Consider the following 57,671-nt stretch of genomic DNA (forward strand, 5'->3'; position numbering starts at 1 on the left):
AAACTCTTCAGTTCAATCTCTGTTGTTTACATATACCTTCCCGTTTCCGGGACGGAAATATGTCGCTTTGCTTTCAAAGGAAGTGAGGTATAAAAACCTTACTTCTTTCGTAGGCACTTGATAATTTTGGCATTCCCATTGCTGGGATCGCACACTCATTCCAAGCGCCCACACTTATCGGCTGTTAAGTTGTTAAAGAGCAGTTACTGCAAATTCGGTACTGAACTACTAAACTTCCTACTGCATCGCTTTCGCGTTTCGCTGATTTGCATCAGCAGAGAAACGAGATTATGAAGCAGTTTTTCAGGTTTGTCAACTCAGTTTCGTTTGCCACTTAGCGGCTATCCACTGAATCCCTACTTGAAAAACGCCGCCTGGGTAAACCCACCAGACCTCGTTTCCGGCCGCTTATCAGAACCACCCGCTAGGGTTAACCCTGAGTTACTAAGCAACCGAGCTAGAAACTATAACATGAAGTTTTGAAGCTTGTCAACACTTGCTGAACCTTTCTTCAAAACCCTGCCGAACCTGCTTCCCGCACCGCCTGGCCGTCCTCAAGGATCAAACCGCAGCGCCTGAAAACAAACTCCGTTTCCGGCCCCCGTCGAACTCCGCTTCGCTTTCCGAAGAATTTGTTGCGTCGCTCAACAGAAAACGAAATATAGCACGCTTTTCATCACCGTGTAAAACTTTTCGAAGAAAATCTTTTGTTCAGCCAAAAAAAGCTGTTCCGCCCCAGGGAAACGGGCCCTGGCGCCGCTGGCGCTGGCCACGATAGGAAGCCGTCCCCTGCTCTCTGGCACCAGAACGCCTGGCACGGGCCCTGGCTGCAGCGCTCAGCTGGTGGCAACGCATGGATAGCAACGGCCGTGCTTGTCCAGGTCCCTACTATATCCAGGCAAGCAAGCCCGAGGGGTCGCAGAGGCCACGGTAGCTTCATGCCATCTGCCAATCAAGGCGTACCCCAACCACCTGGGGCCATGGCGCTCTCGATATACCTGATGACCTATATATAGATGACCTGATCACCAGCAGGCCTATGCAAAGTGAGCCAACCCAAAGTGGAGCCACTGACGGCCTCCGGCTGCCGGGCTCACACCGGTCACCCCCTGCCTGGAACTATCCTGCTCGGATAGCCTGCCAGTGCCTACCCCGTCCATACCGACCTCTATATATAGACATACAGACAGCAGGCAGAACCCCGTGCTGGCAATACCATGCCTTGCATTGCCTCCTTCACTGTCCCTGGCCGGCAGGGTCCCCCTTGCCAGCCAGGGGGGAAACTCAGCGCAATTCCCGGCGCAGGATCTTGCCGACATTGGTACGCGGCAGGTCTTCGCGAAATTCCACGTGCTTGGGGATTTTGTAGCCGGTCAGTTGTTGGCGGCAGAAGGCGATCAAATCCTCTGCAGTCAGTGCCGGGTCGCGCCGGATGACGAAGAGTTTGACCGCTTCGCCCGAGCGCGGGTCCGGCACGCCAATGGCAGCCACTTCCTTTACGCCCGGATGCGTGGCCACGACATCCTCGATTTCGTTCGGATAGACGTTGAAGCCGGACACCAGGATGATGTCCTTCTTACGGTCTACCAGGAAGACGAAGCCCTTGTCATCCACATAGCCGATGTCGCCAGTGCGCAGGAACCCGTCCGGATAGAACGCCAAGGCAGTTTCTTCGGGCTTCTGCCAATAGCCCGACGTGACCTGGGGGCCGCGCACGCAGATTTCCCCCGCTTCGCCCACCGGCATTTCCTGCCCGTCGTCATTGCGGATGCTCAGTTCGGTCGACGGCAGCGGCAGGCCGATGGAACCTTTCACGTGGTGGCCATCCATCGGGTTGATGGTTACCGCCGGCGAGGTTTCAGTCAGGCCATAGGCCTGAACCAGCGGCGTACCGGTAATCTGGCGCCAGCGCTCGGCCACGACGCGCTGCACGGCCATGCCGCCCCCCAGCGTCAGCCGCAGCTGGGAAAAATCCAGCTTTTCGAACTCGGGATGGTTGAGCAAGGCATTGAACAGCGTGTTGACCCCGGTAAACGCCGTCATGCCGGAACTGCGCATGGTCTTGATGAGGCCGGGAATGTCACGCGCATCGGTCACCAGGACGTTGCGCGCGCCTATCTTCATGAAGATCAGGCAGTTCGCCGTCAGCGCGAAGATGTGGTACAGCGGCAAGGCCGTCACGATGCATTCCTTGCCTTCGCGCACCGCCGAACGAATCCAGGCATGCGCCTGGCAGACATTCGCCACCAGGTTGCCGTGCGACAGCATCGCACTCTTGGCCACGCCGGTGGTGCCGCCGGTGTATTGCAGGAAGGCCAGGTCGGCCGCGCCCAGCGTTGGCGGGTTGAAACGCTGGCCGGCACCACGGGCCAGCGCGTCGCGCAGCCACACGTGCCCCGGCAAGGACCACACGGGCACGCCTTTCTTGACCCGCCGGACCACAAAATTCACCAGCAGGCGCTTCATCCCCCCAAGCAGGTCGCCGACAGCAGTCACCACGACATGCTTGAGATGCTGGCGGTTCTTGATCTTGTCGAGCACATGGGCGAAGTTTTCGGCGATGACGATCGCCTTGGCCTGGGAATCGACCAATTGATATTCCAATTCCCTGGGCTTGTAGAGCGGGTTGCAGTTCACCATCACGCAACCGGCGCGCAGAATGCCGAACAGGCAAACCGGGTACTGCAACAGATTGGGCATCATCAACGCGACCGCGTCCCCCTTGCCCAGACCCTGGCTTTGCAACCACCCGGCAAAGGCGCGGCTCTGGCGGTCCAGTTCCGCATAGGTCATTTCCTTGCCCAGCGACACATACGCCACTTTGTTGGCGTAGCGCCGGCAGCTGTCCTCGAACAGATGAATCAGCGAATCGTATTCCGAGGTGTCCACCATGGGAGGAACGCCTTCCGGGTACTGCTCTAGCCAGATTTTCTCCACGATTGTCTCCTTTGTCCGCCAGCGGCTCCGCATGGAGCCCCTTATTGTGTGCTCTCGGCGTCGGCGCTGGCAGCCGCCTGCCTGGCTCCCAACTCTTTTTCCCGCTTTCTTTCCGCATAGTGCGCCCGCGTCGCAATGTACAACGTGCGCTCAACCGTGGCATATACCGTGCCCTGGGCATCGACCAGGTCCACGTTGTAGACGCGGATGGTCTCGTGTTCCTGGTCCAGCACCTGGCGGATGGATGCCACTTCGTCGTCCGTGACGCGGAAATCCGCATACAGCACCTGGTAGGCCGGCCGCCGGAAACGGATGGCGGCCTGCTTGTCCCAGATGATGACATCACGCCCCAGCCGCAGCGTCAGCAGCAGCGGGTGCGGCCCATCCGTCACGCCAAACAGCGAGCCGCCATAGATGGACCCCAACATATTGCGCGTGCGCCGCCGCCAGGGCAAGCGCACACGCATGCATGAAAGGTCAGGCTCGACATGCACGACCCGCCCCCCCATGCCCCGGAACCCGGGGTGCATATTGAAGCCCAGACGCACCGCCGGGGCGCGCCAGGCAAGAGGCAGGCGGCTCAGCCAGTCCAACGGCGTGCTCACAGCGCCTCGAATACGCCGGCTGCACCCATGCCAGTGCCTATGCACATGGTCACCATGCCGTACTTCCCGCCGGTACGGCGCAGGCCATGCGTCACCGTAGCGGTGCGGATCGCGCCGGTTGCGCCCAGCGGGTGCCCCAGTGCGATGGCGCCGCCCAGCGGATTGACGCGCTGCGGGTCCAGTTCCAGCTCGCGCATGACAGCCAGGGACTGGGCCGCAAACGCTTCATTCAGTTCGATCCAGTCAAGCTGCTCCTTGCTGATGCCAGCCTGGGCCAGCGCCCGCGGAATCGCTTCGATCGGGCCGATGCCCATGATCTCGGGCGGCACGCCGGCCACCGAATAACCGGCAAAGCGCGCCAGCGGCCGCAAGTTCAGCTGCTTCACCAGGCGTTCGGACATCAGCACGACGGCAGCCGCGCCATCGGACATCTGCGAACTGTTGCCTGCCGTCACCGAACCACGCACCGAAAATACCGTACGCAGACGCGCCAGCGCTTCGGCGCTGCTGTCCGGGCGCGGACCTTCGTCGCGATTCACCGTGCGCCGCGTCACTCGCGGTTCGCCGGTCTTGCGGTCACCAGGCCCATGGCTGACGATCTCGAAGGGAGAGATTTCCGCATCGAAATAGCCGGCTTCCTGGGCGGCCACGGCGCGACGGTGAGACTCCAGCGCGAAGGCGTCCTGGTCTTCGCGCGACACCTTCCAGCGCTGCGCGACTTTCTCGGCCGTCAGGCCCATGCCAAACGCCATGCCCAGGCGTTCATCACCATCGAAGATTGCCGGGTTGATGGAAATCTTGTTGCCCATCATCTGCGACATGATGCTCATGGACTCCGCGCCGGCAGCCACCATGACATCCGCTTCGCCCAGCCGAATACGGCTGGCGGCATCGGCCACGGCCTGCAGGCCGGAAGCGCAGAAGCGGTTGATGGTCAAACCCGGCACGACATTGGGCAAGCCGGCCAGCAGCAGCCCCATGCGGGACAGATTCATGCCCTGCTCGGCCTCGGGCATGGCGCAACCGGTAATGACATCGCCGATTTGCGCCGGATCCAGCCCCGGTACCTGGGTCAGCGCCGCGCGCAGCGCAGCCGCCAGCAGGTCGTCGGGACGGGTACGACCATACATCCCGCCCCGCTTGCCGACCGGCAGGCGGGTAGCGGCCACAATGTAGGCATCCTGTTTCTGCATACTCATGAATGCTCCTTGTTCAATTGCGCAACGGCTTGCCGGTTTCCAGGGTGTGGCGAATGCGTGCCAGCGTCTCCGGCGTGCGCAGCAGCGCCATGAATTCGCGTCGTTCCACGGCCAGCAGCCAATCCTCATCGACCTTCACACCGGTATCGACGTCACCGCCGCACAGGGCCACGGCGGCGGAATGCGCCACCTTGTAGTCGTGCGGGCTGATCATGCCGCCTTCCAGCATGTTGACCAGTTGCATGTCGAAATTGGCAATGCCGCTGCGGCCGGCCACAATCACCTGGCCCGGACGCGCCGGCACCCGGTGCCCGATTTCGGCCAGCGCGCGCGCACGGCGCAGGGCCGTCCACAGCAATTCGTCAGGATGGAAGATCACGGTATCTGTCGGTACGCCAAAGCCGGCCTCAATGGCCTGCAAGGCGCTCTTGGACACCTGGCCCATGGCGATGTTGCGGAACGCGGGCTGCAGATACGGGAAGACCTCGGCCGGCGTTTCGGTCTGCGCGGCCAGCCAGGCGGCGCGCACCGCGAACGCTTTGCTGCCGCCCCCAGCCGGAATCAAGCCGACCCCGGCCTCTACCAGCCCCACATAGCTTTCAAGCGCAAACACGCGGGCCGTGGCATGCATGGTGAATTCGCAGCCGCCGCCCAGCGCCATGCCCTGCACGGCGGCAACCGTCGGCACCTGGGCGTAATGCAAGGACAGCGATGCCTGCTGGAACTTGGCAACGGTCTGTTCCAGGCGCTCGAACTCGCCTGCCGCAGCAGCTTCCGCAACCTGCTTGAGGTTGGCTCCGACCGCGAACGGCGGCTCGTGCCAGAGCACCAGCGCGTCGCTGGTCTGCTCGGCCAACGCCACGGCCTGCAGCACGCCCTCCAGCACTTCGTCGCCGATGGTATGCATCTTCGACTTGAAGGATAGGATGGCAACCCCGGCGTCGACTTCCGGCAAGCGCCACAAGCGCACACCATCATTTTCCCAAAGGGTTTCCTGCACCTGGGCCGCAGCCGGATTTTGTCCGCCCAGCACGCGCTCGGGGAACAACTGGCGACGATAGACCGGCAAGGAGGACGGCGCCTCGATGCGGTGCTCGCGCGCCGAATAGGAACCTTCGGACGTATGCACGCCCCGGCGGCCCGGCTCCTTGGCCCACTGGGGCAGAGACGCCGTGCTCATGGTTTCCCCGCCGGCGATATCGGCTTCGATCGCCTGGGCGATTTCGTTCCAGCCTGCGGCCTGCCAGGTTTCCAGCGGCCCCAGGGCCCAGCCGAAGCCCCAGCGTATGGCCAGGTCGAGATCGCGCGCATTGGCAGCGATGCCGCCCAGATGGAACGCACTGTAGTGGAAGGTGTCGCGCAGCACCGCCCACAGGAAACGGGCCTGTGGATGCGCGCTGGCCCGCAGCGCGCGCAGGCGCTCGGCCGGATCGCGCTGCTTGAGGATGGCAGCGACTTCGTCGGCCACCTTGCCGGCCGACGGGCGGTAATCGCCCTGGGCCAGGTCCAACACCTGGATTTCACGCCCAACCTTGCGGTAGACGCCACGGCCGCTCTTTTGGCCCAGCGCCCCCTGTTCGATCAGGCCCTGCAGCCAGTCCGGCGCCTGGAAATAGGCATGCCAGGGGTCGTCGCTCGCGCCGTCACGCAAGGTGTTGATGACGTGTGCCAGCGTATCCAGGCCAACCACGTCGGCCGTACGATAGGTAGCGCTCTTGGGGCGGCCGATCAGCGGGCCGGTCAGGGCATCGACCTCATCGAACCCTAGCCCCAGCCGCGTCGTGTGGTGCATGGCTGCCAGCAGCGAAAACACCCCCACGCGGTTGGCGATGAAGTTGGGCGTGTCCAAAGCGCGGATCACTCCCTTGCCCATGCGGGTCGTCAGCCACGACTCCAGGTTATCGAGGACTTCGGGACTGGTTTCAGGAATCGCTACCAGCTCGACCAGCTTCATGTAGCGCGGCGGGTTGAAGAAATGCACCCCGCAAAAGCGCGGGCGCAATGCTTCCGGCAGCACCTGCGCCAGGGACGCAATGGACAGGCCCGAAGTATTCGATGCCAGGATGGTCTGCGGCCCGATATGCGGCGCCACGCGCCGGTACAGGTCGTTCTTCCAGTCCAGCCGTTCGGCGATGGCCTCGATGACGAGGTCGCACGACGACAGCTGGTCCAGGTGCTGGTCGTAATTGACCGGCGTGATATACGCCAGGCTGGCGGGGCTGGCCAGGGGCGCCGGTTCGAGCTTTTTCAGCCCGGCCAGCGCCTTGAGGGAAATCCCGCTGGGATCGCCCTCCTTGGCCGTCAGGTCGTACAGCAAGACCGGTATGCCGGCGTTGGCCAGATGCGCCGCGATCTGCGCACCCATCACGCCGGCCCCCAGCACCGCGGCGCGTTTGATATTGAACTTGCTCAAGCAACTCTCCTTAGTCATGCCGTGAATCGGATGGCCGCATCGTCAGAACCGGGTCGAAACCTGCACGCCGACGATATGGCCGCTGCTCTTGTAATCCCCCACCACGCGGCCCTGGGTCAGAACATTGCCGTTGTCGATGGGCGTGTCCTTCAGGTGCAGGTAGGTATAGCCCAGGTCAACCGTGGTGTTCGCACCGTGGCGGTACTGCACCCCAGTGGACAGCCACAGGCGGTTGTTGTCAGGCAACGAGGTCGGCCGGTATTCGGCACTGCGTACCGGCGACTGGTCGACTGCCACCCCCACCTTCCAGGTCCACTTCTCGTTCACGCGGTAGTTCGCTCCCAGCGCGAAGCGCCAGGTATCGCGGAACCGCAAGTCCAGCGAAGTCGTACGATTGATCGTGCCGCCGCTTTCAATATCGAGACGCGGAATACTGCTCCAGCCTGTCCACGATACATCACCCAGCAACGTCCAACTTGGGGTCAGATCATGAGAAATGCTCAACACGGCAGTATCGGGCAGATCGACGCTGGCATGCGCCGCGCCGCTGCCCACTTCGTTGCCGCGCAATTCGATATCCGTGCCGCCGCTGGCCGAATGCTTGATCTTGGAGCGGTAGGACAGGCCGATACGCGTTGACGCTGTCGGCTGGAAAATCACGCCTGCATTCCAGCCCCAGGCATCGCCATGCATCTTGACCTTGGCATCGCCTTCCATATAGCCCACGCCCGGTACCGGCACGACCTGCGCCAGGCGATAGGTGGCGTCTATCCGCTGCCAGTTGGCCCCCACCCCGATCGAGAAGTAATCATTGACCTTATAGGCAACCGACGGATTGATGTTGATGGTGCGGATTTCGAATTCACGCGAATGGAAGCGCCCGGCCCAATCATCCTCGTATTCGGTCTTCAAGCCGAAGGGCGCGCCCAGGCCGACGCCGGCGAACCAGCGGTCATTGATCTGCCACGACATATAGGCATTGGGCACGACGCCCCAGCTGCCCGCATCGCCGCCGTTGGAGGTACTGGGCGCGCCGCCCAGCGCCAGCGGGCCGCGGCTGAGCCCATTGTCGCGAAACTTGAACGACGGCCGGATGGCCGTGGCGCCGCCAGACACGTTCACGCCGGGCAGATACGTCATGCCCGCCGGGTTGAAGTAAATCGTACTGGCGTTCTCAGCGATCGCCGCCGAACCGGCATAGGCATTGCCCAGCCCGCTGGCGCTCTGTTCGAGCAACTGGAATCCCGCGCCATGGCTGGCCGTGGCAACGCCACCCAGTACCGCCAGGGAAAAAACGCGCCCTGTCAGATTGCGTGTTTTCATCTTCTGTCTCCTCGTCAATGACCAACCTTCGTTGGATTGGCCATAAAGAACCGGCCAGGCCGGGGCTTGTGCTGCGCCTGCTTTATTTTTATGGTGACAACATCCCTTGATGCCGCAAGGGCCCTCCGGTGAACGGGGCATAGCCCGTTCCGAAAATCATGCCGGCGTCGGCCAGATCGGCATCCGCCACAACGCCGGTATCCACCTGGCGACGTGCTGCATCAGCCAGCGTGCGGGCCAGCCGCGCCGCCAGATCGGCAGGCACCTGGCCTGCAGCCGGCTTGGTGGCCTTGCCGTCACGCCAGGGATAGAACCCTTCCCCGCTTTTGCGGCCCAGCTTGCCGCTGTCGATCTTCTGCTGCAGGCAGCGCGGCGGTTCGGCGTCGGGTGCCAGTTGCCTGCCTGCAGCCAGCGCCACGTCCAGGCCGACGGTATCTATCAGTTCTATCGGCCCCATGGGCATGCCGAATGCCGTCATGGCCGCATCTATCCCGGCCGGGCTGACGCCCTGATCAACATAACGCATGGCTTCCAGCATGTACGGCGCCAGCGCCGCATTGACCAGGAAACCTGGCGCGCTGCGCACCGGCAGAGGCAGCTTGCCGATCTGCGCCACGAAACCGCAGGCACGGGCTGCCGCCTGCTGGTGTTCTGCATCGCCATCGCGGGTGCTCACGACTTCCACCAGCGGCATGCGCGCCACCGGATTGAAGAAATGGATACCGATCAGGCGCTGCGGCCGTTGCAGGCACGAACGCAAGGCTTCCAGCGACAGGCTGGATGTGTTGGTGGCCAGCAGCGCATCCGGCCGCATGCGGGCTTCCAGCTGCCGGTACAGGGATTGCTTGGCTTCCAGGTTTTCGCTGATGGCCTCGATCACCAGGTCCGCCCTGGCCGCGCCATGGCCCGCCAGGTCGGGCACGAGGCGATCCAGCGCCGCCTGTTCGCGGCGCCTGTCCTTGAGCTTGCGGCGGTACAGCTTGGCGGCGCGCGCCAGCACCGGCGCAATCTGCTTCATGGACTGGTCCTGCAAGGTCACGCGCAGGCCCTGCAAGGCGCACCAGACAGCAATATCGCCGCCCATCACACCCGCACCGACAACGTGCACATGGCGTACGGGCGCCTGTCCATCAGTCTTGCCGTAGCTCTTGAGACGCTCCTGCAAGTGGAATACCCGCAGCAAATTGCGCGCCGTCTGCGACGCCAGGATGGAATCCACCAGCGCCGGCGCCTGCAATGCATTGCCATCGTGATGCGCCCACAGCGCCAGGATGGCGCGTGGTGCCGGATAGTGCCCTTGCGGGTCCTTGCTTTCCAGCTGGCGCTTTACCTGCCAGCGCACCAGACGGTTCAACGGCCAGGCGCCCAGCCAACTGCGCCAGCCGCGCACCCGCGCCACAGGCTTGCCGGACAGCACCCACTGCCGCGCCGCCGCCTCGCCGACCCGCTTAGGCACCCGCGCATCCACCAGGCCCAGCGCCGCTGCGCGCCTGGGGTTGACCCGACGGCCGGTCAGCATCATATCGAGCGCGGCCTGCGCGCCGATCAGGCGTGGCAGCCGCTTGATGCCGCCCCAGCCGGGAAATATGCCCAGCATCACCTCCGGCAGGCCCAGCCCGGTGCCCGGATCATCTATGACGATACGGTAGCGGCAGGCCAGCGCCAGTTCCAGTCCGCCCCCCAGGCAATGCCCCTGGATCAGCGCCAACGTGGGATAACGCACGGCGGCCAGGCGTTCGAACAGGTTCCAGCCGCGTGCCACGATGGCCTGGGCGGCGCCTTCATCGCCCATTCGCGAAAACTCGTCGATATCGGCCCCCACCACGAACCCGGTATTCTTGCCGGAACGGATGATCAAGCCCGCTGGCGGCTCCTTCTCCAGGATATCCAGCACTTCGCCCAGTTCCGCCATGACATCGGCCGACAGGGCATTGACCGCGCTGCCACGCCGGTCCAGCGTGAGCCAGGCCAGGCGTTGGGCATCGCGTTCCAGCGACCAATGCTGCCAATTCTTTTCCGTCATGCTGCCTCCTGCTGCGTCGCCCGGTGGCTGTCACCGGTGCCCAAGGCTTCCACCAACATGGCACCGCCCTGTCCGCCACCGATGCAGATCGAAGCCATGCCCCGATGCAGGCCACGCGCACGCAGGGCCTGCAGCAAATGCAGCACGATGCGTGCGCCCGATGCGCCGACTGGATGGCCGAGCGCAATCGCCCCGCCATCGACATTCAACCTTGTTTCGTCCAATTCGCCCCACGCGGCCGTTCCCAGGTGCTCGCGGCAGTAATCCTCGTCACGCCAGGCCGCCAGGCAGCCCAGGACCTGGGCCGCAAATGCTTCGTTAATTTCCCAGAGCTCCGGGCCATCCAGCCCCAGGCCCTGGCGCTGCAGGATAGGGGTCACGGCATGGACAGGCCCCAGGCCCATGCAGGCTGGGTCCAGGCCGGCCCACTGGCGGTCCACGATCCGGCCCAGGGGTTGCAGGTCCCATTTTTCCACCGCACGCTCGGATGCCAGCAACAGCACAGTGGCGCCATCGGTCACCTGCGAGCTATTGCCTGCCGTAATGCTGCCCCCCAGCCTATCGAATACAGGACGCAACCGCGCCAGCCGTTCCAGCGTGGAATCCGCGCGCACGCCGTCATCCTCCGCATAACTCTGGCCCTGGGCATCGACCAGCGGCGCCATCTCGGCCTGAAAGGCGCCGGCCTCGCGGGCGGCCAGCACCCGCTGATGACTGCGAGCCGAATAGGCATCCATCTCCGTGCGACTGATGCCAAAGCGCATGGCAATGTTCTCGGCCGTCTGCCCCATGGAAAGCCCCACGACAGGATCGGTCAGGCCCTTGAGCAAACCGATCACCGGCTTGAAGAAACCTGGCCGGAACTGCCCCAGCAGGCGCAGCTTCTGCCCCGTGGAGCGCGCCGCCATCCAGCGTGCCAGCCAGCGCGTCATTTCATCGGAAAACAGCAGCGGGGCGCGCGACAGCGCATCCACCCCGCCGGCCAGCACGAGTTCGGCGCGGCCAGCCTCGATATTGGTCATGGCGGAATCCAGCGCCTGCATGCCGGACGCGCAGTTACGCATCACAGTCCAGCCCGGCACCTTGTTGCCGCATCCCAGCCGCAAGGCGATCACGCGGCCGATATTGACTTCGTCAGGCGATGGCGCGGCGCAACCTATCACCACTTCATCCAGGTCAGTAGGAGCGAAGGGCTGGCGCAGCAGCAATTCGCGCCCGGCCTGCACGGCCAGGTCTGCCGCGCTGAACGGCCCCGGCCCGGTACGGACTTTCAGGAACGGCGAACGTGCGCCGTCCACGACATAGACAGGAGCACTCATGCACGGCCTCCCTGCGGCGCATCTTCAGCCGCCATGATATCGAAGGGGAAATCGTCCACCCGGACCACGATATCGCGCAGCGCGTCACGCTTGCGCAACAGGGCATATTCCTCGTCGCTGAGCGCGCCGGCCGCATGCGCCGCTTCGGTCATGTCGCGGACGTTGGCCAGCGGGTTGTCAGCCAGCAAGCCGCTTTTATCGAGCTGACGCAGCTTGAGCTGCACGGCGTCTGCCGCCAGCGTTGCCTGCAAGGCCTGTTCAATGGCGCCCACCGGTTCGTCGGACGATGCCGGCAGATAGCAGCCTACGGTCAGCCGTTCACGCGCCGCGCCCGGTTCCGTCAGCAGGCGCGCCACCTTCTGTCCCAGACGATCGCTGGGCGCGGAGAACGGCCGGCCCCAGAAGAACACCAGGCAGCGCAGGCAACCCGCCACGAAACGGTTGGGGAAGTTTTTCAGCAGACCGTCCATGGCCGCCTGGGCGCGGAACAGCGCATCCTGCATGGCCCAGTGCACCAGCGGCAGGTCTTCGGCCTGGCGGCCTTCGTCCTCATAGCGCTTGAGCACCGCACTGGCCAGGTACATCTGCGACAACACATCTCCCAGGCGGGCCGACAGGCTTTCGCGCCGCTTCAGGCTGCCGCCCAGGACCAGCATGGACATATCGGACAACATCGCAAAGGCGCTGGAAACACGGCCGAGCTGCTGATAATAGCGGCCGGTAGCGGCATCGGCCTTGCGCGGCTTGGCCGCCCAACGGGCCGCCGTCAGGCTGTGCCAGCCACTGCGCACCACGTTGCCAATGACGAAGCGGACATGGCCCCAAAAAGCACGGTCGAAATCATGCAACGCACGCTTGCCGTCGCTTTCGCGCACCGCCTGCATCTCTGCCAGCACATACGGGTGGCAGCGCGTGGCGCCCTGGCCGAAAATGATCAGGCTGCGAGTCAGAATATTGGCGCCCTCCACCGTAATGCCGATGGGCACCTGCTGATAGGCACGGCCCAGGAAGTTGGACGGCCCCAGGCAAATGCCCTTGCCGCCGATCACATCCATGCCGTCATTGACGACCTGCCGGGCGCGCTCGGTAACGTGATACTTGACGATACCGGAGGCAACCGAAGGCTTTTCGCCCAGGTCCACCGCCCCTGCCGTCATGACGCGGGCAGCTTCCGCCACGTAGGCATGGCCGCCGATGCGAGCCAGCGCTTCCTCCACGCCTTCGAAGCGGCCCACCGGCACGCCGAACTGGCTGCGCACGCGGGCATAGCCGCCCACGGCGCGCGCCGTCATGCGCGCCATCCCCGCATTCGAGGACGGCAGGGAAATCGAACGACCAGCTGCCAGGCACTCCATCAGCATGCGCCAGCCCTGGCCAGCCATCTTCGGGCCGCCGATAATGAAATCCAGCGGCATGAACACCTCGCGCCCCCGCGTAGGCCCGTTCATGAACATGGCATTGAGCGGGAAGTGGCGCCGGCCCGTTTCCACGCCGGGATGATTGGAAGGCACCAGTGCGCAGGTGATGCCGATATCCTTCTTGCTGCCCAGCAGGCCGTCCGGGTCATACAGACGGAACGCCAGGCCCAGGATGGTGCAGACCGGCGCCAGCGTGATGTAGCGCTTGTCCCAGGTCACGCGCATGCCCAACACTTCGCGGCCCTGCCATTCTCCCTTGCAGACCACGCCGTAATCCGGGATAGCAGCCGCGTCCGAACCGGCCCAGGGGCTGGTCAAGGCAAAGGCGGGGATTTCCTCGCCCGTCGCCAGGCGCGGCAGGTAGTGGTTCTTCTGTTCTTCGGTGCCATAGTGCAGCAGCAGCTCCGCCGGCCCCAGCGAATTGGGCACCATGACGGTCACCGACAGCGCCGATGAACGCGTGGACAGCTTGGTAATCACCTCGGAGTGCGCATAGGCCGAAAAACCCAGGCCGCCGTATTCCTTGGGAATGATCATGCCCAGGAAGCCGGCCTGCTTGATATAGGCCCAGGCTTCAGGCGAAAGATCGCCCGCATGGTGCGACACTTTCCAGTCGTCGACCAGCGCGCAGGCGCGCTCGACCTGGTGATCCATGAAATCCTGTTCCTCGGCCGTCAGGCGGGGCCGGGGAAAATCCAGCAGGCGGTTCCAGTCCGGGCGGCCGCGGAACAGCTCGCCTTCCCACCAGACCGTACCGGCCTCAAGCGCATCGCGCTCGGTTTCGGACATTTGCGGCAGGATTTGCCGGAAGCGATTGAGCAGCGGCCGGCTCAGCAGGCTGCGGCGCACACTGGGCACCCCCAGCAAAATGGCGCCCGCCACCACCAGCGCCAGCACGATCCATCCAATGACTTGCATGATTATGTCTCCAGCTTCTGATTGATTATTAGGGCGACTGCAATGGCGCCCTCAGCCCCCCGAGCAGGAAGCTCATCAGGCGCGGCAACAAATTGGCTTCTTCCTGCGCCGCGTCCTGGGCATTCTCCTGCCAGCCCATGACTTCGCGCAGTTCCTTCGTACCCGTCAAGGCAAAAGAGGCGGCGCCCAGCATGAACTGGAAACGCCATACGATTTCATCGTGCGGCACGCCCGGCAGGGCCTTGAGCAAGGCCTGCTTGTAGCGTTCCAGCACGTCGCTGTACTCCTGCGCGAACAAGGTGCGGATGAAGACGGTCGGCTCGGTCATGGAACGCTCGAGCAGTGGCCAGATGCCGGCCTTGTCCTGGCGGGCCAGACGAATCAGCGTGCCGAAAAAGGCATCGACAATTTGCGAAGCCTTGACCGGCTGGCCCGTCAGGCCCGCCTGCCGCTCCAGCTGTTCCAGCTGGTTCAGGCGCTCCTGGTTGAGCGCGCCCAGGCGGCGCTTGAGCACGGCCTGCACCAACCCTTCCTTGGAACCGAAGTGATAGTTGACGGCAGCCAGGTTCACACCGGCCAACGCGGTGATCTGGCGCATGGACGTCGCTTCATGCCCCTGCCTGGCGAACAGCGTTTCCGCCGCATCCAGCACCGCTTCAGGAGTGGGGGCCGCCACGCGGCCCATCTCGTTGATGACTGCTGACACCGTTCTTTCACCTGTTTCAAACGTTTGTTTGAATTATGGCGATACGAAACGCGCGCAGCCATGCTGGTTTACCCTGCGCCGCACTGCAACATTTTTACGGAAACGTATTAATCCCGCCCGGAAAACGCCAGCTTGAACGCCAACGCCACGAAAACCACGCCCGCGCCTCGGTTCATCCAGACCTGCACCTCGGGCGAGCGCCGCAGCAAATCTCCCAGCCGCCCCGCCAGCAGGGCAATCGCGCCGAACACCAGCAGGGCCGCCAGCATGAACAGCGCCCCCAGGGAAATAAGCTGCCCGGTCACGCTGCCCTGGCCTGGCGTTACGAATTGCGGCAGGAAGGCCAGGAAGAACAAGGACACCTTGGGATTACCGATATTCATCAGAATGCCGCGCCGGTAGAGGGCCCAGCCCGTCAGGCCCACGCCTTGCCCCACGCCGCCAACATCCTTCGCATGCGCGAAGGCTTGCCAGGCCAAATACAGCAGATAAGCCGCGCCGCAAAGCTTCAAGATAATGAATGCCAGTGTCGATGCCTGGAACACCACCGCCAACCCGAGCGCAACGGCGGCGGTATGCACCACCAGGCCGGAACACAATCCCAGCACCAGGCGCATGCCAGCGCGCCACCCTGCCGTGGCCGATTGCGCCAGCACACACAAATTGTCCGGCCCCGGCACCAGTGCCAACACCACTGCCGTTCCAAAGAACGACAGCGCCACATCCATAGACAGCATCATTACATCCATTGCGGCGCGCCCGCTGCGCGCCAGGTAGGCCGGCCCCATGGCACCGGCTGGTTCATTCCCGCCTTCTCAGGCCCTGCCCGCCATTGCTGCACGGGAAAGCCCGCCGCGACACGCGGCAGGTTCAGGCCCGTGAATAGTCTCGCCCGCCGAACAACAGTGAACCAATGCGCACTTCGGTCGAACCTTCTTCGATGGCCATTTCAAAATCGCCGCTCATGCCCATGGAGAGCCGCGCCAGCGACACCCCCGCCGGCGCGGACGGCGCCAGTTCGTCACGCAGCTGGCGCAGGCGCCGGAAACAAGCACGCACCTGTTCCGGGTCGGGATCGTTGACGGCCAGCGTCATCAACCCCTGGATATGCAGGCGTGGCGCCTGTTCCGTCACTTCGCGCAGAAACGCCGCCACGGCTTCGGGCGCCATGCCGAACTTGCTGGGTTCGGATGACGTCTTGACCTGAACCAGTGCATCCATTTCGCGGTTTTCGATTTCCAGACGCTTTTGCAACGCCAGTGCCAGCTCGATGCGATCCAGCGACTGGATCTCGTCAGCCAGCCTGGCGGCTTCCTTGGCCTTGTTGGTCTGCAAGTGGCCGATCATCACCCAGCTGATACCGCAATCCGCCAGCGGCTCGCTCTTGGCCTTGATTTCCTGGGTTTTGTTTTCGCCAAGGCGCCGAAGGCCATGCGCGGCGGCTTCTCGCAGCACATCGACACTGAAAGTCTTGCTGACGGGCAACAGGGTGACGCTACCCGGCGCACGCCCGGACCGTTGTTCGGCCGCGGCAATGCGGGCCCGGATATGCGCCAGGTTATCAGGGGAAAAAAGCATAGATCAGACCAGAAACCATTCAACAACAACACCCGCCCGGACAGGCATCCGGGCGCTCAACGCAACGACAATCCTTCCAGCAACCGCAGGCCCTCGCGCTGTTGCAGGCGGGCATACCAGGCATCAACGTGGGGCAGCGACGGCAGCGAACCTGGCACCGTATGCAAGGCCTGCAGCAAAGTAGCCAGCGGAATGTCGCCCATGCCGAAGCGCTCACCGGACAGATAGGGCTGCCCGCCCAGCGCAGCGTCGACAATGTGCAGCAAGGCCGCAGCCTGCTCGCGCCCGCGCTGGATCTCAGTCTCGCTGCGCTGTTCAGGCGTGGCTCGCACGCTGTTCCAGAAAATGTCACGGAACGGCGCCACGAACGTGGTGGACGTCCAGTCCATCCATTTGTCAGCCGCCGCACGCGCCTGCGCACCATCCGGCAGCAGACTGCCCTGGCCATGGACATCGGCCAGGTAGCGCACGATGGCATTCGATTCCCACAGCACGAAACTGCCCTGTTGCAGGCAGGGCACCAGGCCATTGGGATTGAGGCGCAGGTACTCGGCATCACCAACCACGCCGAACGCCCCGCCGGCATCCACGCGACGGTAGTCCAGGCCCAATTCAGCCAGCGCCCAGATGACCTTGCGCACATTGCTGGAGCTGCTGCGCCCCCAAAGCGTGAGTTCACTCATAATGTCCATCCCCGGAAACGATTCAGGCGCCGGACCCGCCCGGCGCCTGTTCCTGAAGCCTTGTTCCGGCCACTTGGCCGGCGGCGGCAACGTCCGTCAGGCCAGCGCGGCGTCGATGGCCTGGCGCAGCGCGGGATCGTCCGGCGCGATGTCGGGCGCGAATCGGCCGATGACCTCACCGGAGCGCGACACCAGGAATTTTTCGAAATTCCAGGTAACGTCGCTGGGCTCGGCCGACAGCAGATTGCGGTCTGCCAGGCGCTGGCGCAGCGTGCCATCGGGCTTCTGCTGCGCCGCCGGACGGGCGGCGATCAGCGCTGCATACAGAGGGTGGCGGCCGGCGCCGTTGATCACGACCTTGGCAAACAGCGGGAAACGCACGCCGAAAGTCCCTTCACAGAACGTCTTGATTTCATCGGCAGACCCCGGCTCCTGGCCGGCGAAATCATTGCAGGGAAAGCCCAGCACTTCCAGGCCCTGCTCCTTGTACTGCTCGTAGAGAGACTCCAGCCCCGCGTACTGCGGGGTAAGGCCGCACTGGGACGCCACATTGACGATCAGCAGCGCCTTGCCACGGTAATCGCCCAACGTTGCCGCGCTGCCATCCAGGCGCTGCAAGGGAATATCGTAAATCGACTTCTCGCTCATTCGGAAACTCCTGTCTTGTCGCCCCCGGCATTATCCGTGGCCACTGCCATCAGGCCGCCATGCGGCCAACCTGTCGAGAATACGGGAAGCAGTCTGTCAAATCAATGCCGTGATAATCATGGCGTTGACCAGATCAATGAAAAACCCACACACCAGCGGAACGACGATGAACGCCCGGTGTGCCGCCCCGTATTGCTGCGCCACCGCCGTCATGTTGGCAATGGCCGTGGCAGTAGACCCCAGGGTGATGCCGCCGAACCCGGCCGCCATCACCGTAGCCTCGTAGTCCTTGCCCATCAGGCGGAAGACCACGAACAGCGCGTACACCACCGTCAGGAAAATCTGCACCACCATCACGACGGCAATGAAGCCGAAGACGCCCTGGAGCTCCCAGAGCTGCAGGCCCATCAACGCCATCGTCAGGAACAGGCCCAGGGTGACGTCGCCCAGCAGCGCCAGCGCCTTGGTGGTGCCAGGCAGGCTGCGCGTCGGGTCGCGGCGTATCGTGAGCGCCGGAATATTGCGGATCAGGATGCCTGCCATCAAACAGCTGACGAAGGTCGGCAGCGTCAGGCCCAGCTCCTTCAGCGCAGCATCCAGGCTCCAGCCGATCAGCAGCGCGCAGTTCAGCAGGAACAAGGCCCACAGCACACTAAAATAATCCAGTGGCTCCGCCCGGCCCTGGTTGACCGCGCCTACGTCCAGCCTGCGGCTGCCCGAAGGTTTCACGCCATGACGGCGGATCAGCCAGGTAGCGATCGGGCCGCCGACCACGCACGCCGCGATCATGCCCACGGTATTGCCCGCAATGCCCAGCTCCATGGCATTGGGAATGCCCAGCTTTTCAATGAAGATCGGGCTCCAGGCCAGCGTCGTGCCTATGCCGCCGGTCAGGGAAATCGAACCGACCATCAGCCCGGCGCGCGGGTCCAGCCCGAACAGCGCCGCCAAGCCCATACCCGCAACGTTCTGCAGCACGATGAAGACCGACGCGAGGATCAGCAGCAGTACCAGCGGCCAGCCGCCGCGCTTCAAGGTACGCATGTCCGACTTCAGACCGATGCCGGCAAAGAAGTACAGCAGGAGCAGTTCGCGCACGCCCAGCGCAAACTGGATGCGGATATCCAGGACGTAATAGGCCAGCGCCACCACGACCGCACAGCAGAAACCGCCAACGACAGGCTCCGGAATGCTGTAGTGCCGCAGCAAGGCGATACGCATGGTCGCGAGCTTGCCAATGAACAACAACAAGATGGCAATCGTGAAGGCGACGAATGCGCTGACCTGCAAGACTCCGGTATCCATGACACCCCGGCCCGAAATGGAAAAATGCAGTGTATCCCCGGCGCTGCGCAAAAACGCGGGGGATTTCCTTTTCTGCAACAGAAAGCGCTCATGAAACGTCAGCGGACGCCAGGCAGCCAGGAAAAGCTGGCAAGACGCACCTGTTTCTGGCGGCGGGCAGCCCGGTTGCAGGGCTGTAATACCTGCACTGACAGTAGCGCTTTAATCAATAATCAATCTCATTACATATACAATCCTTTCAACGCTTCACCCTGCCATGACCGGCAACCGCTACTGCGCCATGCATTACATCATCGCCTTCACTACACCGCATTCCTGTTGCTGACCCGCTCCGCTACGGTGCGGCCCATGGTTTCTCACAAGGAAATATCATGACGGAAGTTGCACAGCTAGCCAGTTTTGTCCACCGCGCCCGCTTTGAAGACATCAGCGCCGCTGCGGTACAGGAATTGAAGATCCGCATTCTGGACACCGTCGGCGTCGCCATTGGCGCCCAGGATGCGCCCCCTATCCAGACCATACGCAGCCTGCTGCACGACCTGGGCGGCAACCCCGCGGCAAGCTACCTTGGCGGCGGCCAGGGCTCGGCCGACCGCGTGGCGTTCTACAACGCCGCGCTCAGCCGCTACCTGGACTACATGGACGCCTATCTCGCCAAGGGCGAGACCAACCACCCCTCTGACAACCTGGGCGCCGTCCTGGCCTGCGCCGAAAGCGCCGACGCCAGCGGCAAGGATCTCCTGACGGCGCTGGCCGTCGCCTACCAGGTGCATACCCGCCTGTCGGATGTCGCACCGGTACGTGCCAAGGGCTTCGACCACACCACGCAAGGCGCCTATGCCGCCGCAGCGGCCAGCGCCAAGGCGCTGGGCCTGGATGCCGGGCAGATTGCCAACGCCATTGCCATTTCCGGCACCGCCAATAATGCCCTGCGTGTCACGCGCACCGGCAATCTTTCGCACTGGAAAGGGCTGGCCTACCCCAACACCGCCAAGGAAGGCGTCTTCGCCGCCCTGCTGGCCAGCCGTGGCATCACCGGCCCGGAAGCCGTGTTCGAAGGCAACAAGGGATTCAAGGACAGCATTGCCGGGCCGTTTGACATCGACTGGCTCGCCGAAGACCTCGAAAGCGTACGGCGCACCATCCTCAAGAAACACAACGCCGAAATCCACTCGCAATCCGCGCTGGATGCCGCGCTCGATATCCGCGCACGGCCCGGCTTCGATGCTCACGCAATCAGCAGCGTCAGGCTGCGCACCTTCGACGTCGCCTTCTCCATCATCGGCGGCGGCGAGGAAGGCGACAAACAGAACATCCGCACCAAGGAAGAAGCAGATCACTCGCTGCCCTACATGCTGGCGGCCGCCTTGCTCGATGGCCAGGTGCTGCCAGAACAGTACGAACCGGAGCGCATTGCCGCCGCCGACATCCAGGCGCTGCTGCGCAAGGTCCACATTTCGCCCGACCCCGCGTTGTCGGCCCGTTTCCCCCAGGAAATGCCCGCCGAACTGGAAATCACCTTCGCCGACGGCCGGATAGAACGCGCCACGCGCAACAGTTATGAAGGCTTTCATACCCAGCCCATGAGCTGGGAAACAGCGCGCCGCAAATTCGACCTGTTGGCCGCCCCTTTCGCCAGCGCCGACCTGCGCGAACGCCTGGCCGGGCTGATCGCCACGCTGGAAACGCATAGCGCCCGCGACCTGGCCGGCTTGCTCGCCCAGGTGCCGGCCACGCGCCATACCGTATGACGCCCAGGCCCGCCCTCGACTGAGCGGGCGGGCTACGGCTACGGCTACGGCTACGGCTACGGCTACGGCTACGGCTACGGCTACGCAAGATTTTCACTCGCTGTTCCTTCGTTTCGAAAAGGAGATTGCCATGAGCAAACCGACGTCGCAGGAAACCGCATTTTCCTTCATCCCCCGTGCCTACCGCCCGCCCAAGCCGCGCAAGTTCGGCCTGACGGAAGCACGCGCGCCCTACTATGCCACCTTCGGCACCCGCCATCTGGCGGACGTGCTGGATGTCGCCGGGCAATGGGTCGATGGCATCAAATGGGCCGGAGGCTCCTTCGCCCTGCTGCCCCGCGAACAGGTACGCGCCTTCAGCGATCTGGCGCACCAGCACGACGCTTATGTGTCGTCCGGCGGCTGGATCGAAACCGCGCTGCGTTATGGCCCGGAAGCGGTGGAAAAGTATCTCAAGGAAGCCAAGGAATCAGGCTTTGACGTGATCGAAATTTCCACCGGTTTCATCTCCATTCCGACTTCCGGCCTGCTGCGCCTGATCGAACAAGTGAAGAAGGCTGGGCTGAAAGCCAAGCCGGAACTGGGCATCCAGTTCGGCTCCGGCGGAGACTCCAGCGAAGCCGAACTGGCAGCCGAAGGCAAAAAAGATGTCGGCGACCTGATCGCCCGCGCCCGCAAGGCGCTGGATGCCGGGGCCGACATCATCATGATCGAGTCCGAGGGCATCACCGAGAACGTTGTTGACTGGAACACCGGCGCCGTCGCCCGGATCATCAACGAAGTCGGCCTCGAACACGTCATGTTCGAGGCCGCCGACCCACCGGTATTCGAGTGGTACATCAAGAACTATGGCAACGAGGTGAACCTGTTCGTCGACCATAGCCAGGTACTGCAACTTGAGGGCCTGCGCCAGAACATCTGGGGCAACAAGAGCACGTGGGGCCGCATCATCAACCCTGCGCCGCGCAGCTAAACCCGCCGCCCGCCTGCGCTTGCGGCCTGCACCGCAACGCGGGCGCCGGCCGGGCCGGCCCCACCCCTGCCATCGCAGTCATACCCAGAGACGCCTCCCCCAGAAGCGCCTACCCCCTTAACGCCTCCGGCAGAGACTGCTGGGCAGATACCTAAGCCAGGCGCACCATGCCCGCCGCAGCCGTCTGGTTGCTGGCCTCGTCGATCAGGATGAAAGCGCCATTGCCAGGATTGGCTGCGTAATCGTCCAGCGGCAGGGGGTCCCGCACCGCCAGGCTGACACGGCCGATTTCATTGGCCTGCAAAGGTTCGCCGCCTGTCACTTCCGCCAGCTCATGGATGTCGCGGCGCGACAGGATTTCCTTCACCTTGACCGACGTCAGGCGGCTGCCATGCTTGAGCAGATAGCGGCGCGCCGGATTGAGTGCCTGGGTATCCAGCCAGCAGATATCTGCCTCGAAAGCCCGCTCCACCCTGGCTGGCGCATGTGCATGCACCAGCAGATCGCCCCGCGACACGTCGACATCCCGATCCAGCACCACCGTCACGGCGTCCCCCGCCAGGGCTTCCTGGCGTGGCTCGCTGCCCAGGTAAATCGCCTGGACGCTGGCCGTCACGCCCGAAGGCTGCACCTGCACGGCATCGCCAACCCGCAGCTCGCCCGAAGACACCAGCCCCGCATAGCCCCGGAAATCCTCCACGCTGCTACCGCCATGGCGTATCACCCATTGCACCGGCAGACGCAGCGGCCGCTGGCGTGCAGGCGCATCCACCGGCAAGGACTCCAACAAATTCAGCAAGGTCGGGCCGTCGTACCAGGGCGTACGCGCCGAGGCCGTCACGACATTGTCGCCCTTGAGCGCCGACAGCGGCAGTGCATGGAAGGACGGGATGTCCAGGCGGCGCGCCAGCTCGGCATAGGCATCGCGAATACGCTCGAAGGTATCGCGGTCCCAGCCCAGCAAGTCCATCTTGTTGACGGCCACGATGATATGGCGAATGCCCAGCAGGCGCGCAATGGCGCTGTGGCGCTTGGTCTGGGTCAGCAGCTTGCCGTCTGCCGCGCGCGTGGCGTCGATCAGGATGATGGCGGCATCGGCAGTCGAAGCCGCAGTGACCATATTGCGGGTGTATTGCTCGTGGCCAGGCGCGTCCGCCACGATGAACTTGCGCCTGGGCGTGGCGAAATAGCGGTACGCCACATCAATCGTGATGCCCTGCTCGCGCTCGGCTTCCAGGCCGTCTGTCAGCAACGCCAGATCAGGGGCGTCACCTTCGGTACGCTTGTACTTGGCGCGCGCGATGGCATCGAGCTGGTCGGCAAAAACGCCCTTGCTGTCGAACAGCAAGCGGCCGATCAGGGTGGACTTGCCGTCATCAACCGAACCTGCCGTAACGAAGCGCAGCACGCCGCCATCGGCGGGGCTGCTGTCACCTGCCTGGATGACCGGGAGAGCAACAGTGTCGGCCGCCCGGTCCAGAATCACGCTGGAACTATCGCTCATCAGAAATACCCCTCTTTTTTTCGGCGCTCCATGGAGGCCTCGGAAGTCTGGTCGTCCATGCGCGTCGCGCCGCGCTCGGTAATGGTGGTCACGGAGGTTTCGGCGATGATGCCGGCCACGTCATCGGCTTCCGACGCCACCGGGCAGGTACACGAAATATCGCCTACCGTACGAAAGCGCACGGATACGGTCTCTACCGTTTCCCCTTCGGCTGGCGGCGTCAGGCGCGTCACCGGCACCAGCAGGCCGCGCCGGCGCACGACTTCGCGCTGGTGGGTAAAGTAGATGGAAGGCAGCGCCAGGTTCTCGCGCGCGATGTACTGCCAGACGTCCAGCTCCGTCCAGTTTGAAATCGGAAACACGCGCATGTTTTCACCCTTGTGGACACGCGTGTTGTAGAGATTCCAAAGTTCGGGACGCTGTGCCTTCGGGTCCCATTGGCCGAACTCATCACGGAAGGAGAAAATGCGTTCCTTGGCTCGCGCCTTTTCCTCGTCGCGGCGGGCGCCGCCGATGCAGGCATCGAAACCAAACTCTTCGATGGCTTCCAGCAAGGTGACGGCCTGCGCCGCATTGCGCGAATCCGTTTCCTTGCGCAGCACCACGCTGCCGCGCCGGATGGAATCCTCCACGCTGCGCACGATCAGGGTTTCACCCAGTTCTGCGGCACGGACATCGCGGAACGCGATCACCTCATCAAAGTTGTGCCCGGTGTCGATGTGCATCAACGGGAAGGGAAAAGCGCCAGGGCGAAAGGCTTTTTCAGCCAGGCGCAGCAGCACGCAGGAATCCTTGCCGCCGGAAAACAGCAGCACCGGACGCTCGCATTCGGCCGCCACCTCGCGCATGATGTGAATGGCTTCGGATTCCAGCCAATCCAGGTGGCTGCGGGAGACGGACGCCGCATCGGGCCTGTCTGCCGCCCCTCGCAATTGGCCGGCATGGATAGCCGGGTTGCCCTGTGGGGCAGGGCTTGCGCTAGTGCTGATAGTCATAGTACCTCTGGGGAATAACGCCGGCCCGAAGGCTGAAACAGCCGCGCCCAGGGGCGGCGGCGCCTGCGGCTCCGATAAAACTCGCCGGGCCCGGGAACCGGGTCATGGCGACGAAACAAAAGACACGCTGCCGGCCGGCCGATTGCCCGCATGCAGCCCGCACTCCTTGGAATCCGAAGACTCCCACCACCAGCGGCCGGCCCGCACATCCTCGCCAGGCCGTACCGCGCGCGTACAGGGTTCGCACCCTATCGAGGGATAGCCCTGGTCATGCAGCGGGTTGTAGGGAATCCTGCGCTCGCGAATACTTTCCCAGACATCGTCCAGTGTCCATGCCGCCAGCGGGTTGAATTTCACCAGCCCGAATACCGGGTCCTGTTCCTGCTCGTGCAGCTCGCCACGCGTCGTCGATTGTTCGCGGCGCTGGCCGGTGATCCAGGCGGAGCGGCCCGCCAGCGCACGGCGCAGCGGTTCCACCTTGCGGATCTGACAGCAGGCCTTGCGCAGTTCCACGCTTTCATAGAATGCGTAGGCGCCATGCTCGGCCACATGGGCCACGACCGCGGCCTCGTCGGGCCGGTAGACGTCCGGGCTGCGACCATAGCGCGCCTGCATCACGTCCAGCATACCCAGCGTTTCAGCGTGCAGGCGGCCGGTATCCAGCGTGAACACCCCCAGCGGCAGGCCGCCCTCATAAATGGCATGCGCCAGCACCATGTCCTCGGCGGCCAACGATGAGGCAAGGGCCGCATCCGGGAAATGCCGGGCGATTGCCGCCAGGCTATCCTGCAGGCGCTGCCAGCGCAGCGCTTCTGCCGCGCCTGCCGTCCTTGGAGTCAGGTGCGGGTCGCTCATGCCGAATCGCGCGCGAAGATCCGCGCATGGCGCGGACGGGCCAGCAGGACTTCGCCTTCCCTGAGATTCAGTTCACGGAACAGGCCTTCCGGCACCTGCGCCTCGATGAGCTGATCGCTGCCTTCGCGCGACAGTTCGAGAAAGGCGCTGGGGCCAGCCAGGTAGGCATGATTGAGCCGTACCGCCAGGCCTTCGCCGCCCTCTGCGTACGGCAGCACTTCCACTTCGTGCGGCCGCACATAGGCCGTGGCGGCACGCTCGTTGCCACCGCCGAACTCGGGCGCGGGCAAAGTCCAGCCGTCCAGGCGCCAGACGCCATTGGCGGCCACACCCTGGAACTGGTTCACGTCGCCCAGGAAGCCATAGACAAAGGGCGTGGCCGGCGCTTCCCAGACTTCCCTGGGCGACCCGACCTGTTCAATCTTGCCGGCATTCATCAGCACGACCCGGTCGGACACTTCAAGCGCTTCTTCCTGATCGTGGGTGACGAACACGCTGGCGACATTCAATTCGTCATGCAGGCGCCGCAGCCAGCGGCGCAGTTCCTTGCGCACCTTCGCATCAAGCGCGCCGAAGGGCTCGTCGAGCAGCAGGACACGAGGCTCCACCGCCAGCGCACGCGCCAGCGCGATCCGCTGGCGCTGCCCGCCTGACAATTGCGACGGGTAACGATCGGCCAGCCAATCCAGCTGCACCAGTTCCAGCAAGGCCTTGACGCGGGCGCGGATGTCATCTTCCGAAGGGCGCTGGGCGCGTGGCCGCACACGCAGGCCGAACGCGACGTTCTCGAACACCGTCATGTGCTTGAACAAGGCATAGTGCTGGAAAACGAACCCGACGCGGCGCTGGCGTACATTGACGTCCGTGGCATCCTCACCGGAAAACAGCACGCTGCCCTCGTCCGGCGTATCCAGCCCGGCGATGATGCGCAGCAGCGTGGTCTTGCCGCAGCCGGACGGGCCGAGCAAGGCGACCAGCTCGCCAGTTTCGATATGCAGCGAGACATCGTTCAGGGCGCGGAAATCACCGAAACGCTTGGACAGGTGGCGAACTTCGATACTCATGTATGACTCCTTCAGGCGGCCACTGCCGCCAACGGCCGCTCCAGCGGCTGCGTCGCCGTGGCATGGCCGGGCCGGCCGGCGCGCTCATCGCGCCAGTGCACCCATTGTTTCAGCAACAGGGTAACGAGCGCCAGCAGGGCCAGCAGCGATGCAACGGCGAACGCCGCGGAAAACATATATTCGTTATAGAGGATCTCGACATGCAAGGTCATCGTGTTGGTCAGGCCGCGTATCTGCCCCGACACCACGGACACCGCGCCGAACTCCCCCATGGCGCGGGCATTGCTGAGAATGGCGCCATACAGCAAACCCCACTTGATGTTGGGCAAGGTCACGCGCCAGAACATCTGCCAGCCGGAAGCCCCCAGCGTCAGGGCCGCCTGTTCGCCATCGTTGCCCTGGGCCTGCATCAGCGGGATCAATTCGCGGGCGATGAAGGGACAGGTCACGAACAGCGTGGCGATGATGACGCCTGGCACCGCATAAACGATCTTGATGTCATGTTCCTGCAGCCACGGGCCAAACCAGCCCTGGGTGCCAAACAGCAGCACGAACACCAGGCCGGCAACCACCGGCGACACGGAAAAAGGCAGGTCGATCAGCGTGACCAGGAATTGCTTGCCACGGAACTGGAACTTGGTGATGGCCCAGGCTGCGGCCACGCCGAATACCAGGTTCACCGGCAGCGAAATGGCGGCCACCAGCAATGTCAGCCGGATGGCATCCAGCGCATCGGAATCGGTAATGGCGGCAAGGTAGACCCCCCAGCCGCGCCGCAGCGCTTCGGCAAAAACGGAAACCAGCGGCACCAGCAGGAACAGCCCCATGAAGGCCAGGGCCAGCGCAATCAGTACATAACGCACCCAGGCCGGTTCTTCCAGCGGGTTGCTGCCCTGGCGGACGGGTATTTTAGTCTGGCTCATCAGCGCACCCCGCCACGGCGTTGCTGCCATGCCTGCAACAAATTGATCAACAGCAGCAACAGAAACGATGCGACCAGCAGCACAGTGGATATTGCCGCCGCCCCGGCGTAATCGAAGCGCTCCAGTTTGGAGACGATCAGCAGCGGCGCGATTTCCGACACCATGGGCCGGTTGCCGGCAATGAAGACCACCGAGCCGTACTCGCCCACTGCCCGGGCGAACGCCAGCGAAAAGCCGGTCAGCAAGGCCGGCAGCACCGCCGGAAACAGCACATGCAGAAAGGTCTGCAAGCGGCTGGCGCCCAGGCTGGCGGCGGCCTCTTCCAGTTCTTTCTCGACGTCTTCCAGCACCGGCTGCACGGTGCGCACGACAAACGGCAGGCCGATGAAAATCAGCGCCACCACCACGCCCGCGGCGCTGTAGGAGATTTTCCAGCCGAAGAATTCATACAGCGGCTTGCCCAGCCAGCCCTTGGTACTGTAGAGATAGCTCAGCGCAATCCCCGCCACAGCGGTGGGCAATGCAAAAGGCAAGTCCACCAGGGCATCGAGGATGCGCTTGCCGGGGAAGGAGTAGCGCACCAGCACCCAGGCCACGATCATGCCGAAGACCAGGTTGACGGCAGCAGCCAGCAGCGCCGCGCCGAAGGTCAGCCGGTAGGCCGCCAGCGCCTGGGGCGTGCCCACGGCCGCCCAGAAGCCGTCCCAGCCCAGGCCGGCGGCCTTGATCGGCAGGGCCGCCAGCGGGATCAGCACCAGCAGGCTCAGGTAAACCACCGTAAAGCCCATGGACAGGCCGAAGCCCGGCAACACGCCGGGGCTGCGGCGCCGGCGTGCCACGGCGGGAGGATTCAATGTGCTGACCGGTGTCGTTGCCGTCATGCTCGCCCCTGGCTTCCGGTCAGCTGCCGGGCTGGTAGATCTGGTCGAAGGTGCCGCCGTCACCGAAGTGCTCGGCCTGTGCCTTGCGCCAGCCACCGAACACATCGTCGATCGTGATCAGCTTGACCTCAGGGAACTGGCTGGCGTACTTCGCCGCCACCGTCTTGTCGATGGGACGGTAATAATTCTGGGCGATGATTTCCTGCGCCTGCGGCGTGTAGAGCCACTTCAGGTAGGCTTCTGCGACTTCGCGCGTGCCCTTGCGGTCCACAACCTTGTCGACCACCGCAACCGGCGGCTCGGCCAGGATGGACAAGGACGGCACGACGATATCGAACTCGCCCTCGCCCAGTTCTTTCTGCGCCAGGAAGGCCTCGTTCTCCCAGGCCAGCAGCACATCACCCACGCCCTTCACGAAGGTGGAGGTCGAACCGCGCGCACCGGTATCCAGCACAGGTACATTCTTGTAAAGCTGGCCCACGAAGTCCTGCGCCGCCTTCTGGTCGCCGCCGTTCTTGTCGAGCGCATAGGCCCAGGCCGCCAGATAGTTCCAGCGCGCGCCGCCCGAGGTCTTGGGGTTGGGCGTGATGACTTCCACACCGGGCTTGACCAGGTCATCCCAGTCCTTCAAGCCCTTGGGGTTGCCCTTGCGCACCAGGAACACAATGGTGGAGGTATAGGGCGAACTGTTGCTGGGCAGACGTGCCTGCCAGTTCTGATCCAGCAGCCCACGGTCCGCGATGGCGTCGATATCGTAGGCCAGCGCCAGCGTCACGACATCGGCATCCAGGCCGTCGATAACGGAACGCGCCTGGCGCCCGGACCCGCCATGCGAAGGCCGGATCGTGACGGTGTCACCGGTTTCCTTCTTGTAGTCCTCGCTGAAACGCTCATCAATGGCCCGGTAGAGCTCACGCGTCGGGTCGTAGGACACATTGAGCAAGGTCCACGACTTGCCCTCCGCATGCGCAGACGCAAGCGGAGCCAGGACAGACGCTGCGATGACACCAGCAGCCAGCAGAAACTTATTTCCAATAGACATTTTGAGGACTCCGTTCATGGCAGGAACGGGTCAGTGTGCAACGCTTGCAAATGAAAACGAACGAATCAATTTTCCATTGCTCATCCCCATTAGGCATAAGAATTTCTGGATATGAGCTAATTCCAGCGCCCATGATATACTCCCCCCCAGTACAAACCAGGCACCACAACCAGGCCAGCCGAAATGCCCTACACCCCCACTGAAAAACGCAAGGCAGCCGCGCGCGTGCGCCGCATCCAGGGCCAGGTCGACGCCCTGGGCCGCATGTTGGACAACAACGCGCCCTGCAGCGACGTGCTGCAACAGATCGCGGCACTGCGCGGCGCCGTCAACGGCCTGATGTCCAGCGTACTGGAAAGCCACCTGCGTGAAAGCCTCGCACCGGTGGCGCCGCAGGAAACCGTGGACGACGCCATCGGGCTGGTACGTTCCTACCTGAAATAAACCTCGGCCCACATGGCCACCACCCAAGGAAAACCGCTATGAAATCCCGAGCTGCAGTTGCCTTCGAAGCCGGCAAGCCGCTGGAAATCGTCGAGATCGACGTGGAACCGCCGCGCAAGGGCGAAGTCCTGGTCAAGATCACCCACACCGGCGTTTGCCATACCGATGCCTTCACCTTGAGCGGCGATGACCCCGAGGGCATCTTCCCCGCCGTGCTGGGCCACGAAGGCGCGGGCGTCGTGGTCGAAGTCGGCGAAGGCGTCACGTCGCTGCAACCGGGCGACCACGTGATCCCGCTCTACACCGCCGAATGCCGCGAGTGCAAATTCTGTCTGTCCGGCAAAACCAACCTGTGCCAAAAGGTGCGCGCCACCCAGGGCAAGGGCCTGATGCCCGACGGCACGACACGCTTTTCCTACCAGGGCAAGCCCATCTATCACTACATGGGTTGCTCGACCTTCAGCGAATACACCGTGGTGCCGGAAATTTCGCTGGCCAAGTTCAATGCCGCCGCCGACCATGAAAAGGTCTGCCTGCTGGGCTGCGGCGTGACCACCGGTATCGGCGCAGTGCACAACACCGCCAAGGTCAAGGAAGGCGACACCGTGGCCGTCTTCGGCCTGGGCGGCATCGGCCTGGCCGTGATCCAGGGCGCGGTGCAGGCCAAGGCCGGCCGCATCATCGCCGTCGACACCAACCCCGGCAAGTTCATCCTGGCGCGCGCCATGGGTGCGACCGATGCGGTCAACCCCAAGGACCACGACCGCCCGATCCAGGACGTCATTGTCGAAATGACCGACGGCGGCGTGGATTTCTCGTTCGAATGCATAGGCAACGTGCACGTCATGCGTGCCGCGCTCGAATGCTGCCACAAGGGCTGGGGTGAAAGCATCATCATCGGCGTGGCCGGCGCCGGCCAGGAAATCAGCACCCGCCCCTTCCAGCTCGTCACCGGCCGCGTCTGGCGCGGTTCCGCCTTCGGCGGCGTCAAGGGCCGCACGCAATTGCCGGGTATGGTGGAAGACGCCATGGCAGGCAAGATCGACCTGGACCCGTTCGTCACGCACAAGCTGCCGCTGGACGAAATCAACGAAGCCTTCCACCTGATGCACGAAGGCAAGTCGATCCGTACGGTGATCCACTTCTGATCATTGCCGAAGCGCCCGCCGGCTGCGCGTGACGCATGCCGGCAGGACGGCTGCGATGAACGCTCCGCCGCAACCGGCCCTGCCCGCACAGCGAACCCTCAGTCGGTGCCGAAGCGCTGCGAGTACGGCCCGTACAGCAAACCGTTGGGACGGCCTGCAGCCAGCAGGCGCATATCGGCCAGGCCTGCCATCTTGTAGCTGTAATCGCTGGCGGATTCGATGATCTGGTTCACCAGCGCAGTCACCAGGGCGCCCAACAGGCCGCCACCGGAACTTTGCTGCTCGGCGCTGGACGCGGAAGCCGCACCGGACCACAGCTCGGTACCAGACGCCAGATCCACCAGCCGCGCCTGCAATGTCACCACCGATGCACTGCTGAGCACCGCATACGATGTACCGTACTGCTTCACGTCCATGAACAGCGCCGTGTCCGCACCGAAGATCTCACGCAGCTTGTCGGCCGGCACGGACCGTGCATCGGCCGCATCCAGCACGCCATTCTGGCGCAGTACCTCGCTCACCACCGCCACTGGAAAGACGTAATAGCCCGACTCGGCCAGCGGGTAGGACACCTGCGCCAGGACCGCCTCGGCCGCCCCGACTTCCAGCGAATCGTTGAGCGGCGGCAGCACCAGTACGGAGCGCGGGCGCGCTTCGCGGAACGCGGTGTAATCCAGGCTTGCAGGCGGCGTCGCGCAACCGCTGGCCAGGACCGACACGCCCAACAAACCGATACCCAGGCATTTTTTCCAGATCGTCATTTGCCTGCCTCCGCACGCGCTGCCAGCGTCTTCGCCATGAAAGCCACGAAAGTGCCGGACTCCGGAAAGCTTGCCTGCTCGGCCGCCATCAGCGCCTGGACTTTATCCATCTGCCCTTCCAGGGCGTACAGCATCGCCAGATGCAACTGGAATCCCGGCGGCAGCGCCGCGCCCTCAGCGCTGATGCGCTCACGGCTTTCCTCCAGCTTGCTGATCTGCAAGGCCACGCCGTCCTTGCTGCCGTCCAGGTACTGATAAACCTGATCCTGATAATCTCCCCAACCGTACAGGGTGGGTTCCTTGTGTGCGCAGCCGGCCGCAAGCACTGCCAATGCGGCCAGCCAGGCGCGCGGAGCGCCTAATACCATGTTCATCTTCCTGCCCTGGTTCAATTGGCAGCAGGGCGCCAGGCGCCACTTTCGATCCCTTGCACCAGATTGTCCACGGCTTCGCGGATCGCCAGGTCCAGCACCTTGCCATTGAGGGTGGAATCGTAGCCGGCAGAACCGCCGAAGCCCACGACCTCGCGGCTGGACAGGCTGTACTCTCCCGCGCCCTGGGCGGAATAGACCACTTCGGAAGTATCGACGTCCACCACGTTCAGGTTCACCTTGGCATAGGCCACTTGCGACTTGCCGCGCCCCAGGATGCCGAACAACTGGCGATCGCCGGTTTCCTTGCGGCCGAACTCGCTCACGTCACCGGTGATAACGTAGGACGCGCCCTTGATGTTCTGCGCCTTGCCGTTGAAACCGGCTTCCTGGCTGATTTCAGACAGGTTGGCGCGATCCAGCACATTGAAGCGGCCTGTCTGCTGCAGGTGCGTGATCAGGATGGTCTTGGCCTGGCTGCCCAGACGGTCCTGGCCGTCGCTGAACACGCCGCGCATGAACTCGGTACGGTTGTCGAACTTGCCCACCGAAATCGGGCTGCGCGGCCCCTGGTACTGCACGGCGGCGGCGGCCGTCTTGGGCACTTCCAGGCTACGCGAGGATTCCGTCGCGCAACCTGCCACCAGCACCAGCGCACCCAGCGCCACCACACCTACCGCCTTCCGGCCAGAATTGAGATTCATCATCTGCGTATTGCGCGTCAAAGCGCCTGTTTTAAACATGGGAAAACAGGATATTAACGCCACAGGCAAATAAAAATAATTCCCATTGGCAAATAATCAGAACATGGCCGGCAACGGAGCCGCGCCCCAGGCCCCCGTACCGCCACGCTCTACCCCTGAATGCAACAAGGCCCCCGGCATTGGAACACCTCCAACAGCGGGGGCCAGGTCGTGGCCGCAAACGATGGCGCCAACCCGAAGGCCGACGCCACAAACGGCATTTACTTGCGGCGCAACTGGCTCAGGTCGCGCACGGCGCCCTTGTCTGCCGACGTGGCCATCGCGGCATACGCCTGCAGCGCCAACGAGACATGACGCTCGCGGTCTACCGGCTTCCAGGCGTTTTCGCCACGCGCTTCCATGGCAGTACGGCGCTGGGCCAGCACGTCGTCGGCCACATCCAGGTGAATGCTGCGTTCGGGGATGTTGATCAGGATACGGTCGCCATTTTCGATCAGGCCGATATTGCCGCCCTCGGCGGCCTCGGGCGATGCGTGCCCGATCACCAGCCCGGACGAACCGCCCGAGAAGCGGCCATCGGTCACCAGGGCGCACACCTTGCCCAGGCCCTTGGACTTCAGGTAAGACGTGGGGTACAGCATTTCCTGCATGCCCGGGCCGCCCTTCGGACCTTCGTAGCGGATCACCACGACGTCATTCGGCTTGACCTCGTCCCCCAGGATGCCGGCCACGGCATCGTCCTGGCTTTCGTAGACACGCGCCGTCCCTTCGAAAATCCACTGGCTTTCATCCACACCTGCCGTCTTCACGATGCAACCGCGTTCGGCCAGGTTACCCGACAGCACGGCCAGGCCACCGTCGCGCGAGTAGGCATGCTCACGGCTGCGGATACAGCCCCGTTCACGGTCCAGGTCCAGCGTGGAGAACTCGGCCGCCTGGCTGAAGGCCTGGGTGGTACGCACGCCACCCGGCGCGGCGCGGTAGAAGCGCTGCGCTTCCTCGCTGGCCTCGCCGCCGGCCACGTCCCAATTGCGCAGCGCTTCGCCCAGCGTGCCGCTGTGGATGTTCGCCGCATCCAGGTGCAGCAGGCCGGCACGGCCCAGCTCGCCCAGAATGCCGATCACGCCGCCAGCGCGGTGCACGTCTTCGATATGGAATTTGTCCGTCATGGGCGCAGCCTTGCACAGGCAGGGCACCGCACGCGAAATGCGGTCAATATCGGACATGCTGAAGTTCACGCCCGCTTCCTGCGCTGCGGCCAGCAGGTGCAGCACCGTATTGGTAGAGCCGCCCATGGCCACGTCCAGGCTCATGGCATTCTCGAATGCCTTGAACGTCGCAACATTGCGCGGCAGCACCGATTCATCATCCTGTTCGTAGTAGCGCCGGCACAGATCGACGATCAGGCGGCCCGCTTCCTCGAACAGGGTCTTGCGCCAGGCATGGGTGGCGACGATGGTGCCATTGCCAGGCAGGGACAGGCCCAGCGCTTCGGTCAGGCAGTTCATCGAGTTCGCGGTAAACATGCCGGAACAGGAGCCACAGGTGGGACAGGCACTGCGTTCTGCCTCTTCGGCCTCGGCGTCGCTGACGTTGGGGTCTGCGGCCTTGATCATGGCGTCGATCAGGTCAAGCTTGGCGATGACTTTCACCGTGCCCGGCTCATGGATCTTGCCGGCTTCCATCGGGCCGCCAGACACAAATACGACGGGAATGTTCAGGCGCATGGCGGCCATCAGCATCCCTGGGGTGATTTTGTCGCAGTTGGATATGCACACCATGGCATCCGCGCAGTGCGCATTTACCATGTACTCCACCGAGTCGGCGATCAGGTCGCGCGAGGGCAGCGAATACAACATGCCGCCATGGCCCATGGCGATGCCGTCGTCGATGGCGATGGTGTTGAATTCCTTGGCAACGCCGCCCGCCGCCTCGATTTCCTTGGCGACCAGCGCGCCCAGGTCGCGCAGGTGCACGTGCCCCGGAACGAACTGGGTGAAGGAATTCACCACGGCAATGATGGGTTTGCCAAAGTCGCCGTCCTGCATGCCGGTGGCGCGCCATAGAGCGCGGGCACCTGCCATGTTGCGGCCATGGGTGGATGTGCGGGAACGATAATGCGGCATGCTGGTCTCAACGAGCGGAATAACGAAGCCGCGCCAGACGGCGCGGACAGGGTGCGGATACAGCGAACGAATTTTTAATAATACGCTGTATGGCGCCAATCTTGCATAAAACCCTTGCCTTCGGCACGACTTCAGCAGCGAAAAAACACCTTTCGGCTCGCCCTGCGGCGCGAGTGATTCGCACTAGCGCCGCTATCGTACCAGTCGGCCGGCCAGGCAGGCGGTGCACACGGCGCCGTGACCCGATAACCCTTATGCGCGCATGCTAGCGATAACCCGTAATGCGACCCGCCCGCACAATAAGGGATACTTGCCAGCAACACCTGACCCGGCCAGCCGGCCGCCCATATGGCAGCATATGGCAATCGGCTGGCCTTGCTTTTTTATCGCTGCCTCTTCTACCGCTGCCCCTTGCCGCCTGAACCCATGCAAACGCGAAAACCCGTAGACGGCGCCGCCACGGCCGCCATGCTGCTGCTATGCCTGATCTGGGGCATGCAGCAAGTTTCCATCAAGGCCATTGCCGCCGATGTCGCCCCCGTCCTGCAGGTGGCCCTGCGTTCAGGCGTGGCGGCCGTACTGGTCTTGCTGTTCAGCCGCCTGTTCCTGCGCGAGCGCTGGCTGCCCGGCATCGCGCTGGGGCCAGGGCTGGTGGCAGGCATCCTGTTCGCACTGGAATTCCTCTGCGTCGCCCTGGGCCTGCGCTGGACCAGTGCCGCGCACATGTCGGTCTTCCTGTACACCGCGCCCATCTTCGCCGCCATCGGCCTGCACTGGAAATTGCCAGAGGAACGCCTGCAGCGCATGCAGTGGGTGGGCATTGCGCTGGCGTTTGCAGGCATTGTCATCACCTTCCTGGGACCGCAAGACCCGCAGACGCTGGCGGCCGCCCCCAATCCCTTGCTGGGCGACCTGTTCGGCCTGGGCGCCGGCCTGACCTGGGGGTTGACCACCATTACCGTGCGTGTCACGCGGCTGAGTGAAGCGCCGCCGGCGCAAACCCTGTTCTACCAATTGGCCTGTGCCTGCGCCCTGCCGCTGGCATTCGCCTACGCCACCGGCCAGACCGCCTTCCATGGCAGCCCGCTGGCATGGACCAGCCTGGGCTTCCAAACGCTGGTGGTGTGCTTCTTCAGTTATCTGACATGGTTCTGGCTGCTGCGCCGCTACCTGGCGGCCCGGCTGGGCATCCTTTCGTTCATGAGCCCGTTGTTCGGCGTGGCGATGGGCGCCTGGCTGCTCGACGAGCACCTGGATGCTTCATTCATCATCGGCGCCGTACTGGTACTGAGCGGGATGGTCATCGTCAACGGCCACCGGCTGCTGGCGCGCAAGCGCTGAAGCCGAGCCGGAAAACAAAAAACCACCTAGGCATGGCCTGGGTGGTTTCCCGATTTCTTCCGAGTGACCCTCTTGCAAGCAAGGTGGTCGGGGTGAGAGGATTCGAACCTCCGACTCCTGCGTCCCGAACGCAGTACTCTACCAGGCTGAGCTACACCCCGGAAAGAAATCAACTATAGATCGAATTTATCCAACTGTCAACAGACCACATCAATTTTTACGCGACACAGCGAAGTCGCAAAACGCCAGCAGGGAATCGCGGAACGGGGTATCCGGCAGTTGCGCCAGCGCGTCGCGAGCGATGGCGGCCTCGGCATCCGCAGCCCGGCGCGTGTGATGCAAGGCATCCGTGGCATGGATGGCCTGCGCCACCGCCGCGAAATCGCCTTCGCCCTTTTCAATGGCGCTGCGCACCAGGCTGCTCTGCTCGGCCGTGCCGACTTCCATGACCCGGATCAGCGGCAGCGTGGGCTTGCCTTCGCGCAGGTCGTCGCCCACGTTCTTGCCCAGCGCCTGCACGTCGCCGCCATAATCCAGCACGTCGTCGATCAGCTGGAAGGCCGTGCCGATATGGCGGCCATAGGCAGCCGCAGCTTCTTCCTGCTCAGGGGTGGCGCCAGCCAGCACCGCACCCACCTGGGCCGCAGCTTCGAACAGCTTGGCAGTCTTGTAGCGCACGACCTGCAAGTAACGCTCTTCGGAAACGTCCGGGTCGTGCACGTTGAGCAATTGCAGCACCTCGCCTTCAGCGATCACGGTCGTGGCGCCAGACAGGATGGACATGATGCGCATGGAACCGCCAGCCACCATCATTTCGAAGGAACGGCTGTAAAGGTAGTCGCCCACCAGCACGCTGGCCGCATTGCCAAATACAGCGTTGGCCGTATCACGGCCCCGGCGCAGGTCGGATTCATCCACCACGTCGTCGTGCAGCAGCGTTGCGGTATGGATGAATTCCACCACGGCGGCCAGCAAGTGATGGTTCGTGCCTTCGTAGCCGAATGCGCGCGCCACCATCAGCAGCATCGCAGGCCGCATGCGCTTGCCGCCAGCACTGATGATGTAATCGGCGATGGTGCGGATCAGCACGACATCGGAGTTCAGCCGGGCCCGGATCACGGCATCCACCGCTTTCATATCATCGGCAACAGGGGCAAGCAGCTCGGACAGGCTCAAGGTTCATCCTGGAAATGGAAGCGTGCGGCCTCGGGCCCGCGCGCTCTAACAACACACATCCGGGAACAGCCCGCAGACTCCTCTGCCAGGCTCCATTACCGGAAACAAACTTTATCAGGCTGTGATTATACGGTGCCCAGCATTTCAGGCCATTACCGTTGCACCTTCCCCGCAATACGGCGCCAGGACTGCAGTCGTGGCCTGCGCCATGACATAGCTTTACCCTTCGGCCCATCCGGCACCTGACACATTTGGTCGTATGATGCTGGCAAACCAGGATCAGCGCCCACCAGACCGCACGCCGGCCTCCCGCCGCGCCGCCGGCCATGCAAGCGCGCCGCCCATCCGTCGGAGCGTACGGCCCATGTTTCTCAAACCACGCACAGGATTCCCGATCCGCTATGCGACCATAGGCATCATCGTCAGCGCCATGGTGCTGATGGCGGCCGTCCTGGTGGCGGCCGGCTGGCTGGGAACACGCCAGATCCTGCTGGATTCGGCCTGGCGCTCGGCCCGTGAAACCGGGCAGCTGATCAACGAACGCGCCTTGCGCACGACCGCGCCGGCCTCGGCCATGCTGCGCACCCTGGCCTTCGACCCGCTGCTGTCCGCCCGCACCGAGGCTGGCCGACTGTCACGCGTCGATGCATTGATCGCCTCGCTGATTGCCTCGCCGCTGATCACATCCATCTATGTCGCCTACGACAATGGCGACTTCCTGCTTGTCCGCCCACTCAACACGCCCGAATTGCGTCAGCATTTTGTCGCGCCACCAGGCGCGTCCTTCCTGGTGCAATCCATCAAACCGGCGGGCGACGGCGCGCAACGGCGCACCTACCATTACTACGACGCAGACAGCCGGCACATTGGCGCCCGCCCCCTGATCGGCGACATCTACGATCCGCGCGAACGCAGCTGGTACAGCGCTGCCCGCCAGACCCGGTCCACCGTCATTTCCAAGCCCTACGTTTTTTTCTCGTCACGCGAAATCGGCATCAGCCTGTCGCGCCGGGCCGAGAACAGCCAGGCCGTGATCGGCATGGATATCGGCCTGGACGACCTGATGCTTGTCATGGACCGGCTGCGCATGACCCCAGGCACGGAAATCGCCCTGGTCGACGAACAGGGCGAAGTCATCCTCTACCAGGACATGCAGGCCTTCCTGGACGACGAAGACCATCCCGCCCCGGACCGGGATGCCACACTGACGCTGCCCAGCCTGGACCAGCTCGGCGCCAGCGCCCTGCGCGGCACTTATGATGCCGAGCGCAGCGACGAAGTCATTTCCCTGCAAGCCGACGGCAAGGAATGGCTGGGCCTGGCCCTGCCGTTCACGGCACTGGGCGAGGCACCGCTGCAATTGCTGCTGGCCATGCCGACCGATGAACTGCTGTACAGCCTGAAACAGCACCAGCAGCGCCTGATTCTGATCTCTGTCTTGCTGATCCTGCCCTTCCTGCTGCTGGGCTGGCGCGGCGGCTCGTTCATTGCGCGCCATCTCGAACGTATCGCGGCCCGAACCCGGCAGCTCTCGCGCTTCGACTTCCAGCGCCTGCCCGCACAGCCCTCTTCACTGCAGGAAATCAACACACTGAATGCCGCCGTGAACGATGTCAGCGACACCGTCGAGGCGCTGCTGGAAACCAGCCGCATCCTGAATACGGAAAAACAGATCGGCGTCATGCTGGAGCAACTGCTGGAAAAACTGCTCTCGGCCACGCGCTGCCAGGGCGGCGCCGCCTACCTGTGGCACCCGGACGAAGCCATCATGGAACGCATCGCCGCCCGCGGCGACCAAAGCACCCTGGCTGAACGCTTCCCCTATACCGCCGACCGGGCCGCAAGCCCGGCCGGCCAGGAGTCCAGCCAGGGCCGCTTCGAACTGCGCAGTCGGGACGGCGGCCTGCAGGGCCTGCTGATCCTGGCCCAGCCGGACGACCCGGCCTACGCAACGCCGGAATTTCTGGCATTTGCCAACCGCCTGTCCAGCATGCTGGCGGTGGCTATCGAAATGCGCCAGCTGATCGAATCGCAGAAAGCCCTGTTCGACGCCATCATCCAGGTGCTGGCCGACGCCATCGACGCCAAGAGCCCCTATACCGGCGGGCACTGCCACCGCGTGCCGGAACTGGCAATCCAGCTGGCGGACAGCCTGGCTGCGGAACAGCAAGGCCCCTATGCCAGCTTCCAACTGGATGAAACCGAGCGCTACGCCTTCCACCTGGCAGCCTGGCTGCACGATTGCGGCAAGATCATCAGCCCGGAACACATCGTCAACAAAGCCACCAAGCTGGAAACCATCCACAACCGCATCCATGAGATTCGAATGCGCTTCGAAGTACTCTGGCGCGACGCGGAAATCACCTGCCTGCAGGCCCAACTGGATGGCACGGACCCGGCAGCGGCACGCCGGCAGAAAGAGGCCCAGCAGGCGGCCTTGCACGAGGATTTCCGCTTCATCGCGCAGTGCAACGGCGGCAGCGAACACCTGCCCGACGAGGCCCTGGCTCGCCTGCACGATATTGGCAGCCGCACCTGGGAACGCCATTTCGACGACAGCCTGGGCCTTTCCACGGAAGAAACCGAGCGCCTGCAGCGCGCCCGCCCCGACGCCGTGCCGCTGCCAGCCTGGGAACAACTGCTGTCCGACAAACCCGAGCACATCATTCCCTGGGGCGCGCACCGCCCCCCCGTGGAGGCAGGCGACCCGACCAATACGCTGGGCTTCGACATGCCGCTGCCCGGCCAGCTGCAACACCTGGGCGAGCTGCACAACCTGGGCATCCGGCGCGGCACGCTCAGCGAAGAGGACCGCTTCGCCATCAACGAGCATGTCGTCCAGACGCTGCTCATGCTCAAGAAACTGCCCTGGCCACACGCCCTGGCCCGTGTGCCGGACATGGCCGCCAATCACCACGAAAAGATGGACGGCAGCGGCTACCCGCGCCGCCTGCCTGCGGGGCAATTGCCGCTTACCGACCGCGTACTGGCCATCGCAGACGTATTCGAAGCGCTGACAGCTGCTGACCGGCCCTACAAACCGGCCAAATCCCTGTCAGAATCCTTGCGTATCATGGCCCTGATGTGCCGGGATGGACACCTGGACACCGAGCTTTACCTGTATTTCCTGCACAGCAGGATCTGGCGCGGCTACGCGCACAAGCACATGCTGCCCGCGCAGCGTGATACCGTGGATACGGCCGAGCTGGCGCGTCTGGCCAGCAGCCAGGCCTGACACAGTGTTTACCGCCAGGCCCCAGGCCTGCCTCCATCCCAGGCAGGCCGCCCGTTTCGGGCGGGTTCCAGGCCCATTCCGCAGACTTGCCACACATGCATCCGCCAAAGTCTGCGGCGAAAGCCTAAAATAGCGCCCCAAAGATACCTGCCGACCCAACCGTCAGGCGCCAGCCCTTGCTGGCCCCAATTCCTGCCCCCCGCCACTTTTTGGCGGCATAACGACAGAGTCCACCGTGACAGACCCGCAAACCCCCACCCCCCATATCCGCAGCTTCGTCCACCGGCGCGGCCACATTACCCAGGGACAGCGCGAAGCGCTGGAAACGCTGCTGGAAAAATGGTCCATTCCCTACACCCCGAAGCCTGCCGACTTCGCCGCGCTGTTCGGACGCAAGGCGCCGCAGATCCTGGAAATCGGTTTTGGCATGGGCGAAACCACCGAGCGCATCGCGCTGGCCCGCCCCGATGACAATTTCCTGGGTGTGGAAGTCTTCAACGCCGGCGTCGGCGCCATGCTCAAGCGCATCGAGGAATCCGAGCTGCAGAATGTGCGCATCATCCAGCATGATGCCGTGGAAGTCGTGCGCGACATGATCGCGCCCGATAGCCTGGCCGGCGTGCACATCTATTTCCCCGACCCCTGGCCCAAGAAACGCCACCACAAGCGCCGCCTGATCCAGCCGCCGTTCATTGCGCTGCTGGCCAGCCGTATTGCGCCCGGCGGCTACATCCACTGTGCGACCGACTGGGAAAACTACGCGGAACAGATGCTGGAAGTGCTGAGCGGCAACGAACTGCTGGAAAACACCGCGCAAGACTATGCGCCGCGCCCCGATTTCCGGCCGCAAACCAAATTCGAAACCCGCGGCCTGCGCCTGGGCCACGGCGTCTGGGATCTGATTTTCAGGAGGAAGTGAGCATGCGTATCACACTGAACGGAGAAGACCGTACATTCGATTCCGCACTGAGCGTGACCGGCCTGCTGGAAGCCCTGGGCCATACCGGCAAGCGCGTGGCGGTGGAACGCAATGGGGAAATCGTGCCCAAAAGCCTGCACAGCCAAACCCGGCTGACGGAAGGCGACATCGTAGAACTGGTGGTAGCAGTCGGCGGCGGCTGATTCTTCCTGCCCCACGCTGCGCACCACCAGGCCATCGGTGCGTCGCTGGCCTGGCATACGCTGAAATTACGCCGAAAAAGTAAAAGGCAGGCACCCACGGTGCCTGTGCCTGCCTTTTACATTGGCCGTCCGGCCTGAAAGAAGCAACGTCGGTCAGCGCAAGCCACCGAAGCGGCCCAGGCCCTTCAGGCCACCCATGGCTCGCATCATCTTCGCCATGCCGCCCTTCTTCATCTGCTTCATCATGCCCTGCATCTGCTCGAACTGATTCAGCAGACGGTTCACTTCCTGCACCGGCACGCCCGCACCCGCTGCGATCCGGCGCTTGCGCGAGGCCTTGAGCAATTCCGGCTTGGCACGTTCCTGCGGCGTCATGGAATTCAGGATGCCTTCGGTACGGCGCAACTGTTTTTCCGCCTGCCCGCCCTGCAACTGGCCAGCCGCAGCCTGAAACTGCGCCGGCAGCTTTTCCAGCAACGAACCCATATCGCCCAGCTTACGCACCTGCAGCAGTTGCTCGCGGAAATCATTCAGGTCGAACTTGTCGCCGGACTTGATCTTGCTGGCCAGCTTCTGCGCTTCGGCAATGTCGATGTTCTTCTGGGCCTGCTCCACCAGCGACACGATATCGCCCATGCCCAGCACGCGCTGCGCCATGCGTTCGGGGTGGAACGGCTCCAGGCCGTCGAGCTTTTCAGACACGCCGACGAACTTCAACGGCTTGCCGGTCACATGGCGCACGGACAGCGCCGCGCCACCGCGCGCATCGCCATCGAGCTTGGTCAGCACGACGCCGGTGAGCGGCAGCGCATTGGCGAACGCCTGGGCGGTATTGACGGCATCCTGGCCCTGCATGGCATCGACCACGAACAGGGTTTCCACCGGAGACACCGCCGCATGCAGCGCCTTGATCTCCTGCATCATGGCTTCATCAATACCCAGGCGGCCGGCAGTATCGAGAATCAGCACATCGTAGTGATGGCGGCGCGCATGGTCGACGGCATTGTTGGCGATATCCAGCGGTTTCTGGCTGGGATCGGACGGCAGCCAGTCGATACCGGCCTGCTCGGCCACGGTACGCAACTGCTCGATGGCGGCGGGACGATAAACGTCGGCACTGACCACCAGCACCTTCTTCTTGCCCGTCTTGCGGCCACCATGCGTATGGCCGCCTTCGGCCAGCCAGCGCGCCAGCTTGCCGGTCGTAGTCGTTTTACCGGCACCCTGCAGGCCCGCCATCAGGATCACGGCGGGCGGCTGCACCGCGAGCGACAGCTCGCCGGCTTCAGTGCCCAGATCGCCGCCCATCAGTTCGGTCAGGACCTTGTGCACCACCCCCACCAGCGCCTGGCCGGGGTTGAGGCTGTCGGCCACATCTGCGCCCAGTGCGCGTTCCTTGACCCGGGACACGAAATCCTTGACCACAGGCAAGGCAACGTCCGCCTCCAGCAGGGCAAGGCGCACCTCACGCAGCATTTCCTGCGTATTGGCTTCCGTCAGGCGCGCTTCACCGCGCAGGGTTTTGACCACACGCGAAAGGCGCTGGGTAAGATTGTCGAGCATGGCAAGGGTTTCGCTTACACTTATCGGTTCATCAGTTGGTCCGGCAGGCCGTCATTCGGTACGGTTGCCGTAACCTGTCTCTGCATAATGGCATCTATGCCTTACGACATTGTATTTCACGTAGCGGCCACATTGCTCTACGCCAGTCTGGCGCTGCATGCCTGGCGCTCGCTGGCCCGAGCCGAAGCCGAGCCCTGGCAGCCGCGCGAACCGCGCTACGGCTTGCCGCTGGCGCTGCTGCTGCATGGCCTGGGCCTGCAACAGGACATGCTGGCCGGCCCGGCATTGCAAATCAACTGGGCCATCGCCGCCTCGGCCTCGCTCTGGCTGGGCATGATCATTTTCTGGCTGGAAAGTCTGCGCGAACCGCTAGACGGCCTGAAACTACTGCTATATCCGACGGCCGCCCTGAGCGCCTTCGTGCCCATCATCGCCCCGATCACCTACCCGGTGTTGCCGGCCAGCGAACCCTGGCTGCGCGCGCACCTGCTGATCGCTCTGGCTTCCTACGGGCTGGTCATCATCGCCGCGCTGCAGGCCGTGCTCATGACGCTGCTGGATCGCCAATTGCAGGCGCCATCGCGCAATATCGGCAACAACTGGTTCGACGCCCTGTTCGCCCGCGCCCTGGACGCCATGCCACCGCTGTTGATCCAGGAAAAACTGCTGTTTCGCCTGATTTCGCTGGGTTTTGGCGCTCTCACGCTGGCCGTGGTGTCCGGTGCGCTGATTTCCGCCACCCTGACAGGCCAGGCGCTACCGCTGGACCTGAAAACCATTTTCACGCTGCTGGCCTGGCTCACGTTCGGCATCCTGCTGATCGGACGCCGTGTCTGGGGCTGGCGCGGCCGCGTTGCCGTGCGCTGGACACTGGCGGGCGCCGGTTTTCTCGCCTTGATCTACCTGGGCGGCGGGTTCGCCCTTTATGTCGCCCTACAAGGGAACCTGTGAACCATGGGAAAAATACTCTTCTGGCTGCTCATCATCCTGGGCGCAATGGTCGTCGCGCGGCTGCTGGCCACGCATAAGCTAAAAAGCCGGGACCAGGCTGGCGCACGCAGCGCCCGCGGCACCAAAGCGGGCCCGAGCGCCGGACCCGCTGCCAGCGCCAAGGAATCCATGGTGCGCTGCGCCCACTGCCACATCTACCTGCCGCGCTCCGAAGCCATGCTCAAGGGTGGCGAAACCTGGTGCTGCGATGCACACGCCAAGCTGGGAAAACGCCTGGAAAAGCGTTAAAAATAAAACAGGTGCCCGGCAGACCGGCGCCAGGACCAAGCAGCAACGATCCCGCCGGCCGCGCCTGCAAGCGCAGCTTCCTGCCCGCCGGGCGCATTCCATCCTTCCCGGCCCATCGCCATGAATGCCTTAACCATCGTCCTGGCCATCAGTTCCGGCGCTGCCCTCGGCGCGCTGGCGCGCTTCGGCCTCAGTGCGCTGTTCAACAACCTGCTGCCCCAGATTCCCATGGGCACGCTGGCCTCCAACCTGATCGCCGCCTACATCATCGGCTGCGCCATCGGTTATGCCAGTATCGTCGCCGAACTGCCTACCGTCTGGCGCCTGTTCATCATTACCGGCCTGGCCGGCGGCCTGTCGACCTTCTCCACCTTCACCGGCGAACTGCTGACCCTGCTGCGCAACGGCCAGCTGCTCTGGTCCGCCGGCATGATCACCGTGCACGTCTGCGGCTCGTTGATCTTCATGCTGCTGGGTATCTGGACCGTCAACCTGGTGCGCGGCAGCCACTGACGCCCCAAACAGGGAGACGCCGCAAAAAAACAGGGCTGCCTGCCGGTATTTGCCGGCAGGCAGCCCTGGATTCATTGCCATGGCGCCGAACTTGGCGGCTCCTTGTCAGCACAGCAGCCCCGCCAGGGAGCTGCCGGGTCATGCCGCTCAGCGTTGCAGCAGCAACTGATTGAGGCGCTTGACGAACTCGGCCGGGTCATTGAGCTGGCCGCCTTCGGCCAGCAGGGCCTGGCCCAGCAGCAGCTCGGCCCAATCATTGAAGCTCGCGTCGTCCGCTTCGCCCACGCGCACCACCAACGGATGATCCGGGTTGATCTCCAGCACCGGCTTGATCACCGGCGCTTCCTGGCCTGCTGCCTTCAGCATGCGCAGCAGATGCGGGCTGAGTTCGTTTTCTTCGACCACCACGCAAGAAGGCGAATCCACCAGGCGCGCCGTCACACGCACCGACTTCACCTTCTCGCCCAGTGCAGCCTGCAGACGCTCGACCAGCGGCTTGAACTTCTCGGCCACTTCTTCCTGGTGCTTCTTTTCGTCTTCGTCGGCCAGCTTTTCCAGATCCACGCCGCCCTTGGCGACAGACGCCAGTTGCTTGCCTTCAAACTCGCGCAGGTAGGACAGCATCCACTCGTCGATGCGGTCCGTCAGCAGCAGCACCTCGATGCCCTTCTTGCGGAACAGCTCCAGGTGCGGGCTGCTGGCGGCGGCGGTGTAGTTGTCCGCCGTCAGGTAGTAAATCTTGTCCTGGCCTTCCTTCATGCGGCCGATGTAATCCGCCAGCGACACGATCTGCGCCGCGCCTTCGCCGGCCGTCGAGGCAAAGCGCATCAGGCCCGCCACGCGCGCCTGGTTGGCCTGGTCTTCACCCACGCCTTCCTTGAGCACCTGGCCGAAGGCCTCCCAGAACACCGCGTAATCGTCCTTCTTGTTCTCCGCCATGTCTTCCAGCACGGACAGAATGCGCTTGGTCGAACCATCGCGGATGGCCTTCACATCGCGGCTTTCCTGCAGGATTTCACGCGACACATTCAGCGGCAGATCGGCAGAGTCGATCACCCCGCGCACAAAACGCAGATAGGACGGCAGCAGCTGTTCGGCGTCTTCCATGATGAACACGCGGCGCACATACAGCTTCAGCCCATGGCGGCTATCGCGGTCCCACATATCGAACGGCGCATGGCGCGGCACATACAGCAGCTGGGTATATTCGCTGCGGCCTTCCACGCGGTTGTGGGTCCAGGCCAACGGGTCTTCGAAATCATGCGACACATGCTTGTAGAACTCGCGGTACTGCTCGTCGGTAATATCCGACTTGCTGCGCGTCCACAAGGCGCTGGCCTGGTTCACGCTTTCCCACTCGTCTTCCTTGATCTGCTCGTTCTTTTCCTCGTCCCACTTTTCCTTGCGCATCAGGATGGGCAGGGAAATATGGTCGGAATAGCGGCGCAGAATACTGCGCAGGCGCCAGCCATCGGCAAACTCCTCTTCGCCCTCGCGCAGGTACAGCACGATCTCGGTGCCACGGCCAGCTTTCTCTGCCGGCGCCACGGAGAACTCGCCCTCGCCGGCGGACTCCCAGCGCACCGCCTGATCGGCCGGCAAACCAGCGCGGCGCGTCGTCACCACCACCTTGCTGGCCACGATGAAAGAAGAATAGAAACCCACGCCAAACTGGCCGATCAGTTGCGCATCCTTCTGCTTGTCGCCAGTCAGTTGCGAGAAAAATTCCTTGGTGCCGGAACGAGCAATCGTGCCCAGGTTGGCGATCACCTCGTCGCGCGACATGCCGATACCGTTATCGGAAATCGTGACCGTGCGGGCTTCCTTATCGAAATCAACGCGGATTTCCAGATCGGCGCCGCCTTCCTGCAACTCGGGGTGGTCGATTGCCTCGAAGCGCAATTTGTCGCAGGCGTCCGACGCATTGGAAACCAGCTCGCGCAGGAAAATTTCCTTGTTGCTGTACAGGGAATGGATCATCAGGTGCAGCAGTTGCTTCACCTCGGCCTGGAAACCCAGGGTTTCGGAAGAGGGGGACGTCGCGTTCTGGCTCATCGTACTTTCTGACACTTGAAAATTGATAGGAAAACGGCGGCCGCCACAGCGGGCAACACCGGAATCCTGTATTTATGGGGACAAACCGCAGCGATTTCAAGGGCTGCAGGCCCGGAAAGGCCCGCAAGCCTGGCCGCAAACGCGCCCAGGCCGTTAAAATGCGGCGCTTTGAACGGCCATCCGCCATGCCTACCGCTCCCCTCCCCCATACCGCCGCGCCTGCCGCGCCCGAGGATGCGCCACGCCAGGACCTGATCTACGGCCCTGACGACCGCCCCGCCCCGCCCGTTGCCTTCATCGCCGCGCTGCAGCACCTGCTGGCGATCCTGGTGCCCATCGTCACGCCCGGCCTGCTGATCTGCCAGGCGCTGAACGTCTCCAGCCGCGACACCACGCTCATCGTATCCATGTCGCTGGTGATATCCGGCATCGCTACCTGGCTGCAATGCCGCCGCTTCGGCCCGCTGGGCGCAGGGCTGCTGATCGTCCAGGGCACCAGCTTCAACTTCGTCGGCCCGCTGATCGCCGGCGGCAGCGTCATGGTCAAGCAAGGCACGCCGGTCGAAGCCGTCATGGCGGCCATATTCGGCGTCGTCATCGCTGGCTCCTTCGTGGAAATGGGCGTCTCGCGCATCCTGCCCTTCGTCAAGCGCCTCATCACGCCGCTGGTCACCGGCATCGTCGTCCTGCTCATCGGCCTGACCCTCATCAAGGTCGGCCTGATCAGCATGGGCGGCGGCTACGGCGCCATGCAGAACGGCACCTTCGCCAATGGCGAAAACCTCATCCTCTCCGGCCTGGTACTGGGCGCCATCATCGTACTCAACCGGGTTCCCGTCGTCTGGGTGCGCAGCACCGCACTGGTGCTGGCGCTCGTGCTGGGCTACCTCGTGGCTGGCTGGATGGGCCGCCTGGACTTCACCGGCGCCCGCGAAGCAGCGCTGTTCCAGATCCCCACGCCGCTGCACTTCGGCCTGGGATTCTCCTGGTCGCTCTTCGTCCCCATGCTGATCATCTACCTGGTGACCTCGCTGGAAGCCATCGGTGACATCACCGCCACCAGCAAAGTCTCGCGCGAACCGGTGGAAGGCCCGCTGTGGATGCAGCGCATCAAAGGCGGCGTACTCGTCAACGGCGCCAACTCCCTGCTGGCTGGCGTCTTCAACACCTTCCCCAGCTCGGTCTTCGCGCAGAACAACGGCGTCATCCAGCTCACCGGCATCGCCAGCCGCCACGTCGGCATCTGGATCGCGGGCATGCTCATCGTACTGGGCCTCTTCCCCGGCGTGGCCGGCATCCTCCAAGCCGTTCCCGAACCCGTACTCGGCGGCGCCGCCATGGTCATGTTCGGCGCAGTGGCGGCATCAGGCATCAACATCCTGGCCGGCATCGACCTGGACCGCCGCGCCCTGCTCATCATCGCCGTCTCGCTGGCGCTGGGCCTGGGCGTATCGCAGGTACCCGAAATCCTCAGCCACCTGCCCCAGGCCATCAAAAACGTCCTGGAATCCGGCGTTGCCACGGGCGGCATCAGCGCCCTGCTGCTGAACTGGTTCCTGCCGGAAAAGAAATAAGCGTTCAAAGCGGCGCTGCGGATAGAGGCCGCACATGAAGCGCAGTTGGTATTTTGGTTCTCGCCATCCTTTCATGGGAAAGGCCGCGAGAACCAAAAACCGGCCAGGGCACAGCAAATTTCACGCGGAACTTGGCCAATCTGCTGTAAACCACATATAATTATTGTCTTCGCATCTCCCGCAGCACATCTTACGTGTTCGCGACCAACCTGCCCGGGTGGTGAAATTGGTAGACGCAGGGGACTCAAAATCCCCCGCCGCAAGGCGTGCCGGTTCGATTCCGGCCCCGGGCACCACTTAAAAATCCCTAGTGTTTACAAACATCTAGCGTGATTTTTAGTCTTTCCCTAGCACTAGGGGATTTTCCAAGTTTGTGAGCCAGGTACAGTTTCGGTACAGTGGCGAAGCGCCGAGCGTACTTCCGGAGCTTCTGCACATACATGGCTACTATCGTCAAAACCCCATCTGGCACCTGGAAAGCCGTCATTCGCAAGACAGGCTGGCCAACTTCGTCCAAAACATTTCGCACCAAACGTGATGCCGAAGACTGGGCGCGTCGCACCGAAGACGAAATGGTGCGCGGCGTCTACATTCAGCGCGCCCCTGGCGAACGCATGACGCTTGAGTCGGCCCTAACCCGCTACCTGCGCGAAGTCACACCTACCAAACGCGAATCCACGCGTGCCTCTGAGTACAAAAAAGCACAACCGCTGCTCAAGCACCTTGGCAAATACTCCCTCGCCGCTCTCAGCGCCGATATCGTAGCGCAGTACCGCGACATGCGACTGGCAGGCGATCCTGACGAAAACGGCAAGCTGGTACCGCGCAGCAACAACACCGTGCGCCTGGAACTCGCGCTGCTCAGCCACTTGTTTACCATCGCCATCAAAGAATGGGGATTAGGCCTGCCCTTCAATCCCGTATCGCAGATTCGTCGTCCTGCTCCCGGTGCAGGGCGCAATCGTCGACTGACGTCCGCCGAGCACAAACGCCTGCTCGCAGCCGTCGATGCCTACTCAAACCCGATGTTCAGTTGGATCGTGCGTATCGCCCTGGAAACCGGCATGCGGCTATCCGAGATCGGCGGCCTGCGCGTGAGCCAAGTAGACCTGCAAAGACGCGTCGTGCGCCTGGACATCACCAAGAACTCATCGCCACGCACCGTACCGCTCACTAAAGCAGCGACAGCGGCGTTTCAGGCTGCGATGGATAACCCCACTCGACCGCCTGAAACCGATCTGGTGTTCTTTGGTGAACCAGGGCGTGATGGGGTGAGACGGCCGTACCTATTCGACAAGGCGTGGACGGACGCGAAGAAGGAGGCGGGACTGACGGACTTCCGGTTTCATGATCTAAGGCATGAAGCAGTTAGTCGACTGGTGGAAGCCGGGTTATCCGATCAGGAAGTGGCGGCGATCAGCGGGCATAAGAGTATGCAGATGCTGAAGCGGTATACGCACCTGCGGGCCGAGGATTTGGTAGGGAAGCTCGACAAGCTGAACCGTTGAGGGTTAGCTTAGACCAAGAGCGGAAGTTCATTTGGGTGAAGTCAATGTTAGGTGAACGCTGGTGGCTTCCTTAGCTACAGTTGGCCTGCTTCTACAAATCTAGGCATCCGGTATGCGCTTTTAGCAGCGGCCGGCATTTGCATTTTTAGAAGCTTGCGACACACGCGCTACATTGAACCCTGAACACTCTAGTACTGGGAGAAATCGGTGGAGAAAGACCTACAAGCAAAAAAAAACCATCACTATGTGTGGGCGGAATACCTCAAGAGATGGGCGCCGGACGGAAAAGAAGTTTTCTACCGTACGAAGAAAGGAAACATCAGCCAGGACAGCGTAAGGGCAGTTGCAAAGGAAAAGTTTTTCTACAAAATCACTCCTCTGACCGCATTGGATTTGAAGCTCATCGAACAACTATCCTCCCAGAGTCCTACTGCACTCCAAGAGCAGCATGCAAGATCCTTGAAGCCTTTTCTTGAAGTGCAATCCATTGCTGATTTTTACAAAAATTCCGGGTGTTCGAATGAAGAAGTAGAGAGGTTACTGGAAACACTCTGTTGCAATGGAATGGAAAACCTTCACATGCTACATGAAGGTGCCGTATCGCAAGTGCTAACTTCGCTTGCTAATGAACAGTTGGAAGTGCTTGAGGACAAGCAAAACCTTGTGGCGTTCATGGCGTTCATTGGCCACCAGCTATCAAGAACAAAAGCATTTCGTGATTCGATATTGCTGGCCTGTGAGCACCGCAACAAAGCCTCAGCGACGCACACCGAAACTATGGAAAATGCATGGTGGTATATCAGCTACATGCTCGGAATGAACCTCGGCTACAGCATGTACATAGGCCGCGAAGTAACTCGACAAGCATTGTTGATCAATAACACTAATGTTCCATTCATTACGTCCGATCAGCCCGTAGTGAATGTGCATTCCGATGTTTCGGAAACTGATTTTATTGCACCTGAAAACGCGGACTTTTTCTACCCGATATCACCACGCATAGGGTTCGCAATATGTGATTCTGATAGATTCAGCTCAGGCAAACAATTTGTGGATGAAAATATCGCTATCGAACTCAACTCCAAAGTTGCAAGCAACGCGCTCCATCACATTTTTGGTGACAGTGAAGATGCTCTTAAACCGTATATGAAACATGTGGGCAAGCGTATCCAAAAAACGATTCGCGCCGACGCCAAAATCTGAAACCGACTCGACTATTTTTGCCTAGATAATTAACCTAGTCTCACGCTACTGCATTCATCAATCTCTGCCAATGGTAGTTATGTAGCAGTAGGCAGCCTTAAAGAGATTGCGCGCATGACCGACAGCAATCGCCACACTGTTGCCGCGCAGTCCGTTTACTGAACGGCTGCAACGGGTCAAAAACAGCCTTTCGCAACCCTGCGTATATAGGCAATAACAGCCAAGACTTGGTGCCCGAGGCCAGAGTCGAACTGGCACGCCTTGCGGCGGGGGATTTTCTTACCACTTCGGCTTTCGCCGCCGTCGCTCTAAAAGCAACGTTCGTGGCCTGGAGCACGCCTTCACCTTAGTCTCTCGACCGTAGGTGCCCGCCGTCTGCTCTCTACACCTTCCTGGCGTTCAATCACCAGGCTTGGCTCGGTATTAGCTCGGATACTTAATCCAGGGCCTTCACCGAGTTTGACGGGCTTCACCTCATGGGTTTCCCCTTGAGGGCTCAAATTGGTCTGAGTCCCCTGCGTCTACCAATTTCACCACTCGGGCACAGCCGGGAATTTAGCATTAAAAAGCAGCTTAAATCCCAGAAAACAGCTTTATTTAGCGGGCCGCAAAGACCGATCCGTAAGTGAGGCTAATCTAGCGTAGCGTCGGCAGAAATGTTCGCTGGAGCACTGATCCCATAACGACAAAAAGGGATTGAAAACGTACTCACCGACGGATGGCGCGCAGGACAAACCTCGTCGCATCCATTCCTTCCGGATCGCGAAGGCATAGTCATAATCAGCCTTCAATCGGGCCAACTCGATATCTGCAAAATAGTCCGCGATATCAGACATCACACCCAACACATCGGGCTGGTTCGCAGCGATTGCTAGCTTCAGGCACAAGTAGGATCGAATGCCCCACTCCAAAGGATATTCCAGCCTAGCCTGAGCATCAACGGGCAGCTGAGCACGGTACAGCCGTACCGCTTGAGCAAGGTCTTGATAGGTAATCGACTCATCGCAATCAAAATTGCTGTAGAGCTTCATTTCCAGATCATCCAAGGCTGTTTCATAGCTGTCCGCATCCCCGACGCCAAAGGCGGCATCTTCCCAAATGGCATGCCACAGCTGTCCGGGGCCTTCACGAAACCATGCCAGAGCCCCCATAGCGCCGTTACCCATGCTGCCAGCTAGGGGTTGGGTAGGAAATCTTGCCAACGGGGCGCATATCGCCTCCTGAGCGCTGTAGTAGCGTCCATCAGGAAAGAGCACATCCAAGTATTGCACCCACTCGTCTGTCATTGCGACGGTGCCGTAAAAATTCTTGCGCCATTTGTTGCTCACATTGGTATCCCAGGTACGGCCAGGATAGCGAGCATGCATGGTCTCGTCGAACCACCGCGAGAACTGCGCCAGGTTGTTGGCGCAGCAGACCTTGATAAACAAATGATTCAGCGTTGCAACGGTACGGACACGATCGCGCATTTCCTGCTGGCGCGTCTTCGTCGTCCCAACGGGGCGACCGCGACGCGAAATCCGAGACGAGGGTTGAACACGGGCGGCGGGCTGATCCTTCATTCGTAATCGTTTTGGATGTAGACCGAGTTGCAGACGAATTAATTTTACAGGTGAATTTTGCGTATGTAGGGCAAAACTACGTGTGTTGAAAGTAATTAATCACAGCGTCTGGAGCCACCCAATGTCCGCTACCCTCACCACATTGAAAGAGCGCTATTCCGTGCTGCTAACACTCGGCCAATTGGCCGAAGTCTTAAATCGCAGCCCTGATGGTCTACGCATCAGCTTGAGCTCATCGCAATCCGACTGGGCTGACCAAATCAATTCAACCAAGGTCAAAATCGGTAGGCGTGTGTATTTCCGCACTGAAGGCATCGCCCGTCTGATCGACGAAGCTTTCTCTGCTCACGATTCGTAAGGGGTCGACGATGAGCCAACAAGCCGATCTACTACACGCTGAAACCACGTGGTTTCATATCTTTCATTCGATGATCCAAACGGGTGACATCTCGCGGATGGGGCCGTATGCCGTCACGGTGTACCTCGTGATCAAAGCGCATACCAACTTCCAATCAGGCCGCGCCTTTCCTGCCGTCACGACCATCATGGCCGAGTCCGGGATCAGCCGTAGCCAAGTGCTGCGCGAGCTACAAACGCTGCAACGCTTTGGCTACATCACTAAAACACGTGTGGGGCGTCGCAACGAATACCGCCTACGTGAGAAGGTCTGCATCCGCGATGAACAAGGCAAACTCACCGCAGTCGCGACGTGGGACTACCTACCATCCACTGTGCAGGCGGCAACCGCTGACCTGAAGAGCGCCCTATCTTCGGGAAACTATGCCGAGTCTCGCCTCGTACACATCGAAAAGCTTCAGGTAAACGTCACACATGCCAGTGGCAATGCGGTGGTTGTCAACGCGCAAGAGTTCGCGTGCTTACCCGAAGAAATGCGAAAACTCCTGATGTCGTTACGACAAAAAATACAAGCCGACGATGATCCTGAAGTTATACACATGCCTACCAGATACGTTTCCGGTTGAGACCTAAGTTATCCACATTGGTATCCCGACAAGACCGTTTAAGCCGAAATTGGTATCCCCCAGAGACCCTAACAAGATAGATATATATATCTAACAAGAGGACGAAAAATGCGACCTAGCCTGTGGGCAACCACACTTCCAAGCGTGCTGACATGAAGGCACTGACAGAAAGAATTGCTGAACGACAAAGAAGCGCTGCGCCAAGTTCAGCAGGTGCAAACCGCGCAGTGATGTTGGCTCTGCGAGATGACATTCAACAGGCGTTAGACGACGGGTGGTCAGTACTAGCCATTTACCAGACCTTGCATGATGAGGGCCAGCTGACGTTCAGCTATCAAGCCTTTCGTCGGCACGTGAACCGGCATTTGCTCGGCAAACCACCTGAACAGCCCAAACAGAGAGTCGCCAGCTCAGCGGCAGAGAAGCAGCATACAGCGCCACATAAATTCACGTTCAATCCGAGCCCAAACCCGCGAGACCTGCTCTAATGCACCGCCATTTTTTGTTCTTGCTACGTCCATTCGTCGAACGTACTGTTTGTCTTGGCGTTCAATCGTCGTTCAATGCAGTCATTGATCGTTCAATCTTTGTTCAAACGCGGAACAGAGTGGCTTTACACGACAAAACCGCGCAGAAATCGTGGGAAAGAGTACTGTGTCAAGCGGGCAGGATAGGTAAAGTAGGCCCACCTGCAAGCAGTCGGTCCTTCTTTACTTTCCCGTATTCGCACCTAGCGGCGCTCAATGGGAATCCTGCCCTGCGGGGCCAGCGGCATGCGCCGCGGGGGTTACGCCATGGATAGGCAGAGCAGCCCCGCTACGCGTAAAACGCAGCCGCCCATCAAGGTGTATTGCCTACCCGAAGAGCGCGCCGAGATCGAAACCATGGCTCGCAATAGCGGCCACAGCGTGTCGACTTATCTGCGTTTGGTGGGTCAGGGCTATCGCGTCACTAGCATCATTGACTACCAGCAAGTACAAGAGCTCGCCAAGATCAACGGCGATCTGGGACGCTTGGGCGGACTGTTAAAGCTATGGCTGACTGACGACGCCAAGCTGGCGCCGTACGATATGACCGCGATGAGTAAAGCCATCGTGGGCGTGTTGGACGAGATCCGCGCCAACCAAGCCACTATTCGAACGGTGATGACCGCCATCGTCACGCCTTTAGCCGCTAAAAATTTAGCGGCTAAAAATCCTGCAGCGAGAGACGGCAGATGATCATCAAACACGTCGCGATGCGCTCACCGCGCAAAAGTAGCTTTGGCGACTTGGCTCGCTATCTATCGAACCCGAAAGACACAAGCGAGCGCGTCGGCACCATACGCATCAGCCACTGCCACTCTGATGAACTGACTGATGCCACGTTGGAGATCATGGCAACCCAGGCCTGCAACACACGCGCCAGAGGCGATAAGACCTATCACCTGATCATTTCGTTTCGCGCCGGTGAATACCTGCCTGATGACGTATTGGCTGCTATCGAAGACCGCGTGTGTACGGGCCTGGGTTTTGCCGACCATCAACGTGTCAGTGTTGTTCACCACGACACAGACAACCTGCATATCCACTTGGCCATCAACAAAATTCATCCTTCACGTCTGACCATGCATGAGCCGTACTTGGCATATCGCATCATGGCAGACCTGTGCGAAGCCATCGAGCTGGACTACCAACTAGCGCCCGACCACCACCAAACGAGAAAACGTGGAGCAGCGAGTCGCGCAGAAGACATGGAGCGAGCTGCAGGTATCGAAAGCCTGCAAGGCTGGATCAAACGCGAATGTTTGCCACAACTGCAGCGTGCTGCTTCCTGGACAGCACTGCATGACGTCTTACACAGTCACGGCCTGAGGCTTTGTGAACGAGGCAATGGCTTCATCATTCAAAACAGCGATGGCTTAGCCGTCAAAGCCAGTTCTGTATCTCGCGATCTTTCAAAAGTGAAGCTAGTCACCCGCCTGGGCGCCTTTCAAACGCCCGTACAGCCGCCAGGAGGGGCAAACGCAGCCCGCACATACCAACGACAGCCCCTACCATCCAAAATCGACACGAGCGGCCTCTACGCCAGATACAAAGCTGAGCAGCAGCATCAAGCCTCGCTGCGCACCGCCGCCTTGAGAGCCGCACGTGAACAACGCAACCGGGCGATCGACTTAGCAAAGACAAAAGCCCGCCTGAAACGGTCAGCAATCAAAATACTTGGAAGCGGGCGACTCACGAAAAAGCTGCTGTATGCGCAAACCCATCAAACGCTGCTCGCAGAGCTCGCCACGGCACAGGAGCGCTATCAACGGGAACGAGGCGCGATTTCAGAGCTGCACCGACCGTGCGAGTGGCAGGAATGGCTGCAACAGCAAGCCAAGGCGGGAGACAAAGAGGCCTTGCTAGCACTGCGAGCCAACCTGGCTTGGCAGGCGCTCAACGGAAATATCGTTACGGGCAAAAAGCGATACAACGATATTTCCATCAAGCGGCCTGACCACGTGACCAAGAAAGGCACACTGATTTACCGAAAGGCAGACGCTACTATCCGCGATGACGGCGACAAGCTCCGCATCGCCACGGATGCCAACATGGAAGGTTTAATCGCAGCCCTGAAGATGGCCTCTCAACGATATGGCCAAACGCTAACGGTGGCAGGCAGCGAAACCTTCAAAGAAAACATCGCGCAAGCCGCCGCCGTGGCAAAACTGACTGTACGTTTTGACGACCCAATATTGGAGCGACGCAGACTTGCTTTGCTGTCTAGTCAACACCAGAAAGATACATCGACAAACCGCGCACCGCACACTCGCCGATAAACCCAATCACCCGGTAAGACAAACGCATGCCAAAATTTTAGCGGCTAAAGTTTTAGCGCCGCGCTACGAGGACAACCATGAGCTCTCCCTCCGACGACAACTTGCCCGAACCTTTCTTTATTACAGAAGAGATCGCCGAGCAAATGAAAGCGGCTGGCTATATATTCGAGCCACCAAGCCACGTGACGACGACCAATGCACGAGAACTATTCGGACTGCGGCCAGGCGAAACCGTATCTGAAGCCCTGGCCCGCCAGCAGGTGTCGTAACGCAGCGGAACCGAGCCACCCGACGCAATAAACCCCGCGACGGTGTATCAGGGTTTGACGAAAACCTAAAACGCCGCCACAATAACCGCATGAAATACGGTGAATATATTTGGCAATCGCCGCACTGGCCTGATTGGCGCTACGACCTGACCGCCCTGGCAGAACCCCTGGCGGCCGTCAGTCGTGCTCAAGGCCTGTTGCTTGGCCGCCTGACAGACGTGGGAATGGCACTGCGCGACGAAGCCAGCTTAGCAGCCCTGACCGAAGACGTCGTGCAAACCAGCGCCATTGAAGGCGAAACGCTCAATGTCGCCTCGGTAAGGTCATCGGTAGCACGTCGTTTAGGCGTCGATATCGGTGCTTTGGCTCCCGCAGACCGTCATGTCGACGGCATCGTCGACATGATCCTGGACGCCACCAGCAAAGCGATGGCCCCCCTCACGACCGAGCGCCTATTCGGCTGGCACGCGGCGCTATTTCCTACTGGCTACTCTGGCATTAATGCGATCAAGGTCGGCCACTGGCGGGACGACAGCAACGGTCCCATGCAAGTCGTCTCAGGCTCTATCGGACGGGAAAGGGTGCATTTTGAGGCACCGCCTGCCAACCGGCTAGCGGCAGAGATGGCACGCCTCCTAACCTGGCTAAATGACGCAGCCCCAAAAGAGCCCGCACTCGTTCGCGCTGGTTTAGGACACCTTTGGTTTGTCACATTGCATCCCTTCGACGACGGCAACGGCCGTATTGCACGTGCTATTGGCGATCTGCTGCTTACCCGCGCCGACGGCAGCCCACAACGGTTTTACAGCTTATCAGCCCAGATCCAACGAGAGCGCAAAGCCTATTACGACATCCTTGAACGCACGCAAAAGAGTGGCATAGATGTAACGCAGTGGTTAGCGTGGTTT

At 62.1% G+C, this 57,671-nt stretch carries 50 protein-coding genes and 2 tRNA genes (1 of these 52 running past the window's edge); 22 read left to right on the forward strand and 30 right to left on the reverse strand.

The features are described from left to right. Positions 1–1,284 precede the first annotated feature (1,284 nt). The 14 genes from EV679_RS13920 to gltS form a co-directional block, all read right to left on the reverse strand. Positions 1,285–2,937, reverse strand: a complete 1,653-nt coding sequence (locus tag EV679_RS13920) for an AMP-binding protein (protein WP_130487542.1) — start codon at positions 2,935–2,937, stop codon at positions 1,285–1,287. A gap of 41 nt (positions 2,938–2,978) precedes the next feature. Further along, positions 2,979–3,542: a DUF4442 domain-containing protein gene (locus tag EV679_RS13925; protein ID WP_242611502.1), complete on the reverse strand. Its 564-nt coding sequence runs from the start codon at positions 3,540–3,542 to the stop codon at positions 2,979–2,981. Beyond that, the gene (locus EV679_RS13930; RefSeq protein ID WP_130487543.1) at positions 3,539–4,741 is read right to left on the reverse strand and encodes an acetyl-CoA C-acyltransferase; all 1,203 of its coding nucleotides are present in this window, start codon (positions 4,739–4,741) and stop codon (positions 3,539–3,541) included. The genes EV679_RS13925 and EV679_RS13930 overlap by 4 nt, the downstream gene beginning before the upstream one ends. A gap of 13 nt (positions 4,742–4,754) precedes the next feature. Next, the gene (locus tag EV679_RS13935) at positions 4,755–7,154 is read right to left on the reverse strand and encodes a 3-hydroxyacyl-CoA dehydrogenase/enoyl-CoA hydratase family protein (protein ID WP_130487544.1); all 2,400 of its coding nucleotides are present in this window, start codon (positions 7,152–7,154) and stop codon (positions 4,755–4,757) included. A 42-nt stretch (positions 7,155–7,196) separates the two neighbouring features. Further along, positions 7,197–8,477, reverse strand: a complete 1,281-nt coding sequence (locus tag EV679_RS13940; protein ID WP_130487545.1) for an OmpP1/FadL family transporter — start codon at positions 8,475–8,477, stop codon at positions 7,197–7,199. A gap of 88 nt (positions 8,478–8,565) precedes the next feature. Further along, the gene (locus tag EV679_RS13945; RefSeq protein ID WP_130487546.1) at positions 8,566–10,500 is read right to left on the reverse strand and encodes a 3-hydroxyacyl-CoA dehydrogenase NAD-binding domain-containing protein; all 1,935 of its coding nucleotides are present in this window, start codon (positions 10,498–10,500) and stop codon (positions 8,566–8,568) included. Then, positions 10,497–11,819 carry an acetyl-CoA C-acetyltransferase gene (locus tag EV679_RS13950; protein ID WP_130487547.1) on the reverse strand — a complete coding sequence of 441 codons (1,323 nt, stop codon included), beginning with the start codon at positions 11,817–11,819 and terminating at the stop codon, positions 10,497–10,499. Before EV679_RS13950 ends, EV679_RS13945 begins: the two co-directional genes overlap by 4 nt. After that, positions 11,816–14,155 (reverse strand): acyl-CoA dehydrogenase, encoded by a 2,340-nt coding sequence (locus EV679_RS13955; RefSeq protein WP_207224937.1) that lies wholly within the window; start codon positions 14,153–14,155, stop codon positions 11,816–11,818. The genes EV679_RS13950 and EV679_RS13955 overlap by 4 nt, the downstream gene beginning before the upstream one ends. A 28-nt stretch (positions 14,156–14,183) precedes the next feature. Further along, on the reverse strand, positions 14,184–14,849 hold the full coding sequence (locus tag EV679_RS13960; protein WP_165390064.1) for a TetR/AcrR family transcriptional regulator: 666 nt from the start codon (positions 14,847–14,849) through the stop codon (positions 14,184–14,186). A gap of 119 nt (positions 14,850–14,968) precedes the next feature. Further along, positions 14,969–15,598, reverse strand: coding sequence for a LysE family translocator (locus EV679_RS13965; RefSeq protein ID WP_130487631.1), 630 nt, complete (start codon positions 15,596–15,598; stop codon positions 14,969–14,971). A gap of 133 nt (positions 15,599–15,731) precedes the next feature. Beyond that, complete coding sequence (locus tag EV679_RS13970) at positions 15,732–16,439, reverse strand: YggS family pyridoxal phosphate-dependent enzyme (protein WP_130487548.1); 708 nt, start codon at positions 16,437–16,439, stop codon at positions 15,732–15,734. 56 nt (positions 16,440–16,495) lie between these two features. Further along, positions 16,496–17,122, reverse strand: a complete 627-nt coding sequence (locus EV679_RS13975; protein WP_068371555.1) for a glutathione S-transferase family protein — start codon at positions 17,120–17,122, stop codon at positions 16,496–16,498. 96 nt (positions 17,123–17,218) lie between these two features. After that, positions 17,219–17,770, reverse strand: a complete 552-nt coding sequence (locus tag EV679_RS13980) for a glutathione peroxidase (RefSeq protein ID WP_068371081.1) — start codon at positions 17,768–17,770, stop codon at positions 17,219–17,221. 96 nt (positions 17,771–17,866) lie between these two features. After that, positions 17,867–19,075: a sodium/glutamate symporter gene (gene gltS / locus EV679_RS13985; RefSeq protein ID WP_068371557.1), complete on the reverse strand. Its 1,209-nt coding sequence runs from the start codon at positions 19,073–19,075 to the stop codon at positions 17,867–17,869. Positions 19,076–19,446: 371 nt separating this feature from the next. Here gltS and EV679_RS13990 point away from each other — a divergent pair, with 371 nt between their 5' ends. After that, positions 19,447–20,826, forward strand: coding sequence for an MmgE/PrpD family protein (locus EV679_RS13990; RefSeq protein ID WP_130487549.1), 1,380 nt, complete (start codon positions 19,447–19,449; stop codon positions 20,824–20,826). Between the two features lie 130 nt (positions 20,827–20,956). Beyond that, the gene (locus EV679_RS13995; protein WP_068371087.1) at positions 20,957–21,799 is read left to right on the forward strand and encodes a phosphosulfolactate synthase; all 843 of its coding nucleotides are present in this window, start codon (positions 20,957–20,959) and stop codon (positions 21,797–21,799) included. 151 nt (positions 21,800–21,950) lie between these two features. On the opposite strand, the gene EV679_RS14000 is transcribed toward EV679_RS13995, so the two are convergent. The 7 genes from EV679_RS14000 to EV679_RS14030 all read right to left on the reverse strand — a co-directional run bounded on the left by EV679_RS14000 (position 21,951) and on the right by EV679_RS14030 (position 29,063). Then, positions 21,951–23,303, reverse strand: a complete 1,353-nt coding sequence (locus tag EV679_RS14000) for a sulfate adenylyltransferase subunit 1 (RefSeq protein ID WP_083969596.1) — start codon at positions 23,301–23,303, stop codon at positions 21,951–21,953. Further along, positions 23,303–24,298 (reverse strand): sulfate adenylyltransferase subunit CysD, encoded by a 996-nt coding sequence (gene cysD / locus EV679_RS14005; RefSeq protein ID WP_083969597.1) that lies wholly within the window; start codon positions 24,296–24,298, stop codon positions 23,303–23,305. Before cysD ends, EV679_RS14000 begins: the two co-directional genes overlap by 1 nt. 102 nt (positions 24,299–24,400) lie before the next feature. Then, positions 24,401–25,153 carry a phosphoadenylyl-sulfate reductase gene (locus tag EV679_RS14010; protein WP_068371091.1) on the reverse strand — a complete coding sequence of 251 codons (753 nt, stop codon included), beginning with the start codon at positions 25,151–25,153 and terminating at the stop codon, positions 24,401–24,403. Next, the gene (locus EV679_RS14015; RefSeq protein ID WP_127773087.1) at positions 25,150–26,217 is read right to left on the reverse strand and encodes a sulfate/molybdate ABC transporter ATP-binding protein; all 1,068 of its coding nucleotides are present in this window, start codon (positions 26,215–26,217) and stop codon (positions 25,150–25,152) included. Before EV679_RS14015 ends, EV679_RS14010 begins: the two co-directional genes overlap by 4 nt. 11 nt (positions 26,218–26,228) lie before the next feature. Further along, the gene (gene cysW, locus EV679_RS14020; RefSeq protein WP_130487550.1) at positions 26,229–27,140 is read right to left on the reverse strand and encodes a sulfate ABC transporter permease subunit CysW; all 912 of its coding nucleotides are present in this window, start codon (positions 27,138–27,140) and stop codon (positions 26,229–26,231) included. Then, the gene (cysT, locus tag EV679_RS14025) at positions 27,140–28,021 is read right to left on the reverse strand and encodes a sulfate ABC transporter permease subunit CysT (protein WP_068371099.1); all 882 of its coding nucleotides are present in this window, start codon (positions 28,019–28,021) and stop codon (positions 27,140–27,142) included. Before cysT ends, cysW begins: the two co-directional genes overlap by 1 nt. A gap of 19 nt (positions 28,022–28,040) precedes the next feature. Then, on the reverse strand, positions 28,041–29,063 hold the full coding sequence (locus EV679_RS14030) for a sulfate ABC transporter substrate-binding protein (RefSeq protein ID WP_130487551.1): 1,023 nt from the start codon (positions 29,061–29,063) through the stop codon (positions 28,041–28,043). A gap of 183 nt (positions 29,064–29,246) precedes the next feature. Between EV679_RS14030 and EV679_RS14035 the strand changes: the two genes are divergently transcribed. After that, complete coding sequence (locus EV679_RS14035; protein WP_068371105.1) at positions 29,247–29,507, forward strand: metal/formaldehyde-sensitive transcriptional repressor; 261 nt, start codon at positions 29,247–29,249, stop codon at positions 29,505–29,507. A 38-nt stretch (positions 29,508–29,545) separates the two neighbouring features. Continuing rightward, positions 29,546–30,655, forward strand: coding sequence for an S-(hydroxymethyl)glutathione dehydrogenase/class III alcohol dehydrogenase (locus EV679_RS14040; protein ID WP_068371108.1), 1,110 nt, complete (start codon positions 29,546–29,548; stop codon positions 30,653–30,655). A 98-nt stretch (positions 30,656–30,753) separates the two neighbouring features. On the opposite strand, the gene EV679_RS14045 is transcribed toward EV679_RS14040, so the two are convergent. The 4 genes from EV679_RS14045 to ilvD all read right to left on the reverse strand — a co-directional run bounded on the left by EV679_RS14045 (position 30,754) and on the right by ilvD (position 34,617). Next, positions 30,754–31,416 (reverse strand): DUF799 domain-containing protein, encoded by a 663-nt coding sequence (locus EV679_RS14045; protein WP_068371111.1) that lies wholly within the window; start codon positions 31,414–31,416, stop codon positions 30,754–30,756. Beyond that, positions 31,413–31,784 carry a DUF4810 domain-containing protein gene (locus EV679_RS14050; RefSeq protein WP_238591377.1) on the reverse strand — a complete coding sequence of 124 codons (372 nt, stop codon included), beginning with the start codon at positions 31,782–31,784 and terminating at the stop codon, positions 31,413–31,415. The genes EV679_RS14045 and EV679_RS14050 overlap by 4 nt, the downstream gene beginning before the upstream one ends. A 20-nt stretch (positions 31,785–31,804) precedes the next feature. Next, on the reverse strand, positions 31,805–32,491 hold the full coding sequence (locus EV679_RS14055; RefSeq protein WP_068371578.1) for a CsgG/HfaB family protein: 687 nt from the start codon (positions 32,489–32,491) through the stop codon (positions 31,805–31,807). A 260-nt stretch (positions 32,492–32,751) separates the two neighbouring features. Then, the gene (gene ilvD / locus EV679_RS14060) at positions 32,752–34,617 is read right to left on the reverse strand and encodes a dihydroxy-acid dehydratase (protein ID WP_068371116.1); all 1,866 of its coding nucleotides are present in this window, start codon (positions 34,615–34,617) and stop codon (positions 32,752–32,754) included. A gap of 426 nt (positions 34,618–35,043) precedes the next feature. Between ilvD and EV679_RS14065 the strand changes: the two genes are divergently transcribed. Then, positions 35,044–35,958, forward strand: a complete 915-nt coding sequence (locus EV679_RS14065; protein WP_068371581.1) for a DMT family transporter — start codon at positions 35,044–35,046, stop codon at positions 35,956–35,958. 84 nt (positions 35,959–36,042) lie between these two features. Here the strand turns inward: EV679_RS14065 and EV679_RS14070 are convergent. Together EV679_RS14070 and ispB are read right to left on the reverse strand one after the other, a co-directional pair. Continuing rightward, positions 36,043–36,119 (reverse strand) — tRNA-Pro (locus EV679_RS14070). Positions 36,120–36,168: 49 nt separating this feature from the next. Then, a complete protein-coding gene (ispB, locus tag EV679_RS14075) occupies positions 36,169–37,134 on the reverse strand; it encodes an octaprenyl diphosphate synthase (protein ID WP_068371119.1) in 966 nt (321 codons plus the stop codon). 364 nt (positions 37,135–37,498) lie between these two features. Here ispB and EV679_RS14080 point away from each other — a divergent pair, with 364 nt between their 5' ends. The 3 genes from EV679_RS14080 (at position 37,499) to thiS (ending at position 41,491) form a co-directional block, all read left to right on the forward strand. After that, positions 37,499–40,369 carry an HD domain-containing phosphohydrolase gene (locus tag EV679_RS14080; protein ID WP_130487552.1) on the forward strand — a complete coding sequence of 957 codons (2,871 nt, stop codon included), beginning with the start codon at positions 37,499–37,501 and terminating at the stop codon, positions 40,367–40,369. 235 nt (positions 40,370–40,604) lie between these two features. Further along, the gene (trmB, locus tag EV679_RS14085) at positions 40,605–41,288 is read left to right on the forward strand and encodes a tRNA (guanosine(46)-N7)-methyltransferase TrmB (RefSeq protein ID WP_238591378.1); all 684 of its coding nucleotides are present in this window, start codon (positions 40,605–40,607) and stop codon (positions 41,286–41,288) included. A 2-nt stretch (positions 41,289–41,290) separates the two neighbouring features. Then, positions 41,291–41,491: a sulfur carrier protein ThiS gene (gene thiS, locus EV679_RS14090; protein ID WP_068371124.1), complete on the forward strand. Its 201-nt coding sequence runs from the start codon at positions 41,291–41,293 to the stop codon at positions 41,489–41,491. Between the two features lie 153 nt (positions 41,492–41,644). Here thiS and ffh read toward each other — a convergent pair whose 3' ends face one another. Further along, positions 41,645–43,054: a signal recognition particle protein gene (ffh, locus tag EV679_RS14095; RefSeq protein WP_068371128.1), complete on the reverse strand. Its 1,410-nt coding sequence runs from the start codon at positions 43,052–43,054 to the stop codon at positions 41,645–41,647. Between the two features lie 96 nt (positions 43,055–43,150). On the opposite strand from ffh, the gene EV679_RS14100 reads away from it, so the two are divergent. From EV679_RS14100 to crcB, 3 genes are all read left to right on the forward strand, one after another. Further along, a complete protein-coding gene (locus tag EV679_RS14100; protein ID WP_068371131.1) occupies positions 43,151–44,005 on the forward strand; it encodes a cytochrome C assembly family protein in 855 nt (284 codons plus the stop codon). 3 nt (positions 44,006–44,008) lie between these two features. Beyond that, positions 44,009–44,293 (forward strand): PP0621 family protein, encoded by a 285-nt coding sequence (locus tag EV679_RS14105; protein WP_068371133.1) that lies wholly within the window; start codon positions 44,009–44,011, stop codon positions 44,291–44,293. 120 nt (positions 44,294–44,413) lie between these two features. Then, complete coding sequence (crcB, locus tag EV679_RS14110) at positions 44,414–44,806, forward strand: fluoride efflux transporter CrcB (protein ID WP_068371136.1); 393 nt, start codon at positions 44,414–44,416, stop codon at positions 44,804–44,806. A gap of 147 nt (positions 44,807–44,953) precedes the next feature. Here crcB and htpG read toward each other — a convergent pair whose 3' ends face one another. Continuing rightward, positions 44,954–46,861: a molecular chaperone HtpG gene (gene htpG, locus EV679_RS14115; protein ID WP_130487553.1), complete on the reverse strand. Its 1,908-nt coding sequence runs from the start codon at positions 46,859–46,861 to the stop codon at positions 44,954–44,956. Between the two features lie 185 nt (positions 46,862–47,046). Between htpG and EV679_RS14120 the strand changes: the two genes are divergently transcribed. The 4 genes from EV679_RS14120 (at position 47,047) to EV679_RS14135 (ending at position 51,146) form a co-directional block, all read left to right on the forward strand. Further along, positions 47,047–48,435 (forward strand): uracil-xanthine permease family protein, encoded by a 1,389-nt coding sequence (locus EV679_RS14120; protein ID WP_127773073.1) that lies wholly within the window; start codon positions 47,047–47,049, stop codon positions 48,433–48,435. 211 nt (positions 48,436–48,646) lie between these two features. Next, positions 48,647–48,731, forward strand: a tRNA-Leu gene (locus EV679_RS14125). Positions 48,732–48,875: 144 nt separating this feature from the next. Beyond that, complete coding sequence (locus EV679_RS14130; RefSeq protein ID WP_130487554.1) at positions 48,876–49,943, forward strand: site-specific integrase; 1,068 nt, start codon at positions 48,876–48,878, stop codon at positions 49,941–49,943. 207 nt (positions 49,944–50,150) lie between these two features. Next, positions 50,151–51,146: a DUF4238 domain-containing protein gene (locus tag EV679_RS14135; protein WP_130487555.1), complete on the forward strand. Its 996-nt coding sequence runs from the start codon at positions 50,151–50,153 to the stop codon at positions 51,144–51,146. Between the two features lie 593 nt (positions 51,147–51,739). On the opposite strand, the gene EV679_RS14140 is transcribed toward EV679_RS14135, so the two are convergent. Then, positions 51,740–52,708: a hypothetical protein gene (locus EV679_RS14140; protein WP_130487556.1), complete on the reverse strand. Its 969-nt coding sequence runs from the start codon at positions 52,706–52,708 to the stop codon at positions 51,740–51,742. A gap of 121 nt (positions 52,709–52,829) precedes the next feature. On the opposite strand from EV679_RS14140, the gene EV679_RS14145 reads away from it, so the two are divergent. The 7 genes from EV679_RS14145 to EV679_RS14170 form a co-directional block, all read left to right on the forward strand. After that, positions 52,830–53,066 carry a hypothetical protein gene (locus EV679_RS14145; RefSeq protein ID WP_130487557.1) on the forward strand — a complete coding sequence of 79 codons (237 nt, stop codon included), beginning with the start codon at positions 52,830–52,832 and terminating at the stop codon, positions 53,064–53,066. Positions 53,067–53,076: 10 nt separating this feature from the next. After that, a complete protein-coding gene (locus EV679_RS14150) occupies positions 53,077–53,691 on the forward strand; it encodes a helix-turn-helix domain-containing protein (protein ID WP_086059800.1) in 615 nt (204 codons plus the stop codon). 152 nt (positions 53,692–53,843) lie between these two features. After that, the gene (locus tag EV679_RS17660; protein ID WP_165390058.1) at positions 53,844–54,179 is read left to right on the forward strand and encodes a TraK family protein; all 336 of its coding nucleotides are present in this window, start codon (positions 53,844–53,846) and stop codon (positions 54,177–54,179) included. Positions 54,180–54,485: 306 nt separating this feature from the next. Then, positions 54,486–54,911, forward strand: coding sequence for a conjugal transfer transcriptional regulator TraJ (gene traJ / locus EV679_RS14155; protein ID WP_130487558.1), 426 nt, complete (start codon positions 54,486–54,488; stop codon positions 54,909–54,911). After that, positions 54,908–56,494 (forward strand): TraI/MobA(P) family conjugative relaxase, encoded by a 1,587-nt coding sequence (gene traI, locus EV679_RS14160; RefSeq protein WP_130487559.1) that lies wholly within the window; start codon positions 54,908–54,910, stop codon positions 56,492–56,494. Before traJ ends, traI begins: the two co-directional genes overlap by 4 nt. Before the next feature lie 77 nt (positions 56,495–56,571). Next, complete coding sequence (locus EV679_RS14165) at positions 56,572–56,763, forward strand: transcriptional regulator (RefSeq protein WP_130487560.1); 192 nt, start codon at positions 56,572–56,574, stop codon at positions 56,761–56,763. Between the two features lie 89 nt (positions 56,764–56,852). Continuing rightward, positions 56,853–57,671 carry the 5' portion of a Fic family protein gene (locus tag EV679_RS14170; protein ID WP_130487561.1) on the forward strand. 303 nt of this gene lie beyond the right edge of the window, so only the first 819 of its 1,122 coding nucleotides appear in the window; it begins with the start codon at positions 56,853–56,855; its stop codon lies beyond the right edge, outside the window.

The sequence above is a fragment of the Kerstersia gyiorum genome (genome assembly GCF_004216755.1).
In the GTDB taxonomy this organism is placed as follows: domain Bacteria; phylum Pseudomonadota; class Gammaproteobacteria; order Burkholderiales; family Burkholderiaceae_B; genus Kerstersia; species Kerstersia gyiorum.

Excerpts from the sequence above, each read along its gene's own strand:
- EV679_RS13930 (WP_130487543.1), bottom strand. The coding sequence starts at position 4,741 with ATGAGTATGCAGAAACAGGATGCCTACATTGTGGCCGCTACCCGCCTG.
- EV679_RS13940 (WP_130487545.1), bottom strand. The coding sequence starts at position 8,477 with ATGAAAACACGCAATCTGACAGGGCGCGTTTTTTCCCTGGCGGTACTG.
- EV679_RS13945 (WP_130487546.1), bottom strand. The coding sequence starts at position 10,500 with ATGACGGAAAAGAATTGGCAGCATTGGTCGCTGGAACGCGATGCCCAA.
- EV679_RS13950 (WP_130487547.1), bottom strand. The coding sequence starts at position 11,819 with ATGAGTGCTCCTGTCTATGTCGTGGACGGCGCACGTTCGCCGTTCCTG.
- EV679_RS13955 (WP_207224937.1), bottom strand. The coding sequence starts at position 14,155 with ATGCAAGTCATTGGATGGATCGTGCTGGCGCTGGTGGTGGCGGGCGCC.
- EV679_RS13965 (WP_130487631.1), bottom strand. The coding sequence starts at position 15,598 with ATGCTGTCTATGGATGTGGCGCTGTCGTTCTTTGGAACGGCAGTGGTG.
- EV679_RS13970 (WP_130487548.1), bottom strand. The coding sequence starts at position 16,439 with ATGCTTTTTTCCCCTGATAACCTGGCGCATATCCGGGCCCGCATTGCC.
- EV679_RS13975 (WP_068371555.1), bottom strand. The coding sequence starts at position 17,122 with ATGAGTGAACTCACGCTTTGGGGGCGCAGCAGCTCCAGCAATGTGCGC.
- EV679_RS13980 (WP_068371081.1), bottom strand. The coding sequence starts at position 17,770 with ATGAGCGAGAAGTCGATTTACGATATTCCCTTGCAGCGCCTGGATGGC.
- gltS (WP_068371557.1), bottom strand. The coding sequence starts at position 19,075 with ATGGATACCGGAGTCTTGCAGGTCAGCGCATTCGTCGCCTTCACGATT.
- EV679_RS13990 (WP_130487549.1), top strand. The coding sequence starts at position 19,447 with ATGACGGAAGTTGCACAGCTAGCCAGTTTTGTCCACCGCGCCCGCTTT.
- EV679_RS13995 (WP_068371087.1), top strand. The coding sequence starts at position 20,957 with ATGAGCAAACCGACGTCGCAGGAAACCGCATTTTCCTTCATCCCCCGT.
- EV679_RS14000 (WP_083969596.1), bottom strand. The coding sequence starts at position 23,303 with ATGAGCGATAGTTCCAGCGTGATTCTGGACCGGGCGGCCGACACTGTT.
- cysD (WP_083969597.1), bottom strand. The coding sequence starts at position 24,298 with ATGACTATCAGCACTAGCGCAAGCCCTGCCCCACAGGGCAACCCGGCT.
- EV679_RS14010 (WP_068371091.1), bottom strand. The coding sequence starts at position 25,153 with ATGAGCGACCCGCACCTGACTCCAAGGACGGCAGGCGCGGCAGAAGCG.
- EV679_RS14015 (WP_127773087.1), bottom strand. The coding sequence starts at position 26,217 with ATGAGTATCGAAGTTCGCCACCTGTCCAAGCGTTTCGGTGATTTCCGC.
- cysW (WP_130487550.1), bottom strand. The coding sequence starts at position 27,140 with ATGAGCCAGACTAAAATACCCGTCCGCCAGGGCAGCAACCCGCTGGAA.
- cysT (WP_068371099.1), bottom strand. The coding sequence starts at position 28,021 with ATGACGGCAACGACACCGGTCAGCACATTGAATCCTCCCGCCGTGGCA.
- EV679_RS14030 (WP_130487551.1), bottom strand. The coding sequence starts at position 29,063 with ATGTCTATTGGAAATAAGTTTCTGCTGGCTGCTGGTGTCATCGCAGCG.
- EV679_RS14035 (WP_068371105.1), top strand. The coding sequence starts at position 29,247 with ATGCCCTACACCCCCACTGAAAAACGCAAGGCAGCCGCGCGCGTGCGC.
- EV679_RS14040 (WP_068371108.1), top strand. The coding sequence starts at position 29,546 with ATGAAATCCCGAGCTGCAGTTGCCTTCGAAGCCGGCAAGCCGCTGGAA.
- EV679_RS14045 (WP_068371111.1), bottom strand. The coding sequence starts at position 31,416 with ATGACGATCTGGAAAAAATGCCTGGGTATCGGTTTGTTGGGCGTGTCG.
- EV679_RS14050 (WP_238591377.1), bottom strand. The coding sequence starts at position 31,784 with ATGGTATTAGGCGCTCCGCGCGCCTGGCTGGCCGCATTGGCAGTGCTT.
- EV679_RS14055 (WP_068371578.1), bottom strand. The coding sequence starts at position 32,491 with ATGAATCTCAATTCTGGCCGGAAGGCGGTAGGTGTGGTGGCGCTGGGT.
- ilvD (WP_068371116.1), bottom strand. The coding sequence starts at position 34,617 with ATGCCGCATTATCGTTCCCGCACATCCACCCATGGCCGCAACATGGCA.
- EV679_RS14065 (WP_068371581.1), top strand. The coding sequence starts at position 35,044 with ATGCAAACGCGAAAACCCGTAGACGGCGCCGCCACGGCCGCCATGCTG.
- EV679_RS14080 (WP_130487552.1), top strand. The coding sequence starts at position 37,499 with ATGTTTCTCAAACCACGCACAGGATTCCCGATCCGCTATGCGACCATA.
- thiS (WP_068371124.1), top strand. The coding sequence starts at position 41,291 with ATGCGTATCACACTGAACGGAGAAGACCGTACATTCGATTCCGCACTG.
- ffh (WP_068371128.1), bottom strand. The coding sequence starts at position 43,054 with ATGCTCGACAATCTTACCCAGCGCCTTTCGCGTGTGGTCAAAACCCTG.
- EV679_RS14100 (WP_068371131.1), top strand. The coding sequence starts at position 43,151 with ATGCCTTACGACATTGTATTTCACGTAGCGGCCACATTGCTCTACGCC.
- EV679_RS14105 (WP_068371133.1), top strand. The coding sequence starts at position 44,009 with ATGGGAAAAATACTCTTCTGGCTGCTCATCATCCTGGGCGCAATGGTC.
- crcB (WP_068371136.1), top strand. The coding sequence starts at position 44,414 with ATGAATGCCTTAACCATCGTCCTGGCCATCAGTTCCGGCGCTGCCCTC.
- htpG (WP_130487553.1), bottom strand. The coding sequence starts at position 46,861 with ATGAGCCAGAACGCGACGTCCCCCTCTTCCGAAACCCTGGGTTTCCAG.
- EV679_RS14120 (WP_127773073.1), top strand. The coding sequence starts at position 47,047 with ATGCCTACCGCTCCCCTCCCCCATACCGCCGCGCCTGCCGCGCCCGAG.
- EV679_RS14130 (WP_130487554.1), top strand. The coding sequence starts at position 48,876 with ATGGCTACTATCGTCAAAACCCCATCTGGCACCTGGAAAGCCGTCATT.
- EV679_RS14140 (WP_130487556.1), bottom strand. The coding sequence starts at position 52,708 with ATGAAGGATCAGCCCGCCGCCCGTGTTCAACCCTCGTCTCGGATTTCG.
- EV679_RS14145 (WP_130487557.1), top strand. The coding sequence starts at position 52,830 with ATGTCCGCTACCCTCACCACATTGAAAGAGCGCTATTCCGTGCTGCTA.
- EV679_RS14150 (WP_086059800.1), top strand. The coding sequence starts at position 53,077 with ATGAGCCAACAAGCCGATCTACTACACGCTGAAACCACGTGGTTTCAT.
- EV679_RS17660 (WP_165390058.1), top strand. The coding sequence starts at position 53,844 with ATGAAGGCACTGACAGAAAGAATTGCTGAACGACAAAGAAGCGCTGCG.
- traJ (WP_130487558.1), top strand. The coding sequence starts at position 54,486 with ATGGATAGGCAGAGCAGCCCCGCTACGCGTAAAACGCAGCCGCCCATC.
- traI (WP_130487559.1), top strand. The coding sequence starts at position 54,908 with ATGATCATCAAACACGTCGCGATGCGCTCACCGCGCAAAAGTAGCTTT.
- EV679_RS14165 (WP_130487560.1), top strand. The coding sequence starts at position 56,572 with ATGAGCTCTCCCTCCGACGACAACTTGCCCGAACCTTTCTTTATTACA.